The organism is Arthrobacter sp. 001422645 (assembly GCF_059816125.1).
The window spans coordinates 172,234-229,524 of record NZ_JCBANT010000004.1 but is presented as its reverse complement, the minus strand read 5'-3'; the positions used below and the strand labels follow the sequence as shown (position 1 = coordinate 229,524).

At 67.8% G+C, this 57,291-nt stretch carries 40 protein-coding genes and 1 pseudogene (1 of these 41 only partly in view); 19 read left to right on the top strand and 22 right to left on the bottom strand.

The genetic code is table 11. The features are described from left to right. Together AC6EUH_RS07250 and AC6EUH_RS07245 are read right to left on the bottom strand one after the other, a co-directional pair. Positions 1-224 (bottom strand): annotated as a pseudogene (locus AC6EUH_RS07250) (HNH endonuclease); the annotation flags it as partial. Positions 225-227: 3 nt separating this feature from the next. After that, positions 228-518, bottom strand: a complete 291-nt coding sequence (locus AC6EUH_RS07245) for a hypothetical protein (protein WP_056433247.1) — start codon at positions 516-518, stop codon at positions 228-230. Between the two features lie 70 nt (positions 519-588). Between AC6EUH_RS07245 and AC6EUH_RS07240 the strand changes: the two genes are divergently transcribed. The 3 genes from AC6EUH_RS07240 (at position 589) to AC6EUH_RS07230 (ending at position 4,057) form a co-directional block, all read left to right on the top strand. After that, a complete protein-coding gene (locus AC6EUH_RS07240; RefSeq protein WP_499738205.1) occupies positions 589-1,266 on the top strand; it encodes a Maf family protein in 678 nt (225 codons plus the stop codon). A gap of 157 nt (positions 1,267-1,423) precedes the next feature. Continuing rightward, the gene (locus AC6EUH_RS07235) at positions 1,424-3,244 is read left to right on the top strand and encodes an acetyl/propionyl/methylcrotonyl-CoA carboxylase subunit alpha (RefSeq protein WP_499738220.1); all 1,821 of its coding nucleotides are present in this window, start codon (positions 1,424-1,426) and stop codon (positions 3,242-3,244) included. Positions 3,245-3,325: 81 nt separating this feature from the next. Further along, positions 3,326-4,057 (top strand): glutamine amidotransferase, encoded by a 732-nt coding sequence (locus tag AC6EUH_RS07230; RefSeq protein WP_499738204.1) that lies wholly within the window; start codon positions 3,326-3,328, stop codon positions 4,055-4,057. 117 nt (positions 4,058-4,174) lie between these two features. Here AC6EUH_RS07230 and AC6EUH_RS07225 read toward each other — a convergent pair whose 3' ends face one another. Further along, positions 4,175-5,587 (bottom strand): MFS transporter, encoded by a 1,413-nt coding sequence (locus AC6EUH_RS07225; protein ID WP_056433244.1) that lies wholly within the window; start codon positions 5,585-5,587, stop codon positions 4,175-4,177. A 288-nt stretch (positions 5,588-5,875) separates the two neighbouring features. On the opposite strand from AC6EUH_RS07225, the gene AC6EUH_RS07220 reads away from it, so the two are divergent. The 3 genes from AC6EUH_RS07220 to AC6EUH_RS07210 are packed head-to-tail and all read left to right on the top strand — an operon-like array spanning position 5,876 to position 11,125. After that, on the top strand, positions 5,876-7,312 hold the full coding sequence (locus tag AC6EUH_RS07220) for an MFS transporter (RefSeq protein WP_499738203.1): 1,437 nt from the start codon (positions 5,876-5,878) through the stop codon (positions 7,310-7,312). 1 nt (position 7,313) lies between these two features. Next, entirely contained in the window at positions 7,314-9,572 is a 2,259-nt protein-coding gene (locus AC6EUH_RS07215) for a molybdopterin oxidoreductase family protein (protein WP_499738202.1), read from the top strand. Continuing rightward, positions 9,569-11,125 carry an FAD-dependent oxidoreductase gene (locus tag AC6EUH_RS07210; RefSeq protein ID WP_499738201.1) on the top strand — a complete coding sequence of 519 codons (1,557 nt, stop codon included), beginning with the start codon at positions 9,569-9,571 and terminating at the stop codon, positions 11,123-11,125. Before AC6EUH_RS07215 ends, AC6EUH_RS07210 begins: the two co-directional genes overlap by 4 nt. Positions 11,126-11,140: 15 nt before the next feature. Here the strand turns inward: AC6EUH_RS07210 and AC6EUH_RS07205 are convergent, their stop codons facing one another. After that, a complete protein-coding gene (locus AC6EUH_RS07205; protein ID WP_442853910.1) occupies positions 11,141-12,214 on the bottom strand; it encodes a DNA polymerase IV in 1,074 nt (357 codons plus the stop codon). Positions 12,215-12,397: 183 nt separating this feature from the next. On the opposite strand from AC6EUH_RS07205, the gene AC6EUH_RS07200 reads away from it, so the two are divergent. Both AC6EUH_RS07200 and AC6EUH_RS07195 read left to right on the top strand, forming a co-directional pair. Beyond that, positions 12,398-13,030 (top strand): hypothetical protein, encoded by a 633-nt coding sequence (locus AC6EUH_RS07200; protein WP_056433239.1) that lies wholly within the window; start codon positions 12,398-12,400, stop codon positions 13,028-13,030. Positions 13,031-13,096: 66 nt separating this feature from the next. Further along, the gene (locus AC6EUH_RS07195; protein WP_056433288.1) at positions 13,097-13,801 is read left to right on the top strand and encodes a hypothetical protein; all 705 of its coding nucleotides are present in this window, start codon (positions 13,097-13,099) and stop codon (positions 13,799-13,801) included. Between the two features lie 34 nt (positions 13,802-13,835). On the opposite strand, the gene AC6EUH_RS07190 is transcribed toward AC6EUH_RS07195, so the two are convergent. The 3 genes from AC6EUH_RS07190 to AC6EUH_RS07180 all read right to left on the bottom strand — a co-directional run bounded on the left by AC6EUH_RS07190 (position 13,836) and on the right by AC6EUH_RS07180 (position 16,606). Then, on the bottom strand, positions 13,836-14,381 hold the full coding sequence (locus AC6EUH_RS07190) for a flavodoxin domain-containing protein (protein WP_056433238.1): 546 nt from the start codon (positions 14,379-14,381) through the stop codon (positions 13,836-13,838). A gap of 82 nt (positions 14,382-14,463) precedes the next feature. Beyond that, the gene (locus AC6EUH_RS07185; RefSeq protein ID WP_499738200.1) at positions 14,464-15,171 is read right to left on the bottom strand and encodes a hypothetical protein; all 708 of its coding nucleotides are present in this window, start codon (positions 15,169-15,171) and stop codon (positions 14,464-14,466) included. 19 nt (positions 15,172-15,190) lie between these two features. Further along, positions 15,191-16,606, bottom strand: a complete 1,416-nt coding sequence (locus tag AC6EUH_RS07180) for an NAD(P)H-quinone dehydrogenase (RefSeq protein ID WP_056433232.1) — start codon at positions 16,604-16,606, stop codon at positions 15,191-15,193. Between the two features lie 142 nt (positions 16,607-16,748). Here AC6EUH_RS07180 and AC6EUH_RS07175 point away from each other — a divergent pair, with 142 nt between their 5' ends. Then, positions 16,749-17,567, top strand: a complete 819-nt coding sequence (locus AC6EUH_RS07175; protein ID WP_499738199.1) for a purine-nucleoside phosphorylase — start codon at positions 16,749-16,751, stop codon at positions 17,565-17,567. Positions 17,568-17,625: 58 nt separating this feature from the next. On the opposite strand, the gene AC6EUH_RS07170 is transcribed toward AC6EUH_RS07175, so the two are convergent. Further along, the gene (locus AC6EUH_RS07170) at positions 17,626-18,108 is read right to left on the bottom strand and encodes an RrF2 family transcriptional regulator (RefSeq protein WP_056433228.1); all 483 of its coding nucleotides are present in this window, start codon (positions 18,106-18,108) and stop codon (positions 17,626-17,628) included. Positions 18,109-18,239: 131 nt separating this feature from the next. Here AC6EUH_RS07170 and AC6EUH_RS07165 point away from each other — a divergent pair, with 131 nt between their 5' ends. Then, positions 18,240-19,997 (top strand): phospho-sugar mutase, encoded by a 1,758-nt coding sequence (locus tag AC6EUH_RS07165; protein ID WP_499738198.1) that lies wholly within the window; start codon positions 18,240-18,242, stop codon positions 19,995-19,997. A 16-nt stretch (positions 19,998-20,013) separates the two neighbouring features. Here the strand turns inward: AC6EUH_RS07165 and nirD are convergent, their stop codons facing one another. Then, a complete protein-coding gene (gene nirD, locus AC6EUH_RS07160) occupies positions 20,014-20,391 on the bottom strand; it encodes a nitrite reductase small subunit NirD (RefSeq protein WP_056433222.1) in 378 nt (125 codons plus the stop codon). Between the two features lie 269 nt (positions 20,392-20,660). Here nirD and nirB point away from each other — a divergent pair, with 269 nt between their 5' ends. The 6 genes from nirB to AC6EUH_RS07130 all read left to right on the top strand — a co-directional run bounded on the left by nirB (position 20,661) and on the right by AC6EUH_RS07130 (position 27,687). Further along, on the top strand, positions 20,661-23,345 hold the full coding sequence (gene nirB, locus AC6EUH_RS07155) for a nitrite reductase large subunit NirB (RefSeq protein ID WP_499738197.1): 2,685 nt from the start codon (positions 20,661-20,663) through the stop codon (positions 23,343-23,345). Between the two features lie 2 nt (positions 23,346-23,347). Beyond that, the gene (cobA, locus tag AC6EUH_RS07150) at positions 23,348-24,382 is read left to right on the top strand and encodes a uroporphyrinogen-III C-methyltransferase (RefSeq protein ID WP_499738196.1); all 1,035 of its coding nucleotides are present in this window, start codon (positions 23,348-23,350) and stop codon (positions 24,380-24,382) included. Positions 24,383-24,405: 23 nt separating this feature from the next. Further along, entirely contained in the window at positions 24,406-25,566 is a 1,161-nt protein-coding gene (locus AC6EUH_RS07145) for a uroporphyrinogen-III synthase (RefSeq protein WP_499738219.1), read from the top strand. 149 nt (positions 25,567-25,715) lie between these two features. Then, positions 25,716-26,585 (top strand): FAD-dependent oxidoreductase, encoded by an 870-nt coding sequence (locus AC6EUH_RS07140; RefSeq protein WP_499738195.1) that lies wholly within the window; start codon positions 25,716-25,718, stop codon positions 26,583-26,585. Positions 26,586-26,673: 88 nt separating this feature from the next. Beyond that, the gene (gene deoC / locus AC6EUH_RS07135; RefSeq protein WP_499738194.1) at positions 26,674-27,393 is read left to right on the top strand and encodes a deoxyribose-phosphate aldolase; all 720 of its coding nucleotides are present in this window, start codon (positions 26,674-26,676) and stop codon (positions 27,391-27,393) included. 63 nt (positions 27,394-27,456) lie between these two features. Beyond that, entirely contained in the window at positions 27,457-27,687 is a 231-nt protein-coding gene (locus AC6EUH_RS07130; RefSeq protein ID WP_056433212.1) for a hypothetical protein, read from the top strand. Positions 27,688-27,775: 88 nt separating this feature from the next. Here the strand turns inward: AC6EUH_RS07130 and AC6EUH_RS07125 are convergent, their stop codons facing one another. The 3 genes from AC6EUH_RS07125 to AC6EUH_RS07115 form a co-directional block, all read right to left on the bottom strand. Beyond that, positions 27,776-28,606, bottom strand: a complete 831-nt coding sequence (locus tag AC6EUH_RS07125) for a metal-dependent hydrolase (RefSeq protein ID WP_499738193.1) — start codon at positions 28,604-28,606, stop codon at positions 27,776-27,778. Positions 28,607-28,612: 6 nt separating this feature from the next. Beyond that, positions 28,613-32,278 carry a transcription-repair coupling factor gene (mfd, locus tag AC6EUH_RS07120; RefSeq protein ID WP_499738192.1) on the bottom strand — a complete coding sequence of 1,222 codons (3,666 nt, stop codon included), beginning with the start codon at positions 32,276-32,278 and terminating at the stop codon, positions 28,613-28,615. A 251-nt stretch (positions 32,279-32,529) separates the two neighbouring features. Continuing rightward, complete coding sequence (locus AC6EUH_RS07115) at positions 32,530-37,128, bottom strand: peroxidase family protein (protein ID WP_499738191.1); 4,599 nt, start codon at positions 37,126-37,128, stop codon at positions 32,530-32,532. A 462-nt stretch (positions 37,129-37,590) separates the two neighbouring features. Between AC6EUH_RS07115 and AC6EUH_RS07110 the strand changes: the two genes are divergently transcribed. Genes AC6EUH_RS07110 through AC6EUH_RS07100 form a run of 3 tightly spaced genes read left to right on the top strand, consistent with a single transcriptional unit; the run spans position 37,591 to position 39,858 of the window. Further along, entirely contained in the window at positions 37,591-39,087 is a 1,497-nt protein-coding gene (locus AC6EUH_RS07110; protein ID WP_499738190.1) for an SDR family oxidoreductase, read from the top strand. A gap of 48 nt (positions 39,088-39,135) precedes the next feature. Next, positions 39,136-39,633: a DUF2505 domain-containing protein gene (locus tag AC6EUH_RS07105; RefSeq protein ID WP_056433204.1), complete on the top strand. Its 498-nt coding sequence runs from the start codon at positions 39,136-39,138 to the stop codon at positions 39,631-39,633. Between the two features lie 3 nt (positions 39,634-39,636). Continuing rightward, positions 39,637-39,858 carry an SCO4848 family membrane protein gene (locus AC6EUH_RS07100; protein ID WP_056433203.1) on the top strand — a complete coding sequence of 74 codons (222 nt, stop codon included), beginning with the start codon at positions 39,637-39,639 and terminating at the stop codon, positions 39,856-39,858. A gap of 78 nt (positions 39,859-39,936) precedes the next feature. On the opposite strand, the gene sufU is transcribed toward AC6EUH_RS07100, so the two are convergent. The 10 genes from sufU to glmU form a co-directional block, all read right to left on the bottom strand. Then, complete coding sequence (gene sufU, locus AC6EUH_RS07095) at positions 39,937-40,407, bottom strand: Fe-S cluster assembly sulfur transfer protein SufU (protein WP_056433202.1); 471 nt, start codon at positions 40,405-40,407, stop codon at positions 39,937-39,939. Between the two features lie 12 nt (positions 40,408-40,419). Further along, positions 40,420-41,724 carry a SufS family cysteine desulfurase gene (locus AC6EUH_RS07090; RefSeq protein WP_499738218.1) on the bottom strand — a complete coding sequence of 435 codons (1,305 nt, stop codon included), beginning with the start codon at positions 41,722-41,724 and terminating at the stop codon, positions 40,420-40,422. Between the two features lie 88 nt (positions 41,725-41,812). Next, positions 41,813-44,515 carry a helix-turn-helix transcriptional regulator gene (locus AC6EUH_RS07085; RefSeq protein ID WP_499738189.1) on the bottom strand — a complete coding sequence of 901 codons (2,703 nt, stop codon included), beginning with the start codon at positions 44,513-44,515 and terminating at the stop codon, positions 41,813-41,815. Positions 44,516-44,542: 27 nt separating this feature from the next. Beyond that, complete coding sequence (locus AC6EUH_RS07080) at positions 44,543-47,278, bottom strand: helix-turn-helix transcriptional regulator (RefSeq protein ID WP_499738188.1); 2,736 nt, start codon at positions 47,276-47,278, stop codon at positions 44,543-44,545. Between the two features lie 864 nt (positions 47,279-48,142). Next, on the bottom strand, positions 48,143-50,791 hold the full coding sequence (locus AC6EUH_RS07075; protein ID WP_499738187.1) for a helix-turn-helix transcriptional regulator: 2,649 nt from the start codon (positions 50,789-50,791) through the stop codon (positions 48,143-48,145). A gap of 43 nt (positions 50,792-50,834) precedes the next feature. After that, the gene (locus AC6EUH_RS07070; protein ID WP_499738186.1) at positions 50,835-53,579 is read right to left on the bottom strand and encodes a helix-turn-helix transcriptional regulator; all 2,745 of its coding nucleotides are present in this window, start codon (positions 53,577-53,579) and stop codon (positions 50,835-50,837) included. Between the two features lie 189 nt (positions 53,580-53,768). Next, a complete protein-coding gene (pth, locus tag AC6EUH_RS07065) occupies positions 53,769-54,356 on the bottom strand; it encodes an aminoacyl-tRNA hydrolase (RefSeq protein ID WP_499738185.1) in 588 nt (195 codons plus the stop codon). A 115-nt stretch (positions 54,357-54,471) separates the two neighbouring features. Beyond that, a complete protein-coding gene (locus tag AC6EUH_RS07060) occupies positions 54,472-55,071 on the bottom strand; it encodes a 50S ribosomal protein L25/general stress protein Ctc (RefSeq protein ID WP_499738184.1) in 600 nt (199 codons plus the stop codon). A gap of 317 nt (positions 55,072-55,388) precedes the next feature. Next, positions 55,389-56,369, bottom strand: a complete 981-nt coding sequence (locus tag AC6EUH_RS07055) for a ribose-phosphate diphosphokinase (RefSeq protein WP_056433181.1) — start codon at positions 56,367-56,369, stop codon at positions 55,389-55,391. Between the two features lie 5 nt (positions 56,370-56,374). Further along, positions 56,375-57,291: the 3' portion of a bifunctional UDP-N-acetylglucosamine diphosphorylase/glucosamine-1-phosphate N-acetyltransferase GlmU gene (glmU, locus tag AC6EUH_RS07050; protein ID WP_056433178.1), read on the bottom strand. Its footprint extends 574 nt past the window's final position; 917 of the gene's 1,491 nt are visible here — the last part of the coding sequence; the start codon falls outside the window, past its right edge; its stop codon occupies positions 56,375-56,377.

Here is a 57,291-nt window from a genome sequence, read left to right as displayed (position 1 = left end):
ATCCCGGCGTCGGCCTGTTCACGGCGCTGCAGCAGATCGAACGCGACGGACAAACGTGCCTGACGGGCAGCCAGGGCGGATTTCGCGTCTTCCAGGGCCCGGATTTCAGCAATCAATTGCGCACCGTTCAGCTCAGCCACGTCGCCGCCCAGCGCCAGGCCGGCAGAGGCGTAGTCACACGCCACTTCTGCCAGAGCCCACGCGGTTGACTGAGTCCCGTCCATAGCTCAAGTGTCCCGGAAGGCTATGACATTATTGGCGGCCAAGAGAAGCCGGTCAACCGCGTCGGAGGCCATGGGGGAGCTTCCCATATGGGTCGGAGACGTCGGCACACGGCTAAGGACTAACCCACCTTCAAGTCGGGTCTTGACTGTGGCCGACGCGAAGCTCAGCTCCTTCACCCGCCGCAACAATTCAATCCGTCCTACGTTGCTCTTGGGCAAAGTAACGTCTTCAAGCGCGCGGCCGCACATCGCCAGCACGCTGCGGAGTTCTTCCGGCCCCTGGTTCCCGTCCATGAACCCACTCTCCCAGCGACCTCTGACAAGAAAGGGCGCGGCGAGGAGCCCTAGGAACTAGGCTGGAGCGGTGACCCGCCTCATTCTTGCCTCCCAGTCCCCCGCCCGCACCAAGCTGCTCACCGACGCCGGCATCCGGCACGAGATCCTCGTCTCCGATGTCGACGAGGACGCCGTCCAGGCCCGCTACGGCGTCACGGATCCGCACGACACCGCCCTGCTGCTGGCCCGGGCCAAGGCCGAGGCCGTCGCCTCCCTGCCCGACGCCGACGGCGCGCTGGTGATCGGCTGCGATTCGGTGTTCGAGTTCGACGGCGAGGCGCACGGCAAGCCGTACACGGCCGACGTCGCCCGGGAGCGGATGCTCCGGATGAGCGGCAGCAAGGGCGTGCTGCACACGGGCCACTGGCTCGTCGACTGCCGCGACACCGAAGAGCCCGGGGAGTCCGGGACCGCCGGTTCCGGCGCAACCCTCGGACACGTCACCTCCGCCGAGGTCCACTTTATGGAGATGAGCACCGAGGAAATCGACGCCTACATCGCCACGGGCGAACCGCTGCAGTGCGCCGGCTCGTTCACGATCGACGGCTACGGCGGGGCCTTCATCCGCAAGGTCGACGGCGACCCGCACGCCGTCGTCGGGCTGTCCATTTCCACCCTCCGAGGGCTGCTGGGCCAGGCGCAGGTGGGCATCACTGAACTGTGGACCACCGGCGCCGCAGATCCCGCGGTATTGCGGGCGGAGTGAGCTAATTCGCAAGCCTTTGTAGCAACCCTACAAAGGCTGGGCGCTTTACGCGCGGAATCCGCAAGTAATATCGGCGGAACCCACAAAACCGCGCTAGGCTCCCTGAAGGAAAGAAGGAGACGCCTTGTCAGCAAATTCGGAGCAATCCGCAAATCCCGTGCAGCGATCAGCCCAAGAAGGCACCGCCGCAGCCACACGTCCCCTGAGCAAGGTGCTGATCGCCAACCGCGGCGAAATTGCGGTGCGCATCATCCGGGCCGCACGCGATGAGGGCATCGCCTCCGTGGCGGTCTATGCGGATCCGGACCGCGACGCCCTGCACGTCAGGCTCGCCGACGAGGCCTACGCGCTGGGCGGCAACACCGCCGCCGAGTCGTACCTCGTGATGGACAAGCTGATCGAGGTGGCCCACCGCTCCGGTGCCGACGCCATCCACCCCGGCTACGGCTTCCTGGCCGAGAACGCCGAGTTCGCCGCCAAGGTGATCGAGGCCGGCATCACCTGGATCGGGCCCTCCCCCGCCGCGATCTCCGCCTTGGGCGACAAAGTCCAGGCCCGCCACATCGCCGAGAAGGTCGGTGCGCCGCAGGTTCCCGGCACGGCCGACCCGGTGGAGTCGGCCGAGGAAATCCTCGAATTCGTTGACAAGTTCGGCCTGCCGGTCGCCATCAAGGCGGCCTTCGGCGGCGGCGGACGCGGCATCAAGGTGGCCCGCACCCGCGAGGAAATCCCCGAACTGTTCGAGTCCGCCGTCCGTGAGGCCGTCGCCGCCTTCGGCCGCGGTGAGTGCTTCATCGAGCGCTTCCTGGACGCCCCGCGGCACGTCGAAACCCAGTGCCTCGCCGACGCCCACGGCAACGTGGTGGTGGTCTCCACCCGCGATTGCTCGCTGCAGCGCCGCAACCAGAAACTCGTCGAGGAAGCCCCGGCCCCGTTCCTCACCGAGGAGCAGAACCGCCGGCTCTACGAATCCTCCAAGGCCATCCTCAAGGAAGCCGGCTACCTTGGCGCCGGCACCTGCGAGTTCCTCGTGGGCCAGGACGGCACCATCTCCTTCCTCGAGGTCAACACCCGCCTCCAGGTGGAGCACTGCGTGTCCGAGGAAGTCACCGGAATCGACCTCGTCCGCGAACAGTTCCGGCTGGCCCGCGGCGAGGAGCTCGGCTACGGGAACCCCGAGGTCCGCGGCCACTCGATCGAGTTCCGCATCACCGGCGAGGATCCGGGCCGGAACTTCATGCCCGCCCCCGGCACCATCACGCGGCTGTCAAACCCCACCGGCCCCGGTGTGCGGATCGACTCCGGCGTGGAACAGGGCGACGTCATCAGCGGCAACTTCGACTCCATGCTTTCCAAGCTGATCGTCACCGGCGCCACCCGCACCCAGGCTTTGCAGCGGTCCCGCCGCGCCCTCGAGGAGATGGTGGTGGAGGGCATCCCCACCGTCATTCCGTTCGACCTCGCCGTCGTCAGCAACCCCGATTTCGCTCCGGCCGAGGGTCCGTTCAAGGTCCACACCCGCTGGATCGAGACGGCCTTCGTCAACGACATCCCCGCCTGGACCCCCACCGGAACGGACGCTGAAGCGCCCGACGCCGGCGAACGCCAGCGCGTCGTCGTCGAGGTAGGCGGCAAACGCCTGGAGGTCGTCCTCCCGGCGTCGCTGGGCACCGGCGGCGGCTCAGCCGGCGCCAAGCCGGCCAAGGCGAAGAAGCGTTCCCGCAGCGGCGGCGCCGTCGCGGCTGCCAGCGGCAACGCGCTGACCTCCCCCATGCAGGGCACCATCGTGAAGGTGGCTGTCGGCGAGGGTGACCTCGTGACCGAAGGCGACCTTGTGGTTGTGCTCGAGGCCATGAAGATGGAGCAGCCGCTCACCGCGCACCGCACCGGAATCGTGATCGGGCTGACCGCCGCTGCCGGCGAGACGGTCTCTGCCGGCGCCGTCATCGCGCTGATCGAGGACGCTGCCGCCGAGTAGCAGCACCGGCGGGACGGACGCGCGGGCGGGGCGCGGGCGCGCCTCTGGTGCCCGCGCGTCCCGCCCGTGCAGACTTGGTATGTGAAACCATTCCTGCTTCTCGCCTCCCGGGCCGAGGATGCCGCCGCCGAGAACGAGTACGAGGCCTACCTGCGCTACGGCGGACTTGAGCCCTCGCAGCTGAGGCGGATCCGGATGGAAGCGGGACCGCTGCCGGACTTGGAACTCTCCGACTACTCCGGCGTGATTGTGGGCGGGAGCCCGTTCACCTCCAGCGACCCCGCCGGGCACAAAAGCGATGTCCAGCACCGGGTGGAGCGTGAGCTTGCCGCCCTGCTGGACCGGATCGTGGCCCAGGACTTCCCCTTCCTCGGCGCCTGCTACGGGGTGGGCACGCTCGGCCGGCACCAGGGGGCCGTGATCGACCGGACGTACGGCGAGGGCCTCGGCGGCGTGACCATCAAGCTGACGGACGAGGGTCTGGTGGATCCGCTCCTGCGCGGGCTGCCGGAGACCTTTACGGCCTTCACCGGCCACAAGGAAGCCTGCACCCTTCTGCCATCCCATGCGGTGCTTCTGGCGAGTTCCGCCGCGTGCCCCGTGCACATGTTCCGGATTAAAACCAACCTGTACGCCACCCAGTTCCACCCGGAGCTGGATGCGGAAGGACTGGTCACCAGGATCGACATCTACCGCCACGCCGGCTACTTCCCGCCCGAATCGGCCGAAATGCTGATGGAGGACGCCCGCCGGTTCTCCGCCACGGAACCGATGAAGATCCTCCGGAACTTCGTGGAGCTCTACGCGGGCTAGCCCCGCCTACCCGGCAAGCGTCCGACGACACGGAAATGCCCGGCGTGTTCAGCGAACACACCGGGCATTTCGGTTAACAACCGGGCTGGAGCGTCAGCCCCGGCCCGGGAACCTGCGTCAGGCTACGTTGTTGGTGTAGTCCAGGTCGCGGGTTTCCTTGCTCACGAACAGGGCGATCAGCGTCAGCACCGACATGGAGGCGAGGTAGACGCCCACCAGCACGGGGCTGCCCTTCGCCATTTCCCAGAGCCAGACGGCGATGAACGGGGCCACGGCCGCGCCCAGGATGCTGGAGAAGTTGTAGCTGATGGCGGAGCCGGTGTACCGGACGTTGGTCGGGAACAGTTCCGGCAACAGCGCACCCATGGGCCCGAAGGTCAGCCCCATCAGGGAGAAGCCGATGATCAGCAGGGCCATCGTGCCCACGAAGCCTGCGCTGAACAGCGGGACGAAGAGCAGGCCGAAGGCGAAGATGCCGAAGGTCACGGCGATCAGCATCTTGCGGCGTCCGTACTTTTCGGCCAACGGTCCGGACACCAGGGTGAAGATGCCGAAGAACACGACGCCGGCAATCAGCATCCAGAGGAAGTCGTTGCGGGTGTAGCCCAGGCCAGGGACAAATGCGGCCGCGGCGGCCTCGGTCATCGGCTTGCCGGCCTTCTCGGCGGCGGCCTTGGCGGCATCCAGGCTGGAGGCGCGGGTGCCGTAGGTCAGCGTGAACGTGGTCATCAGGTAGAAGAGCACGTACGTGGCGAGCATGATGAACGTGCCCAGGATCAGCTGGCGCCAGCTGGTCTTGAAGACCCGGGCGAGCGGCAGCTTGGCGACCTCTTTGGATTCGAGGACCTTGGTGAAGGCGGGGGTTTCGATCAGCTTGAGCCGGACGTAGAGGCCGATGATGACCATGACCGCGCTGAGCAGGAACGGCACACGCCAGCCCCATTCCATAAAGGCTTCGGGGGTCAGAGCGTAGCTGAAGACCAGGAAGATCACGTTGGCAATGATGAAGCCGATCGGCGCACCCAGCTGCGGGAACGTGCCGTAGATGGCGCGCTTGTTGGCCGGGGCGTTCTCGGTGGCCAGCAGGGCCGCGCCGCTCCATTCGCCGCCGAGGGCCAGGCCCTGGGCAAAGCGCATCACGACCAGCAGCGCCGGCGCCCAGAACTCCCAGCCCGGGACGAGCGCCGTCGGGAGGCAGCCGATAAGGAAGGTGGCGATACCCATCGTCAGCAGCGACGCCACCAGGGTGCCCTTGCGGCCGAACTTGTCACCGAAGTGACCGAAAACGATGGACCCAAGCGGACGGGCGATGAACGCGACGCCGAACACTGCGAAGGAGCTCAGCAGCTGGGTGGTTTCATTCTGCCCGGGGAAGAACAGCCGGGGGAAGACAAGCACAGCGGCGGTGGCATACACGTAGAAGTCGTAGAACTCAACGGTGGTGCCAATCAGGCTGGCGACGATGACGCGGCCGCGCGAGTTCACCTGTTTGGCGGACCCATGCTCCGTGGATGTAGCAGTGGATGACATGTAGTAGCGCTTTCATGAAGACCGGACTGGTGCTGCTCGAAGCCGCCCGGATAAGGATACGTATGCTTACATATTAGTTCCGGGCGTCCAGTCAATGGACAAATGTTCCACTATTTGGACATGCAGCGTTGTCTCACGTGGTGGTCATCACACTATGCCCCGCTTCCGGCCCTCACCCCGTCACAAACGCGCCGATAGGCAAACGTCACAGCACGTTAACAAACAGCGACGGTCCCGGAAACGCGGCATCCCTAACTTGGAAGGACAACATCCCCCAAGGAGGTCCCCGTGACTGTTGAACGCACCGCAGATGCCCCAACCGGCATTTCCGCCGGTACTGCCCCTTCCATTTCTGCCGGCACCACCCTCGGCGGTCCCGCCCTTCAATTCCGCCCCGGCCGCTGGATCGCCAACTGGGACGCGGAAAACAAGGAACAGTGGGAGTCCCAGGGCCGCTCCATCGCCCGGCGCAACCTGAACTGGTCCATCTTCGCCGAGTTCCTGGGCTTCGTGGTCTGGCAGCTGTGGTCAATCGTGGTGGTCCAGCTCCCCGCGGCCGGCTTCACCTTCACCACGTCGGAAATCTTCTGGCTGATCTCCATGCCCAGCCTGGTGGGCGCCACCCTCCGGATCCCCTACACCTTTATGGTCCCCCGCTTCGGCGGCCGCAATTGGACGATCGTTTCGGCCCTGCTGCTGCTCATCCCGTCGATCGGGCTGGCACTGTGCGTTTCCAACCCCGAGACCCCGTTCGGCGTCATGCTGTTCGTGGCGGCACTGGCCGGCTTCGGCGGCGGCAACTTCGCCAGCTCCATGGCCAATATCACCTTCTTCTACCCGGCCCGCGAGAAGGGCTGGGCGCTGGGACTGAACGCCGCCGGCGGAAACCTCGGTGCCGCCGTCGCGCAGCTTGCCGTCCCGATTGCCATCACTCTCCTGGCCGCTGGCACCGTCAACCTGCCGATGGCCGGCTGGATGTGGGTTCCCCTCATCCTGATCGCCGCGTTCGGCGCCTGGAAGTACATGGACAACCTCACCAGCGCCAAGGGCGACGTCGCCGGCTCGCTCGCCGCGCTCAAGGAACCGCACCTGTGGATCATGGCGTTGCTGTACATCGGCACCTTCGGCTCGTTCATCGGCTTCGCCGGTGTGTTCCCCAAGCTCATCAAGGACTACTTCCCGGCCTTCTCCTCTATCGAAGTCGGAACCGTGGCACTGTCCCTCGCCTTCCTCGGCCCGCTGGTCGGCTCGCTGGCCCGCCCCTACGGCGGACGCATGGCGGACCGCATGGGCGGCGCCCGGATGACCGTCGCCGCGTTCGCCGCGATGGCCGTCATCACTCTGACCATGGTCTGGACCCTGCCGCTAAAAAACTTCTGGCTCTTCCTGGGCCTGTTCCTGCTGCTCTTCACGGCCAGCGGCTTCGGAAACGGTGCCACATACCGGATGATTCCCATCATCTTCGCCACCTCCAGCCGGGCCGCAAAGTCAGGCGCCAGCACCGTCACCACCCAGCGCCTGGCCTCCTCGGCCCTGGGCCTGATCTCGGCCATCGGCGCGTACGGCGGGTTCGTCATCCCGCAGGTTCTCAATGCCTCCAACACCGCCAGCGGCTCCTACACCCCGGCGTTCTACGGCTTCGTCGGCGCGTACGTCGTGATGCTGGCCGTCTGCTGGTTCTGCTACATCCGCAACGCCAACCGAAACGCGATGGGACACGTCTAATATGACCAACGGCGCCGCCACGCACTGCCCCTACTGCGCTCTGCAGTGCGCCATGACGCTGAGCACCCCAGCAGGCCTGACCCCGGCTTCGCAGCCGGGGTCGGGCCCCGTGCCGGAGCAGCCGGCCGCCGCTCTTGCAGACGCACCTCTCCTCGAGGTTTCCGGACGCGACTTCCCCACCAACCGCGGCGGACTCTGCCGCAAGGGCTGGACCTCGGCGTCGCTGCTGAACCATCCCGGCCGTGTCACCGAGCCGCTGCTCAAGGGCGCCGACGGCGTCCACCGCCCGATCGGCTGGGACGAGGCCCTGGACCGCATCACGGGCGCGGTGAAGGCAACCCGTGCCCGGTATGGGGCGGACGCCGTCGGAGTCTTCGGCGGCGGCGGGCTGACCAATGAGAAGGCGTACCAGCTGGGCAAGTTCGCCCGGCTGGCACTGGGCACATCGCGGATCGACTACAACGGCCGGTTCTGCATGTCCTCTGCCGCCGCGGCCGGGATGCGCGCCTTCGGCCTGGACCGCGGCCTGCCGTTCCCGCTGGCAGACCTCGATTCCGCCAGTGCCATCCTGATGCTCGGCTCCAACGTCGCCGAGACCATGCCGCCGTTTGTCCAGCACCTGCAGGGCGCCCGCGACGCCGGCGGCCTGATGGTGGTGGACCCCCGCCGCTCCGCCACCGCAGCGTTCACCTCCGACGGCGGCGGCCTGCACCTGCAGCCGCTGCCCGGCACCGACCTCGCCCTGCTGCTGGGGCTCGCCCACGTGGTGATCCACGAGGGCCTCGCCGACGCCGGCTACATCGCGGCCCGCACCGCCGGCTACGACGCCCTGGTCCGCAGCGTGGCCTCCTACTGGCCCGAGCGCGTACAGTCCCTCACCGGCGTCCCGGCCGCGCTGATCCGCGACACCGCCCGCCGGCTGGCCGACGGCTCCCGCCGGGGCGGCAGCTACATCCTCACAGGCCGGGGCGTGGAACAGCACGTCGACGGTACGGACACCGCCACCGCCGCCATCAACCTCGCCCTGCTGCTGGGCCTCCCCGGCGCCGCACGCAGCGGCTACGGCACGCTCACCGGCCAGGGCAACGGCCAGGGCGGCCGCGAACACGGCCAGAAAGCGGACCAGCTCCCCGGCTACCGCAAGATCACCGATCCCGCCGCCCGCGCCCACATGGCCGCCGTGTGGGGCGTCCCGGAAGCGCTGATCCCCGGCCCGGGCCTGCCCGCCGTACAGCTGCTGAAGTCGCTGGGACAGCCCGACGGCGTCCGCTGCCTCTTCGTACACGGCGCCAACGTGGCGGTTTCCGCGCCGGACGCCAACGCCGTGATCGCCCGCCTGCGGAGCCTGGACTTCCTGGTGGTCTGCGACTTCTTCCTCTCCGAGACCGCCGCCGAGGCCGACCTCATCCTGCCGGTCACCCAGTGGGCGGAGGAGGAAGGCACCCTGACCAACCTCGAGGGCCGGGTGCTCCGCCGCCGCCGGGCCCTCGCTCCCCCGCCCGGGGTGCGCAGCGAGTTGTGGATCATGACCAGGCTGGCCGAGGCTCTGGAAGCCCCCTCCACGTTCAGCGAGGACCCGGAGACCGTGTTCGAGGAGCTCCGGCTGGCGTCCCAAGGCGGCCTGGCCGACTACTCCGGGATCGACTACGCCATGCTGGACCGGGGCGAAGCGGCCTACTGGCCCTACCCCGCCGGCAGCACCGGGACTCCGCGGCTGTTCCTGGACTCCTTCGCCCACGCCGACGGGCGGGCCGTGTTCACTCCGGTGACACCCCGCCGTCGTGCGTCGTCTTCGGCGTCGGGCACCGCGTCCGCCGCGGCGGACCGGGCCGGCGCTGGACGTGTCGGAGCGGACGGCGCCGGAACGGCAATGACCCTGGTCACCGGGCGCCTCATGGAGCACTACCAGTCCGGGGCGCAGACCCGCCGGGTGGCGGCACTGGCCGCGGCCCAGCCCGAAGCGCGGCTGCAGATCCATCCGGCGGCCGCCGCAGCACAGGGCATCGCCGACGGCGACGTCGTGTCGATTTCCAACGGGCGCGGCGAAGTCTCCTGCCGCGCCGAGCTGAGCACGGACATCCGGCCCGAAACGGTGTTCCTGCCGTTCCACTTCCCGGAACTGGAGAGCGCCAACCGCCTCACGGAGGCGGCCACGGATCCCATCTCCGGGATGCCGGAGTTCAAGTTCAGCCAGGTCTGGGTCAAGCCCGGCGCCGCCACTCTCCGCGCCGATGAACTGCAGAAGGAAGGTGCTTCATGACGGAGCGCATTGTTGTTGTGGGCTTCGGTCCGGTGGCCGCGCGGCTGGTCGACGAGCTGCTGCCGGCGGTCCGCAGCGGACTCGCCCATCTGACGGTCATCGGCGAGGAGGCCGAGGCCGCGTACAACCGAGTGCTCGTGGCGGACCTCGGGGTCGGCCGGACCACAGCGTCGGCCCTGGCCTTGTCCGACGCCGCCGCGCTGATCGCCGAGGGCGTCGACGTCCGGCTGGGCGTCCGCGTCCGCCGCGTGGACCGTGCCCGGCAGCAGCTGGTCCTCAGCGACGGCACCGCCCCCGGCTACGACCGGCTGGTCTTCGCCACTGGCTCCCGCCCCGTGATCCCCAACCTCACCGGCCTCAACCCCGACCCGGCCGCGCCGGTGCTGCCGGCCGGCGTGACGGCGCTCCGGGACCTGCGCGACGCCTCGGTGCTGCAGGCCGCGGTTGCCGGCGGCAAGCGCGTGGTGGTCCTCGGCGGCGGCGTGCTGGGCCTCGAGACGGCCCTCGCCGCGGCCGAGGAAGGCGCCACGGTGACCGTGGTGCACAACGGCCCGCACCCGCTGGGCCGCAACATCGACCGCGGCGGCGGCGCGGTGCTCGCCGCGTCCCTGCGGAACTGCGGCGTGCGGGTGGCCGGCAACGCCCGCTCCACCGGCGTCGAACACAACGCGCCCGACGGCGGCTTCTCGGCGCTGCTGCTCGACGACGGGTCCGCGATCGACGGCGACTTGCTGGTGCTCTCCTGCGGCGTCCGGCCGCGGACCGAACTCGCGGAAGGCTGCGGACTCTCGACGGCGGCCGGGATCCTGGTGGACCACAAGCTCAGGGCGCACCACGAACCGCACATCTTCGCGATCGGCGACTGCGCGGAAGTGCGCTGCCCCGACCCGGACTGCCTCGAGTGCCGCACCGCGCGCGGTCCGTCCGGGCTGGTGGGCCCGGGCTGGCGGCAGGCCGAATGGCTCGCCGAATACCTGTCGCTGCTGGCCGCCGGATCTCCGGAGGCTGAGCTGCTGCCGGCACTGCCGGCGGAACTGCCAGGCGTTATTGTGCTCAAGGCCCGTGGCATGAACATGGCCGTGGCCGGGGATGTTTCCGCGGATCCGTGGGACGAGGAGGTGCTGTCTGCGGGGGCAGCGGACGGCCGCCCTCGGTTGCAGATCGCCCAGTGGGCCGATCCCGAGCACGGCCGCTACGTGAAGATGACCACCCGCGCCGGGGTGCTCGAAGGCCTGGTGTCGGTGGGCATGCCCCGCTCGGCGGCCGAGCTGGTGCAGCTGTTCGAGCGCGGTGCGGAGCTCCCGGCGGACCGGTCGCTGCTGCTGCGCCTGGACGGCCCGGACCAGGCGGCGGCGTTCGGCGCGGCCGACCCCGAGCGCACGGTGTGCCGGTGCGCCGGGGTGAGCGGGACGGCCATTGCCTCCGCCGTTTCCGGTGGTTGCGGGTCGGTGGCCGAGGTTTCCGGGGCCACCCGTGCCGGGACGGGGTGCGGCGGCTGCCATGACGACATCAAGGGGATCATCGAAACACACTTTCAGGGGGCCGTAGCCTGACGTCTGCCGACGCCGTCACCACCCACCGCGGGTCGGCGTATGCCCCTTGCGGGCGTCGTCGGGCATGGCCATTTCGGCCCGCAGGCCCAGGAGCCGGATCGGACGGCCCGCTTCGATTCCGGCGGCGAGGTCCAGGGCCCGCGCGAGGATTTCGTTCCGGTCGAAGGTCTCGGGAATCTTCCTCGCGTGGGTTTTGGTGAAGAACGGCGCGTACCGCACCTTGAGGGTCAGCCCGACCACGGGCCGGCCTTCGGCCACAACATCCTCAAGGACACGCGCGGTCAGCTCCCTCACGGCGTCGTCCACCTGGGCGGGCTCGGTCAGGTCGCGCTGGAAGGTGGTCTCCCGGCTGTGCCCGCGGGCAACCCACGGGGTGTCGTCCACAACGCTGGAGCCGTCACCGCGTCCGAGCTCCGCGTACCAAGGACCCATCCTGGGGCCGAACTCCGGGACCAGGTCCTGGGGGTCGGCCGCGGCGAGCTCGGCGACGGTGTTGATGCCGAGTTTGGCCAGCCGGCCCGACACCTTGGTTCCGACGCCCCACAGATCCTTGGTGGGCAGACTGCCCATGACGTCGAGCCAGTTCCCGGAGGTGAGCCGGAAGACGCCGGCCGGCTTGCCGAAACCGGTGGCCACCTTGGCCCGGACCAGGGTGTCGCCGATGCCCACGCTGCAATGCAGCTGCGTTCGCTCCAGGACAGCGGCCTGCACCTGCCGGGCGTAGGCTTCCGGATCTTCTGTTTCAATGCCTACAAAGGCTTCATCCCAACCCAGCACCTGCACGGTGGCGCCGGGCTGCGCGCGCAGGGTAGCCATCACCGTCTCGGACGCCGCGAGGTAAGCCTCGTGGTCGACGGGCAGGATCACGGCGTCGGGCACCTTCCGGGCCGCAATGCGCAAGGGCATACCGGAACCCACGCCGAATGCCCTGGCTTCGTAGGATGCGGTCGACACCACAGCTCGTTCCGTGGGGTCGCCCCGACCGCCGACGATGATCGGTTTGCCCGCAAGCTCCGGGCGCCGGAGCACTTCGACCGCCGCGATGAACTGGTCGAGATCGACGTGCAGCACCCACCGGATTCCGCTCACGGCACCAGTCTGCCCTAAACATCCCCGGCAAGCATCGGCTCCCCGCCAAGCTTGGCCGCGGTGAGGCGTCCCGGAACTTCAGGGGGCTTCCCTCGGTGGTCAAATGGGCCATTCTCCCCTTGCCAGTCCCTCTCCACCGGCGTCTACTGAGTCTAGATTCCGTTCATCCGCAGGAGGTATCCCATGAACGTCCCGGTCATTCTGGCTGTCGGCGCGATCGCTGTGGTCGCAGTCGTTATGTTTATGACGCGCGAGAAGGATCCCCAGCAGCGGGCCGTGGCGCTGCAACGAACCGGTGCGGCCGTGATGGCCGTGTTCACGGTTCTTGCGGCCATCTTCATTGCCGGCTACGCCCTGCAGGATCCGGGCGGAAATGCCGGGCTGCTCATGACTCTCGCGTGGGTTGTGCCGATGCTTGTCCTCGCCGTCGCGGCCTGGTTCTGGCCGGCGCCCACCGCTCCCCTGCTGCTCGCCCTCGCTTCGGCGTTCATCGCTGCCTGCGTGTGGCTGGCCTTCGATCCCGCGGCCCTGCGCGAGTTCATCAGCGAGAACGGTCCCGTCATCGCCGTCAGCGTCGTCGCCCTGGCGTTCCCGGCCGCTGTGCTCGGGCTGCGGCGCGCAGCCCTGGCCGGCTGGCTGCTCGTGGCCCTGGGTGTGTTGCCGCTGCTCATCACGATTATCGGAAGGTCGGGCGGGATTTCATCGCTCGCCGCGGCAAGCGTGGTTCCGCTGATCGCCGGGATCAGCTATCTTGTCTCCGCCCGGATGGCGAGCGGCAGCACGTCGCCGGGGAATCAGCGGGCGGCCGCTGCCTAGGAACGGCCGGACATCTGCGCGTCACAGGAATCGGGCCTCGCACGCATGGCGGGTAGCATCGGGGCCATGAGCGCCGACGACGACGACATCACCGAAGAGCTGTTGGCTGACGCCCCGAAGCTGACCGGGCTGAGCCTGGAATTGCTGGGACTCGACCCGCACCCGGATGACATGACTCCGGAGCAGCGGCTCCAGTTCGAGCCGGAGGACCTGGACGAGATGGCCGCCGTGTCGCCGGAAGACCGCCAAAAGTCCGTGAGCCAGACCCGGCTGCTGGCCGGGCTCCTGTGGAACTCGTCGAGCATCCTCATCGACCAGCTCTTCCGCGATCTGGGAACGCTGAGCGACCTCGAGGAGGTCACCCCGTCCGACGTTGCCGGCACCTCGGTGCTGTCCTCGCTGCCGCCCCAGTTCGCCGCCAGTTACGACGCAAAATTCACCCAGAAGTTCATCGTCGTCGCCGCTGACGTCACGGCAGCCCTGGTCCGGGGCTGGACTGCCCCAGGTTGCCTCGCCGGTGAACTCGCCGTCCGCTGCCTGCTCGATCAGGCGGAGATCACTGAGGACATCTACGAACTCGATCTCCCGGATGACTGGCGGGAACAGGTTGAGGAAGTCCTGCTGGAGGACGCGGACAGCCAGGCACTGTACTCGGACAACCTCGACGTCCTCGAGGACGACGCCGACATGCTGGGCGTCGAGCACTGGTTCGAGCCCGTCAGCGCCGGGGATACGGTCCCGCCGTACGCCTGGTCTGAGCCGACGCCCTAGGCCCGATCCGACGCCTCAAGCCTGACCGGACGCTTCAAGCCTGACCGGACGGGGCCGCCAGGCGCGCCAGGAAGTCCTCGGTGAAACGCTGGACGCCGTCCCATTCGGTGTAGACGTAGTCACGGGAGGTGTCCGTGTCCAGGGACCCCTTGTCGCTGGCGATCTTCTTCATGACGTGCTTCTTGATAAAGCCGTAGTGGGTGTAGAGCAGGGCGCCGGCGAACAACCCGACGTGGGCGGGCCGCCATCCCGTCTCCTCCTCGAACTTCTCCACGTAGCCCTCGGCGTTTTGCTCGTCTCCGTGGGCCGCCAGGCTGACCGACACCAGGGCTGACTGGAGCCGCTCAAGCTCTCCGCGGTTCTTCTTCACAAAGTCCGTGACATGGCCTTCGTGCTTGCCCATGTGCACGGACGCCGCGACGATAACGCCGTCGTAGCCGTCCGGGAGGGCGTCCCCGGAGCGCTTGAGATCCACCGCGTCGGCGAGGTGGCCGTGGGCCCGGATCAGTTCGGCAATGTACTCCGCGATCTGGGCAGTCTGTCCCTCGACGGTCCCGTACGGGATATAGATGTTGGCCATGGTCCATGGTGTCCGTGCCGGCCACAGAAGGGCTAGGGCCGAACGTCCCCGCGCCCAAGCGGACTCCGCCCGACGGTGAGACCTACGCTGCGGGGTCGAAGGGCTCGAACACTGACGAGCCGATCATGAAGATGCCGCGCTGCGGGATCCAGAAGTCTCCGAGCCTGTCCTGAACGGGCAGCGCCGAGGCCTGTCCCAGGTTGCGCCCCTGCAAGTGCGCTGTGCTCCCGCGGACAAACCACATCTGCCGCGGGCGCGCACCAAAGGTCTGGCCGTTTGGCACCCTTCCCGTCAGTCCGATATGCCCGGCCCCCAGCACCGGGCCTGCCGCAGCCCCCATGGCGCGCAGGAACATCCTGTTGCGCCACAGCCGCTCCGGCACCGACGTGGCCACCGCCGACATTATCCGGGTGATCGGCGTTGCGGCCAGCGTGACGTCCCAGCTCAAGTCCAGCCCGTCTCCGACGTCCACGCTGAACGAGTAGTCGTCACGCCACCGGATGGAGATTCCGCGCGTGGACACTGATCCGAGGGCGTTGCCGAAGTAGCGGGGACAGGAGGACCCGGGACCGGTGGTGCTGTGCATCGTCCAGGCGCCCGACGGTTCGCGGATCCAGACCGAGGTGTAGCCCGGGCCGACGGACGAGGCGGGAAAATGCCGCAGGGCGAGGATGTAGCCGGAGCTGAACGGAACGCCCATAACGCCGTAGCCGGCGAACCGTTCTTCCGGGCCGGAGGGCAGCGCGGGGTTGCGTTCCACAGACTCAGCCAGGGTGCGCGGACTCTGCATGGCGGTGGCCTCCGTAGTGCTACATATGGACGTGCAGGCGCCGTGCAGCTTCGGAGATGGAGCCGCTCAGCGAGGGGTACACCGTAAAGGTGCTGGCGACGTCGTCGACGTGCAGTTTCTGGGTGACCGCGAGGGAGATCGCGAAGATCAGCTCGGACGCGTTCGGACCCACCACAACGCCGCCGATCACGGTGCCGGAGCCCTTGCGGGCGAAGATCTTGATGAAGCCGTCGCGGTGGTTGCGCATTTTGGCGCGGGCGTTGCTGCGCAGCGAGAGCTTCACGACGTCGGCCTGGTACTTTCCGGACTCGATCTCCGCCTCGGAGACGCCCACGTTCGCGATCTCGGGCGAGGTGAAGATGTTGGACGCGACCTGGTGCAGCTTCAGCGGGGTGACACTGTCGCCCAGGAAGTGGGCGATCGCGATCCGGCCCTGCATGGCGGCCACGGAGGCCAGCGCCAGCACGCCGGTGCAGTCGCCGGCGGCGTAGATGTTCGGCGCCGTGGTGCGGGAGACGCCGTCGACCTTGATGTGCCCGCTCTCGGTGAGCGCCACGCCGGCCTCCTCGAGGCCGATCCCGGCGGTGTTGGGGATGGACCCGACGGCGACCAGGCAGTGGCTGCCGGTGACCTGGGAGCCGTCGCCGAGGGTGACGATGACGCCGTCGTCGGTGCGCTCCACGGTCTCGGCACGGGCCCGGGAAAGGACCTTGACGCCGCGGCGCTCGAAGACGCCCTCCAGGACCTCGGCGGCGTCGGTGTCGGAACCGGGCAGCACGCGGTCGCGGCTGGAAATCAGGGTGACCTTGGAACCGAGGCCGTTGTAGGCCGAGGCGAACTCGGCGCCGGTCACGCCGGAGCCGACCACAATCAGGTCCTCGGGGAGTTCGTCCAGGTTGTAGATCTGCGCCCAGTTCAGGATCCGCACGCCATCCGGGCGGGCGGTGGGGAGTTCACGCGGGTGGGCGCCGACGGCCAGCAGGATCGCGTCTGCCTCGATGACCTCGGTGCCGTCGACGGTGAGAACCTCGATGGTGTGGTTGTCCAGCATCCTGCCGGAGCCGATCATGATCCGGACGTCCTGGTTCTCCAGGCCCTTCTGGATGTCGTTGGACTGCTGACGGGCCAGCCGCAGCAGCCGGTCGTTGATGTGCTTGAGGTCCGCGCGCATCGTCGGGGTGCAGTCGCCGCCGTCGAGGTCGAACTTGACGCCGAGCTCGCCGGCCTCGCCGACGCGGGTCATCAGGTCCGCCGTCGCAATCAGCGTTTTGGACGGCACAACGTCGGTCAGCACCGCAGAGCCGCCGAGGCCCGCGCGTTCAATGATGGTGACCTTCGCGCCGAGTGAGGCGGCGACCATGGCGGCTTCGTAGCCGCCGGGCCCTCCGCCGAGGATTGCGATGCGGGGCGAGCTGAAATCGGGATGCGTAGTCACAATCAGCCATTGTCCACCATCCGGACCGGCACCACCAAGAATCCGGGGACAGCCCGGCACCGGGCACCGCGGTTGGAGGGCGCCGGGAGCGGGGCCGGGCAGGGTGCTGGGCAGCATGCCGCGGGCACGATAACTTGTACCGGTGAGTACAACAGAATTCCTGAACACAGACCCCTTCGACGCCGCCCGCGCCGCCGCCGAATATATTGCCGAAGAGACGGGCGTGGACGCGCACGACGTCGCCCTGGTGCTCGGCTCGGGCTGGGGCGACGCCGCCGAACTGATCGGCGAGACCACCGCCACCCTTTCCGCGGATGAAGTCCCCGGCTTCTCCTCCCCCTCGGTGGTGGGCCACGTCGGCACCATCCGCTCCGTGCTGACCAAAGAAGGCAAACGCGCCCTGGTCCTTGGCGCGCGCACCCACTACTACGAGGGCAAGGGAGTCCGCTCCGTCGTCCACGGCGTCCGCACGGCCGCGGCGGCCGGCTGCAAGACCCTCGTCCTGACCAACGGGTGCGGGGGCCTCAACGAGGACTGGACGCCCGGCACGCCCGTGCTGATCAGCGACCACATCAACCTCACCGCAACCTCACCGCTCGAAGGCGCCACGTTCGTGGACCTCACCGACCTGTACTCCTCCCGGATCCGCGGCCTGGCCCGCGAAGTCGACCCCTCGCTGGACGAGGGCGTCTACGCCCAGTTCACCGGCCCGCACTACGAAACCCCTGCCGAGGTGCAGTACGCCAAGCGGATCGGCGCGGACCTGGTGGGCATGTCCACCGCGCTCGAGGCCATCGCCGGCCGCCACGCGGGCATGGAGGTCTTCGGCATCTCGCTGGTGACCAACCTCGCCGCCGGCATCAGCCCCGTGCCGCTGAGCCACGAGGAAGTCCTCGAAGCCGGCCAGGCCGCAGGCCCGCGCATCTCCCGGCTGCTCGCGGAGATCATCGCGAAGCTCTGAGGTCCCGCTCGAAGGGCCGTGCCCTGAGGGCCCGGCTCCCGGCTCAGCTCCTCCCGGCTCAACTCCCGGGCACGAGGTAGCGCACGGCCTTTTCCTTGTCCTGCGGGAAGCGCCGTTCCATCGAGTCGGCGATCCCGGCGATGGTCTGCCGGGCCAGTGCCTGCCGCCAGGCGAGTTCGGCCTGGCGCATGGCCTGGGAGATCAGGCAGGTCCGGACGAAGTTCTGCTCCGTGTCGGCGTCCGGGACGTTGGCCAGGATGCCATCGCAACGGAACACCGGATCGGGCCCCTCCAGGGCCAGCACTATGTCCAGGACGGTGACGTTTTCCGGCCTGCGCGCCAGGTGGAAGCCGCCGCGCGGGCCGGAGACGGAGCTGAGGATCCCGGCACGGACCAGCGCCTGGAGCTGCTTGTTGAGGTAGGGGCCCGGGAGCTTGTAGTACTCCGCCAGCCGGGCGCTGTTGACTGCCTCGCCGGCCGGTGTCCACGCCATATTGACGCAGCTGTGCACCGCCCATTCCACTCCACGGCCCATCTTCATATTCCAGACGTTACGTGTCCGGAAAATTCGCTGTCAAGGGCAGGCGGCCAGGACGGCCGTGATCGATCTGTAAGGCGCACTCTCGCTTGTCGAGGAAGGCATCCGCGCCGATTGGCGCTAGTTTGGTTCCTATGACGTCTTCTGATGCCGAACTGACCCGCCTGCTGAGCGACGCCCGCACCTGGGCGGCCCAGGACCCGGATCCCGCCACCGCCGCCAGCCTGACCGAACTGGTCCGGCTCGCCGACGGCGGCACCGCCGCAGCGCGTCAGGAGCTCGCCGACAGCTTCAGCGGGACCCTGCAGTTCGGCACCGCGGGCCTGCGGGCGGCCCTCGGCCCGGGTCCCAACCGGATGAACCGCGTGGTGGTGCGCCGCGCCGCCGCCGGGTTCACCGCCTTCCTGACCGACGCCGTCGCGCAGGCCGCCCCCGGTACCCGGCCGCGCGCCGTCGTCGGCTTCGACGCCCGCTACAACTCGGACATCTTTGCGGAAGAAACCGCGGCCATCCTCACCGCCGCCGGCGTCGAGACGTTCCTGATGCCGTCCGCCTTGCCCACCCCGCTTCTCGCCTATGCCGTGCGGGCGCTGGAATGCGACGGCGGCGTGATGGTCACCGCCAGCCACAACCCTCCCCAGGACAACGGGTACAAGGTCTACCTGGGCCGGCACGCCGTCGAGGAGAGCGGACGCGGCGCGCAAATCGTGGCGCCGTACGACGCCCTGATCGCTGCCAAGATCGACGCCGTTGGTGAGCTGTCCGGCGTCGCCCTGGCCACGGAGGGATGGACCACCCTGGATCCGTCCATCGCAGCCGACTACGAGGCAGCCGTCGCGGCGCTGGCCGTCCCGGAGCACTTCCCGGCCCGCGACCTCAGGATCGTCCTGACCCCCATGCATGGCGTGGGGGGCGAGACCGCGGTGGCGGTGCTCAACGCCGCCGGCTTTGCCGATGTCACATTGGTGAGCGAGCAGGCTGAACCGGACCCCGACTTCCCCACGGTGGCCTTCCCGAACCCGGAAGAGCCCGGCGCCCTGGACCTGGCCCTCGAAACCGCCGTCGGCGTGGACGCTGACATCGTGATCGCCAACGACCCCGACGCCGACCGCGCGGCGGTGGCCGCGAAGGATCCGGACACCGGCGCCTGGCGCATGCTGCGCGGCGATGAGGTGGGCGTCCTGCTGGGTGCGCACATCGTGGCGCGGCTGGCAGCCGGCGGCGGCACCGGCACCGCCGGAGAAACCGCCACGGGGGTGTTCGCGAATTCGATCGTGTCCTCGCGATTGCTCGCGCGGATCGCGGCTGCCGCGGGCTACGCCCATGAGGAAACCCTCACCGGCTTCAAGTGGATTGCCCGTGTTCCCGGGCTGCTCTACGGCTACGAGGAGGCGCTCGGTTACTGTGTGGCCCCTTCCCTGGTCCGGGACAAGGACGGGATCTCCGCCGCCGTGCTGATCGCTGAATTCGCGGCAGCGGCCAAAGCCGGGGGCAAGACGATCTTCGACACCCTCGACGAGCTGTACCTGGTACACGGACTGCATGCCAGCGACCAGCTCAGCATCCGGGTCGCGGACCTGGGCCTGCTGGACGCCATGATGAACCGGCTGCGCGTCAGCCCGCCGGAATCCTTCGGCGGCTCCGCCGTCGAGACCGCCACGGACCTCGCCGTGGGCAGCCCCCATCTCCCGCCCACGGACGGCCTGCTGTACCTCACGAGGGACGGCAGCCGCATCATCATCCGCCCCAGCGGAACCGAGCCCAAGCTCAAGTGCTACCTGGAGGTCATCCGCAATGTGGGCTCGGCCGCCGAACTGCCCGAGGCGCGGCACGAGGCCCGCACCGCGCTGGACGCCGTCCTGGCGGACGTCCGTGAGGCGCTGGGGCTCTAACACCCGGGGTCAACTCCTAGAGCTCGACCTCAATGTACCCGCCCACAATCCGGGTACCGAAGGTTTGGAGCCGGAGTTCCGGGGTGCCCAGGCACTCTCCTGTCCCAAGGTCATAGACCTCCTTGTGCAGCGGTGAAGCGAGCGTCGGGCGGGAGCCGCGGGATCCGGTAATCCCGCGGGCCATGACGTACGCCCCGGTGGCCGGATCCTCCTGGGTGACGGCGTAGACCTCACCGGACACCGTGCGGAACAACGCCACCTGGCGGCCGGCAATCAGCGCGGCCTCACCCCAGGCCGGTTCCAGATCCTCCACGGCGCACACACGGTGCCAGCCGGTCCCATGGCTGGGGTGTTCAACAAAGCTCCGTGCTGCGCTCTCAAGTACGGCAGTCATTTCGGCCCCTTTCTGATACATCTCTAACGGGCTCAGGCGCTCCTGCGGCCACATACCCAAGCTAGGTCCGGGGTGTTTCAACGGCATGCAGTGAATGTGTCCGGCGGGTAAAAGACACCTCACGCCGCCCGAAACGCGTCCGTGATGCAGAAGTTAAGATCACGAAACATAAGGGAAACTGAAGCGAAACTGCGCTTGCCTAGTCTGGGTGGACACCTCGATTTAGAAGGCTGCAGAGCACCGACTGCGGCCCATGCGAAAGGCCCACAGTGACCGGACAGACTTCAAGCCCCCAGAACCAGGGCGCAGAGCGCACCCCAGCACCGCGCCGCGTCGTGGTTGCCGGCGGCGGCCCTGCCGCCCACCGTTTCGCCGACGCCATGCACGCCCGGGGCCTCGACGGCTGGCACGTCACCGTCCTCACCGAGGAAGCACACCTCCCCTACGACCGGGTCGCGTTGAGCAAAGCCCTCACCGACGCCGACGTCGACCTCACCCTGGGCGCCGCCTCGATGTGGGACCACGAGTCACTCTCACTGCAGACCGGCGAGCGCGTCACAGGCATCGACACCGCCGGCAGGACCGTGACCACGGCGGCCGGCACCGTGTACCCGTATGACGAACTGGTGGTCGCCACCGGCTCCGACGCCGCCCGCCTGCCGATCCCGGGCTCCGAACTTACCCACGTCTACCGCACGCTGGAAGACGTCCGGGCGATCAACAAGGCCATCGCGGAACTGACGGCGAAGCTGGGCCGCAAGGTCAACGCCGTCACCATCGGCGGCGGGCTGCTGGGCCTTGAATCGGCGGCCGGCACCGAGCAGCTCGGCGCCACCCCGATTGTCATCAACGGCTCCCCCTGGCTTATGAACACCCAGCTGGATGAGGGCGCCGGCCAGGCCCTGGGCCGCCTGATCGAGGCCAAGGGATTCACCGTCCACGGCGGAGTGTTCCCCTCCGAGGTCCTCTCCGACGACGACGGCCAGGTCACCGGCGTGCTCATGGCCGACGGCCGCATCATCGACGCCGACCTGGTGATCGTCGCGATCGGCGTCAAACCCCGCGACGAGTTGTTCCGCACCGCCAACGACACAACACCGCTGTTTGACCTCGGCCCGCGCGGCGGCGTTGTCATCTCCGACGGCTGCGAAACACAGGTCCCCGGCATCTGGGCCATCGGCGAGGTCGCCAACTTCGGCGGGATGTGCCTGGGCCTCGTGGCACCCGCCAACACGATGGCGGAAATTGTCGCGGACCGGCTGCACGGCGGCGACGCGACCTTCCCCGGCTTCGACACCGCCACCAAGCTCAAGCTTTCCGGCGTCGACGTCGCCAGCTTCGGCGACGCTTTCGCCCGGACCGAGCACGCGCTGGAAATCGTCTACGCCGACCCCGCCCGCGGCGTGTACCAAAAGATCGTCACCACGGACGACGCCAAGACGCTGCTGGGCGGCATCTTCGTAGGCGACGCGGCCCCGTACACGTCCCTGCGCCCCATGCTGGGACGCGAACTCGCTGCCGAACCCGGCGCGTACCTCGCCGCGGCCGGAGGCGGCGACGCCCCGGAGACCGAACTCCCGGACGACGCCATCCTCTGCTCCTGCAACAACGTGGCCGCCGGCAGCATCCGCGACGCCGTCAACGGCTGCGGCGCCTGCGAGGGCAACGCACCGGTCCGGGAGCTCGGCGAACTCAAAGGCTGCACACGCGCCGGAACCAGCTGCGGTTCCTGCGTGCCTATGCTCAAGAAGCTGCTGGAAGGCGAACTGACCAAGTCCGGCGTCGAAGTCTCCAAGGCCCTCTGCGAGCACATCGAACTGTCCCGCCAGGAACTCTTCGACGCCATCCGGGTCCTGGAGCTGACCTCCTTCGAGGAGATCATGGCCAAGTACGGTACCGGGTCCGGCTGCGACATCTGCAAGCCGACCATCGCGAACATTCTGGCCAGCCAGAACAGCGCCTACGTCCTGGACGCGGGCCGCGGCACCCTGCAGGACACCAACGACCGTGCCTTGGCCAACATGCAGAAGGACGGCACCTACTCGGTGGTGCCGCGCATCGCCGGCGGCGAGATCACGCCGAAGAAGCTCGGAGTGATCGCCGCCGTCGCCGAGCAGTACGGCCTCTACACCAAAATCACCGGCGGCCAGCGGATCGACATGTTCGGCGCCCGGCTGGAGCAGCTGCCGGAAATCTGGAAGCTGCTGGTGGAGGCCGGCTTCGAATCCGGCCAGGCCTACGGCAAGAGCCTGCGCACCGTGAAGTCCTGCGTCGGCTCCACGTGGTGCCGCTTCGGAGTCCAGGACTCGGTGGCCATGGCCATCCAGCTTGAACTGCGCTACCGCGGCCTCCGCAGCCCGCACAAACTGAAGATGGGCGTCTCCGGCTGCGCCCGCGAATGCGCGGAGGCCCGGGGCAAGGATGTGGGCGTCATCGCCACCGCGGACGGCTGGAACCTCTACGTCGGCGGCAACGGCGGCGCCACCCCGGCCCACGCCCAGCTGCTGGCCAAGGACCTCGACGATGAAACCCTGATCAGGTACATCGACCGCTACTTCATGTACTACATCCGCACCGCCGACCGCCTGCAGCGCACCGCACGCTGGCAGGAGGAGCTCGACGGCGGCATCAAACACGTCGAGGACGTGGTGGTGCACGACACCCTGGGCATCGCCGCGGACCTCGAGGCGGCCATGGCCAAGCATGTGGACACCTACGTCGACGAATGGGCCGATACCCTCAAGGATCCCGAGCGCCTGCGCCGCTTCCGCTCCTTCGTGAACGCCCCGGACCAGAAGGACGATTCCATCACGTTCGTCTCCGACGAACGCGGCCAGATGCGACCGGCCACGGCCGAAGAAAAGGCGCTGGCCCTCCAGCAACCCGTGCTAATCGGCTCTTCGATTCCGGTCCGTGCCGCCACCCCGGAACTGCTCGACAAGAACGAGGTATAGCCATGCAGCTCAGCATCGATCTCACCGGACGCGAAGTCCTCGTCACCGGCTCGGACGCCGCCTCACGCCAGGCGGTCCGCCGCTACCGGGCCGCCGGCGCCGTGGTCTCCCGGCTGAGCAGCCCGGGCGGTGCCAGGCACGACGGCCCGCTGCCGGAGCGCCCCTTCCTGGTCGCCGCCGTCGACGACGGCCAGCCCGGTTGGGACGCCCTGCTGGAGCGCTGCCGTGAAACCGGCCTCCCGGTCGCCGTAGAACCCGCCGCCGGGCCCGCCGGCCATGTCACCCTGGTCGGCGGCGGGCCGGGCACCTCCGAGCTGCTGACCGTCGCGGCCGTCAAAGCGCTGCGGGACGCCGACGTCGTCTTCTACGACCGGCTGGCGCCGTATCAGGAACTGCCCGCGCTGAGCACGGCCGAGCTGGTGGATGTGGGCAAGCGCCCCGGCCACCACCCGGTCAGCCAGTCCGGCATCGAGGACCTCATGGTGGAAGCCGCCCTGGCCGGCAAGAACGTGGTCCGGCTCAAGGGCGGCGACCCGTACGTGTTCGGCCGCGGCGGCGAGGAAGTGGCTGCCTGCGTGAAGGCCGGAGTTCCCGTCCGGGTGATCTCCGGTGTCACCAGCGCCATCTCCGTCCCGGCCGCGGCCGGGATCCCGGTCACGCACCGCGAGGTCAGCCACATGTTCACCGTGGTCTCCGGCCACGCCCCGCTGACCGAGAAGGAACACACCCACCTCGCGGGGCTGGGCGGGACGATCGTGGTGCTGATGGGCATCGGCACCCTGCGCCAGCTCGCCGCCGGCCTGCGCCGGGCCGGGATGCGTGAGGACATGCCGATGGCCGTCGTCGAGCGCGGCTACCGCCCCGGCCAGCGGACCACCATCGCCGAGCTGGGCACCATCACGACGGCGGCCGCGGACTGCTCCAACCCGGCCGTGCTGGTGATCGGCGACGTCGTCCGGGTGGCCGAGGCCAACCGGGGCTGCGCGGAGGCGGAAGCCGAACTTGACCGCCTGGCTGCTTCCCTGATGGGGGCGTGAGGGCCGTGAGCGCGCTCAACGCCATCACACCGGCGCTACCCGGTACCGAAACAGCACGCGAAACGGCAGCCGAGCCCACACCGGAGGCCGCGGAGCTGCCGCTGGAGGGCTTCCGGATCGGAGTGACCTCGCACCGCAGGTCGCAGGACCTGATCGAGGCCTTGGAACGGCGCGGCGCCGAGGTGCTGCACGCCCCGGCGCTGAAGATCGCCCCGGTCCAGGAGGACCTGAGCCTGATCGAGGACACGCGCGCCATCATCGCTGCACGCCCGGAGCTTTGCATCGCCACCACCGCCTACGGGATGCGGCGCTGGTGCGAGGCCGCAGACACCTTCGGGATCGGCGAGCAGCTGCTCGAAACCCTCGGCGCCACCCGGATGTTCGTCCGCGGGCCCAAAGCCCGCGGTGCCGTCCGCGCGGCCGGACTGGCCGACGTCGGGATCAGCAGCGACGAAACCACCGCCACGCTCGTGGACATGCTCCTCGCCGAGGGCGTGCGCGGCAAGACCGTCGCCGTGCAGCTGCACGGCTACACAGACGTCCGGCAGCTCGAACGCCTCCGGATGTCCGGGGCAACGGTCCTGACCGTGACGCCGTACCGCTGGGTCAAGCCCGACGGCGCGGACCGGCTGCCGCGGCTGATCGAGGCCGCCTGCAGCGGGAACCTGGACGTGCTGACCTTCACCAGCGCCCCCGCGGTGGACGCCATGTGGAGCACCGCGCACGAGATGGGACTGTACAAACAGCTCGTGGACAGCCTGAAGACCAACGTCGCCACCGCCGTCGTCGGCCCCATCACGGCGCAGCCGCTCATCGACGCCGGCCTGCAGCCGCTGGTCCCGGACCGGTTCCGGATGGGCGCCCTGATCCGGCTGGTCGTGGAGCACCTGGCCCTGAACCATGTCCGCCGCCTGGATACCGCCTCGGGCCGCGTGGAACTCCGTGGCCGTTCACTGCGGATCGACGGCGACGCCGTGGAACTGGCTCCCGCCCCGCTGCTGCTGCTGCGCGCGCTGCTTGGAGCGGGCGGCGCCGTGCTGTCCCGTGAGTCGCTGTCCGAGCTGCTGGAACTCCGCGGTTCCGTCCATGCCCTGGACATGACGGTCAGCCGGCTGCGTTCGGCCCTGCCGGATGGCCGGCTCGTGGAAACCGTGGTGAAGCGCGGCTACCGGATCCGGGTGTGACCCACGCCATTACTGGCCGGTAAACATTGGCGAACGGACCGCGAAAATCCTGCAACACGGGGGAAACACGCCGGAAAGATCACCCGCCTACGCTGGGGACCATCAAGCAGTCAGGCCACACCACGGGCCACCAGCGAAAGGGCCTCACCATGTCCGCCACCTCCACCGTTTCAGCCGGCTCCGCCGACTCCGCAGCCCGGCCCCGGATTGTCATCGCCGGGGCCGGCCCGGCCGCGCAGGCCCTCGTCCGCCAGCTCACACGGACCCTTTTCGCAGGCGGCATCACGGTGCTCAGCAACCGGGATGACGCGCCCGACGAGCTCCTGGAGATCGCCGCACTCCCGCAGGTCTCCGTCCGCTTCGGCCAGCCGGCCAGCTACATCGATCCGGACAGCCGCTACGTCACGACGGCGGACGGCCTGGAGTTCAGCTACGACCAGCTGGTCATCGCGACGGGGTCCTCACCCGCCGGCGCGCCGCTGGCAGGGGAAGGCCGGTGCCTGAACTACGCCACCATCGACGACGCCGCCCTGCTGGGCGAGGCGGTCAAAGATGTCACGCGGGTCCTTGGCCGGCGCCCGCTGGGCATCCTGGTGGGCACCGGGACGGCGGCCGGCCAGGCCGAGGCCGTGCTGCGGGCCCGCGGTGTCCGCCCCATCCGCACCACCCAGCGGCCGGCCGCCGTCGTTCCCACCCTCGCGGGCTCCACTCTCGCGGCTGCGGGGGTGGTGTTCGAGGACGGCTCCAGCATGGCCGGAGACCTTGTGGTGCTGGCCGAGGAGCCGATTGCCCGGGACGCCCTCGCGGTCAGCGCCGGGCTGAAAACCGCCCGCCAGGGCGGGATCGTGATCGGCCGCGACTTCCGCACGTCCGTCCCGGGGATCTGGGCCATCGGGGATGCCGCCGTGTTCGACGGCGTGCGCCTGGGACTGCTGGTGGCCGCCTCGTCCGCAGCGTCCGTCTGCGCCTCCCAGCTGCTCCAGGCCGGCCTGGCGGAGCCCCTCGCGGAAGCCGCCTGAGCCCCGGCGGCTGCCCTCTGCGGGTGCCCGTTGCGGCAGGCCCCGTTGTGGCAAGATAGACAACCTGAGAAGCCACGAAGGGACCACCATGAGCAACGAAGCCGCCGCGACTGCCGGAGAGACCACCTCCGCAACCACCAGCACTATCGCCTCCTACATCGACCACACCCTGCTCAAGCCTGAGGCCAGCGAGGCCGAGGTCCTCAAGGTGTGCGCCGAGGCCGCCGAGTACCGGTTCAAGTCGGTGTGCGTGAACCCGGTCTGGGTCAAGACGGTCAAGAAGGCCCTGAAGGGCTCAGGCGTGCTGACCTGCTCCGTCGTGGGTTTCCCGCTGGGCGCCACCCCGAGTGACGTCAAGGCTTTTGAGGCCCGCGGCGCCGTGCTGGACGGGGCCGAGGAGGTTGACATGGTGATCAACATTGCCGCGGCCCGGGCCAACGACAAGGGCGCCCTGGTGGACGACATCACCGCCGTCGCCGACGCCGTGCACGAAGGCGGCGCCATCCTGAAGGTCATCATCGAAACGGCGCTGCTGGATGACGCCCAGAAAGTGCTGGCCTGCGAAGCCGCGGTGGAGGCTGGCGCCGATTTCGTCAAGACCTCCACCGGTTTCAACGGCGGCGGAGCCACCGCCGACGACGTCGCGCTGATGCGCCGCACCGTGGGCCCGCACCTGGGCGTCAAGGCCTCCGGCGGGGTGCGTTCGCTCGCCGACGCACAGGCTATGATTGCTGCAGGTGCAACACGTATTGGCGCCAGCTCCGGCATCGCGATTGTCAAGGGTGAACAGGGTTCGTCCGCGTACTGACTGCTATCCGATAACAACCGGAGCTGCCACAGTTTTGAGCCCCACGGGGCCGAGGAGGAACGAATGTCCAGCAAGACCACCACCGCCACGACGCCGCAGAACGAGAACAGCCTCGGCTCCAGCATCATGCTGTTCGTCCTCATGATGGTCCTCTTCGGCGCTTCCCTGTACTCGCTGAGCTTCCTGACGCTGGGCAACCCGTGGCCGATGGCCGTCTGCCTGGTCCTGTTCGCCTTGGCCTTCTGGATTCCGCAGACCATCACCGGCCGCTCGGACTCCGCGGGCGAATTCTAAGCACCGGAAACCTTAGATAACTGAAGCCCCGGATCTTCCGGGGCTTCAGTCATTTAAGCGAGTGCAGTGTGGGCCGCACTGCGGCGGGCTACGCGGCGGCGAGCAGACCGAACAGGCCGTTGATCAAGCCGGTGCCCATGGCGACGGCGGCCGGCCAGTGCACCTTGGCCAGCGCCAGCGCCGCGCCGAACATGCCGATCATGGCGTAGGCGCTGACGGGGATCAGCACGAACCATTCCCGCCGCGAGCCGGCACGCCCCAGCAGCGGGATGGAAAACGCCCCGTTGGCCCTCCAGACGTTCCTGAGCAGCGGCAGTTTCCGCAACAGCTTCGGCGGCTTGATCACGATGGGCCAAAGCAGCGGCACTCCACCGGTGGTGATCATGTCCCCGACGATGTGGACCAGGACCCCGGTCAGCATCGAGACCGGCAGCCAGGTCCACTGGTGCGGCGCGAACCAGGTCACCAGCCCGGCCATGGTGAGGGCAAAAGCCCAGTTGCTGATCCAGCCGTACTTGGGGAACAGCTTGAGGGCCTTCGCGGCGATGTTGATCATGAACATGCACAGCAGCCCGGCGCCCACCGACAGCAGCCCCCAGTCCGTCTGCAGCTGGAACTGCCCGGCCAGCGCCGCCAGCAGCACAAAGAACGCCGCACCCAGCAGGGAATGCGTGCCCTGCCGGTGCCCGCCGGAGACGTTTTCGATCCCGACGGCGATCACGTTCGACAGCGGCGGCAGCGAATGCGCCACCGTGCTGGAGCGGTGGTCCCAGTCGCAGACCAGGGCCGTTCCCGCCGTCGCCATCCCGCCGATCACTATCCCGGTCGCGTCCAGCGGATACCAGCCCAGCGCGTACGGCCCCGCCGAGGCGATAGCCACCCACGCCGCGGCTCCCGACGCGGCGTGGTGTCCTCCCATCAACGGTTAGCCCCCCGTCGGCGAGACGGGTACCGCTGCGTCGGAGAAGATGTTGCGGATGACGCCGTTGGCCCATTCGAGGATTTCGGCGTCCTGCAGGTCGCGGCCGCCGATCCGGGCGGTCTTGGGCTTCGGGATGAGCACCGCGTCCAGGGCGGGCTTGGACTGCGAGCCGGGGTACATCCGGGTGAGCCGCATGAGTTTGGACTCCGGCAGCTGCGCCGGGGAGAACTTGATGAAGTTGCCCTGCAGCGCCACGTCGCTGAGCCCGGCTTCGCGGGCGCCCACCCGGAAGCGGGCGACGTCGATCAGGTTCTTCGCGGGCAACGGCAGCTCGCCGTAGCGGTCCACGAGTTCAGCGAGCACCTCCTCGATCGCCTCGTAGGTGATGGCCGAGGCGAGCTTGCGGTAGGCCTCAAGGCGCAGCCGTTCGCCCGGCACGTAGTCGTGCGGCAGGTGCGCGTTGACCGGCAGTTCGATCTTCATTTCCGCGGCCTTCTCCTCGGCCTCGCCCCGGTACTCCGCGACGGCCTCGCCCACCAGGCGGATGTAGAGGTCGAAGCCGACGCCCTGGATGTGGCCGGACTGCTCGCCGCCCAGCAGGTTGCCGGCACCGCGGATCTCGAGGTCCTTCATGGCCAGCTGCATGCCGGCGCCGAGCTCGTTGTGCGTGGCCACGGCCTTGAGCCGTTCCAGCGCCACCTCGCCCAACGGCTTTTCCGAGGGATACAGGAAGTAGGCGTAGGCGCGTTCGCGGCCGCGGCCCACGCGGCCGCGCAGCTGGTGCAGCTGGGAGAGTCCGTACTTGTCCGCCCCGTCCACGATCAGGGTGTTGGCGTTGGAGATGTCCAGCCCGGTCTCGATGATGGTGGTGCAGACCAGGACGTCGAAGCGCTTTTCCCAGAAGTCCACGATGATCTGCTCCAGCCGGCTCTCGGACATCTGCCCGTGCGCCACTTCCACACGGGCTTCCGGCACGAGCTCGCGGATCTTCGCGGCGGTGCGGTCGATCGTGGAGACCCGGTTGTGCACGAAGAACACCTGGCCCTCGCGCATGAGTTCGCGGCGGATCGCGGCGGACGTCTGCTTGTCCGTGTACGGGCCGACATAGGTCAGCACCGGGTGCCGTTCCTCCGGCGGGGTGGCCAGGGTGGAGGTCTCGCGGATGCCGGTCAGCGACATCTCCAGGGTCCGGGGAATCGGAGTGGCACTCATCGCCAGGACGTCCACGTTGGTGCGCATCTTCTTGAGCGCCTCCTTGTGTTCGACGCCGAAACGCTGCTCCTCATCCACGATCACCAGGCCGAGGTCTTTGAACCCGAAGTCCTTGGACAGCAGCCGGTGTGTGCCGATCACCACGTCCACGGATCCGGCCTTGACTCCCTCGGCGGTCTCCTTGGCTTCCTTGCCGCTTTGGAAGCGGGACAGCGGCTTGACCACCAGCGGGAACCCGGAGAACCGTTCCGTGAACGTCTCATAGTGCTGCTGGGCCAGCAGGGTGGTCGGCACCAGCACGGCGACCTGCTTGCCGTCCTGGACCGCCTTGAACGCCGCCCGGACCGCGATCTCGGTCTTTCCGTAGCCGACGTCGCCGGAGATCAGCCGGTCCATGGGGATCTCGCGCTCCATGTCCGCCTTGACCTCGTTGATGGTGGTCAGCTGGTCCGGGGTTTCCACGTACGGGAACGCTTCCTCGAGCTCGCGCTGCCACGGCGTGTCCGCGCCGAAGGCATAACCGCGGGAGGCCATCCGGGCCGAGTACAGCCGGATGAGCTCGCCGGCGATTTCCTTGACGGCCTTGCGCGCCTTGGACTTGGTACTGGCCCAGTCCGCGCCGCCCATCTTGCTCAGCGCCGGGGTGTCCCCGCCGACGTAGCGGGTGACCTGGTCCAGCTGGTCGGTGGGCACAAAGAGCCGGTCGCCCGGGGCGCCGCGTTTGGACGGCGCGTATTCCAGGACCAGGTATTCGCGCACACCATCCCCGCCACCAGCAACTTTGCGCTGGATCAGCTCCACAAACCGTCCAATGCCGTGCTGTTCGTGCACCACGGAGTCCCCGGCCACCAGCTGCAGCGGATCCACGGCGTTCCTGCGCTTCGACGGCATCCGGCGCATGTCCTTCGTGGAACCGGCGGAGGTGCGGCCCAGCAGGTCAGCCTCGGTCAGCAGCGCCAGCTTGAGCGGCTCCAGGACAAACCCGCGGCCGACGGCGGCGGTGGTCACCTCGATCAGCCCGGGCGTGGGCTCGTCGTCGAGGGTGTCTACCCGGGCGCACGGGATGTCATTGTCGTGGAAGAGTTCCGCGAGCCGCTGGGCGGGGCCGGGGCCTTCGGTGACGACGACGATCCGCCACTGCTCGCGGACGTGGGAGCCGATGAAGTCCATCATTTCGGCGACGTCGCCCTGGTAGCCGCGGGGTTCGCGGGCGTGCAGGTTCAGGACGTCGACGTCGGGAAGCAGCTCTTCATCGGTGGCCAGCGAGGTGATGGACCACCAGGACACCTCGTGCGCAAGCGCTGCCGAGCGGGTTTCGGTGAGCGAGCGGAAGCTGGCGGAGTGCAGGGCCGCCGACGCTTGGGAACTCAGGTCAAGGGGTGCTGTGCCGCCGTCGGACGCCGTTGACCACGCCGCCTCGAGGAACTCCTCGTTCGTGGCGGCGAGGTCATGGGCACGGGTCCGGACCTTCTCCGGTTCGATCACCACCGCCATGGAACCGGCCGGGAACTGGTCCAGGAACGGCACCATGGCGTCCACCAGCACCGGGGCCAGCGATTCCATGCCTTCCACGGCGATGCCGCCGGCGATCTTCTCCAGCATGTCCGCGGCGGCCGGCAGCTGGGACTTCAGCGTCGCGGCACGCGACATCACGGAGGGGGTGATGAGGATTTCGCGGCAAGGCGGGGCGTGCAGTTCGGTGGGGTGGTGCACCCCGGGCGCTGTCAGCGAGCGCTGGTCGGCGACGGCGAACCAGCGCATCTGGTCCACCTCGTCACCAAAGAACTCCACCCGGATGGGGTGGTCCTCGGTGGGCGGGAAAACATCCAGCATCCCGCCGCGGACGGCGAATTCGCCGCGCCGGGTCACCATGTCCACGCGGGCGTAGGCTGCGTCCGCGAGGCTGCGGACCACATCGCTGAACGGGACGTCCTGGCCCACCTTCAGGGTGACCGGAACCAGTTCGCCCAGTCCTGCGACGATCGGCTGGACGACGGCCCGGACCGGGGCGACGACGACGCGCAGGGCGCTGGCGGATGTTTCGGGGTGCGCGAGCCGGCGCAGGACGGACAGGCGCCGGCCTACCGTGTCCGAGCGCGGTGAGAGTCGTTCGTGCGGGAGTGTTTCCCAGCTGGGGAACTCGGCGACGGCGTCGGGGGGGAGGAACGCGCGCAGCGCTTCGGTGAGGTCCTCGGCTTCGCGGCCGGTGGCGGTGACGGCCAGGACGACGGGTGCACGGCGGCTGCCGCCGTCCACCGGGGTGTCCCCTGCTGTGTTTTCCAGCCCGTCCGCCATTTCCGCGAGCAGGGCCGAGCGCAGGCCGGCGGGGGCGCTGATCTGATAATCCTCGCTGCGCGCGGCGAACCCGCGGGCGGCTTCGGCCCGGACGCGGGCGAAATTCCGGTCTTCGGCGAGGACACGGCGCAGACCGGTGAGTGAGGGGCCGTTGAGGCTCATGGCGGAAGCTCCTGGAGGGATCACGGGGTTGCAGGCAACACGAATAGCCGAAATTCGCGAGAATCCCGGGTGCTCCCAGCCTACCGCCCCGTAACCCCGGCGGCACGCGCCGGGGTGCGGACCCGACGCCGGCTCGACCCGCTGCACCAAGACGCGGCAGCACTAGGACAGCGCACAAGGACCCGCCCGCACAAAGACAGGCCCCGGAAGCTCCGGGGCCCGTCTTTTATCCTCCTTGGAGTCGAGTGCTGCTAGCCGAGGTACGCGCCCCTGGCCGGGGTGTAGTTGATGTTGCCGCCCTGGAAGCGCTGGGTGCACCCCCCGCCGGCCAGGCCGCAGTTCTCGCCCGTGACGGGGTATCCCAGCCGGCCCTTCTCATAGCCGAGGCTTCCCCACAGGGTCCGAATCGCACCCCAAGTTGCCTGCGCTCCCGTGGCGGACGTCCAGTGGATGTCGCCGCCCTGGAACTTCTGGTAGCACCCGTTGTTCTTCAGGCCGCAGACCTCGCCACCTGTCGGGTAGCCCAGCTTGCCGTTCTCGTAGCTGAGGCTTGCCCAACGGGTCTTGATCGCCCCGTACGTTGCCTGCGCTCCCGTGGCCGGCGACCAGTGGATGTCGCCGCCCTGGAACTTCTGGTAGCACCCGCCGTCCTTGATGCCACAGACCACCGGTCCGGTGGCTGCCCCCAGCTTCGGCGTGATGGCCGCCCGGGCCGCGATCAAAGGTGTCGCTATCGCAGCCGGACCCGTGACCGCCGCAGCGGGTGTCACCACATTCGATGCCGCGGACCTTGCGCTGGTGCCGCCTGCATTGACTGCCTCAACCTGGAAGTTGTAGGCGGTGCCGTTGTTCAGGCCCACCACCACCAGGCTCGTTTCCGTGGCGGCAATGCCTTCGACGGTCCGGACATCGGTGGTGCCTGTGCGGACCACGATGTTGATCGACTCGGCACCGGCAGGTGCCGCGAAGCGCACCGTCGCCGTGGTGTTGCCGCCAACTGCCGTGGGGGCAGCAGGGGCAGCGGGCGCCTGGACAGCGGCCGGGACAACATCGATGGTCTGGTCGGAGAACCGCAGCTTCTCAACGTTGGTGATCCGGTCAGTGCCATCCTCCGCCCTGCCGCCTACATGCTCCACGGTGGTGACGCCGTCGACGGTGTTGATGTCGTACTCAGCCATCGCCCCGGAGAACACGGCCGTGTCGACATCGGATGCGCCCGGGGTGGAGAGGATCTCCCGGACGATCTTGACATTGCCGGGATCGATCCTGCCCGCCATGATGTCGGCCTGGAGCCCGGTCAGGGTCGTGACGGTCCTGACCTGTTCGCCCGCGGCGTTGACAACACTGAGCCGGACGTTGAGCCACTTGTCGCCGTCGATGATGTCATCGGCGCCGTTGCCCCAGATCTCGTCGCTGCCGGAGCCGCCGATGATGATGTTGCCAGCGCCGAAGGTGGTGGCACCCGCAGGCAGCAGGCCCGCCAGTCCGTTGATCCGCGCAATGCCCGCCGCGTCCAGCGTGTTGGTCAGCCCATCGACGTTGACCTCGGTGTTGGGCACGGACGGCACCTCGTCGTCGCCGCGGAGCACGTCGTTCTTGTCCCAGCCCGAGAGGGCCTCGACCAGGAGGAAGCGGTCCTTGAGGGCGTTCGGCCCGTCGACGATGATCTGGCGCATGTCCGAATCGGCCGCTTCGATCGAGCGGGCGTGGGTGACCCAGTCGAAGCCGAAGACACCGTGGTTGCGTTCGATGCCGGGGCCGGCGACCATAATGTCGTCGCCGCCTTCGGCGTCGTAGTCGTCCTCACCGGAATCACCGATCAGGACGTCGTGGCCCGGAGCGTTGATGTCGTCGAAGAACGGTGCGCCGCTGTCACCCTGCAGCAGGTCGTTGGAGTTTCCGCCTTCCTGCCAGTCATCGCCGCCGCCGCCGAACACTGCGTCCGGTCCGTCGCCGGAGAGGACCAGGTCGTTGCCTTCACCAGCGAACGTTTCGTTGCTGTTGAGGCCGCCGTTGGAGAAGTCGTCGCCCTCACCGGACATGACGATGTCCAGGCCGGGTCCGGCGTCGATCGCGTCGTTGCCGGGTCCGCCCTTGAGGACGTCATCGCCGTGGGAATCAGTGACCCGGTCGTTGCCTTCGCCGCCGAGCACGACGTCGGCGCCGTCGCTGCCTTCGATGATGTCGTTGCCGCCGTTGCCCCAGATGGTGTCGTTGTCGATGCCACCCCAGATCCTGTCCCCCGCCAGTGCGGGATCCTGGGGGGCGGCGTCGTCCCGTCCGTTGTAGGTGGCCTGGGCATTCAGCCCGGCACGGTCAACCGTGTTGCTGACGCGGTAACGGATGGTACCGTCCGCCATCCGCATGAGGAGCGCCGCTTCGTCGCAGGACGAGGCCGGATCATCGGCCACCGAGTTGCCGGTGGTTGCGGTGATGTTGGCCATCTCGAACTCGCAGTCCGCGACGCCGAACACGTCAGCCTTGAGGGCCGATGCATCGGTGTTGCGCATGATGAGCTCGGACAGGGAGTTGCCTTCCAGCTGGGTCCGCAGGTTCAGGCCCGAGGTGCGGGAAAGGTAGTACAACCGGTCCCCGTCCTGGAGGTCCGTCATCTGGCGTTCAAAGATGTAGTTGAACGTCGAGCCCAGCAGTCCGCCGAAGAGGTTCTGGTATTCGGCGAGCCCGCCCACCCAGAGGTCGACGTTATTCAGGCCGGTGGGCTGTGTTTCCCAGGCGCCGGTGCTGTTGACGAACTCGAAGGAGTCAGCCGGTGTCGCGGCGTCCCCCGTGTTCATATCGAACAACCGCTGGGCAGCCTCCCGCTTGCCGGTGACCGACGTTGCGGCCGTGATGGTCGGGTGGGTGCCGTAGGCGGCCATGAAGTTGACCACGGAATCCGGGTGCTTCAGGTTCTGGCCGAAATCCACCCAGCTGGTGTACGGCTTCAGCGAGGACTCGCCGGTGCTCTTGTACAGCTGGGAGCGGAAGTTGTTCAGGGACGGGATGCCGGTATCACGGCCGCGGGCCAGGTTCAGCGAGGCAAGGTCCAGGGGCAGGCCCAGGACGTTGTTCCGCAGGGTGTCGGTCACGAACTCGTCGAGTTCCGCACCCACCTGGTCCGTCATGCCCATGGCGATGGCCCCCGCAGCCTGCTTCGGGTTCAGGGTGCCCCCGGTGCTGGCGTAGTAGGCCGTCGGATTGAGGAAGGCGTCCAGCAGCGGCATGCCGATGTCGGTGCCGTTGTTGGTCTTCCGGTCAATCGTCTCGGTCAGCATCGAGTGCCCGAACCGGTAGGTGGCGTGGGCGAACTCGGCCTTGATCGCAGGGTCGATGCCGGTGTCCGACTGGGTGAACACGTTGAAGCCGTTGATACCCGGCTGGATCTTGCGCGCAAAGTCCTCGAAGACGATGTGCTGGTATTCCATCTCCGTGACATAGCGCGCGGCCTGGAACAGGCGTTCACCGTTCCACGCCCCGTTGGCGAGCTTCCACTCGTTCAGGTCGATGTTCTGCGTCGTGACCAGGTTCTGCATGTAGCCGACCAGCCGGTTGTGCTCCGAGTGGAACACCTGGTGGATCGCCGTCAGGCCGATGTTCTCGTTGACGCGTCCGTCGCCGGCGATGAAATGTGCCGCCAGCTGCTCGTTGTCATAGGTTCCCGGAGTAGCCAACGGCTGGGCGACCGGGTTGAGGTCACTATCGCCATCGGCTGTCAGCGGAGCACCGGTCTGGGAGTTGAACGGCGCCGCGTTGTGCGCGATGTCGTCCAGGAAGGCGATGCCGATGCGCTTGACGTTGGCCGGCGGGGCCACCGGGGTGGTCAGGTTGCCCTCAACCCGGCCCGTGGCGGTCTCGTACTGCGGGAGGCCGTTGGGCCCGCGCAGGAAGCGGCCGTACTGGTCCGTTGCGATCTTGGGGATGTCAGCCACGTCATAGTCCGACAGGTCCAGGCCCAGGAGCTCCCGGGCCTGCTTCTCGACGTGCGCCCAGGTGGCCATGCCGCCCGGTTCGCCCTCGATCAGTTCGCCGGTGGCAACCGGCTTGTTGCCGGCCAGGACGTATTCACGCAGGAACACCTGGTGCGAGGGGTGGGACGCGTAGGTCTGGCTCTGGTCCACCCACGGCGAATCGGTGTTCGTGGCGTCCTGGACGTCGTCAGCGTTGCCCAGGATCCCGTCGGCACCGGCCTGGTTCTCGGCCCGGTTCAGCAGCATGAAGTTCGTGCGCCCGCCCGGAACGTAGAGCGGGTCGTCCTCGGCCAGCGGCATCATGACGTAGTTCTTGGTCTTCTTCGTGAAGTCCACGCCGTGATCGAAGAACTGCCCGAACAAGGCGAACATGCCGTTGTAGGGCGGTGAGAGCCCGAAGTCGGTGGTGACGTTCGGGATGTCAAGAGTCTCACCCTCGGCCACGCAGCCCGCCGGCAAGCCTGCGCCATCGCAGGGCACCGCCGTCGGGCTGTCATTGACCGTGCGGTGCGCCTTGCCGGAAGCGGCAACGGCGGCCGGGTTGGTGACTGTCTGGTCCACGATCACGTTGCTGACGAAACGCGGGGTGCCGTCCGTAACGTTGGAATTCACTGATTTGTAGTTCTGGCCGGCGGCCGGCGTGCGCCACTCAGGATCCGCGAGGCGCGGGAAGACCCGGCTTGCGGAACCGAAATCGTTCTGGCCCTCCACCAGGTTGTTCTCCGTGCCGTCTACGGTGCGGAGGCCGTAGGGCAGCAGCGGGTTGGCAATCTGGTTGGGCCCCAAGCCCATCAGCGGCGCGCCCGGGACATCGTTGCCCTGGGCGTCCTCCTTGGTGGCATGGTTCTCGGCGATCTTGATCTGTTTCAAAATGAACCGCATGTCACCGGCATTGAGCGTGAATCCTTGACCGGTCGGCGCTGCGGATACCGCCGGCGCCAGAACAGTCGGCACAACCCCCGCGCTTAGCAGGAGAGCGAGGGCACCGGCCGCGAACTTGCGCGTGACACCCGGTGCCTTCCCTCTATTCGGGGGATTGCCGACCCCCCCTCGGGTCTTGCGATGTTTCGCCATGATCTTCCTCCATTTAGTCATGCCGGCTCCCCCCTGAATGTGGTCGCTCGGTGCACTGGATGGCCACAGCCTCGTCGTGGTGCCTTTGGAAATTCTTGGGACGTGTGGGCCGACGGAGGCGGAGGGTGGTAGAGAAAGACGTAATGCTCCCTGTGACTGATGGGATCTGGCTGCGAAGCAGCCACAGGAGCGGGCGAGGCTTAGCCGAACGGTCCGGTGCCGTGATTGCTAAGCTTGCTGTCCACGCTGTACCACCTCCGAGGAGACTCCATGAGCGACAATCCACGCACGGTGCTGGTCACCGGTGCGACCGGCTACATCGGCGGGCGGCTGGTACCCCGGCTGCTGGACGCCGGGCACACGGTCAAGGTCCTGGTCCGGACGCCGGCGAAGATCGCCGGGGTGCCCTGGCTGGCGGACGTCGAAGTGGTCCAAAGCAGCCTCGACGACGGCGATGCCTTGCGCGAGGCCCTGGACGGCGTCGACGTTCTCTACTATCTGGTCCATTCCATGGCTGCCGGGGCGGGATTCGAAGCCACGGAAAAGGAAATGGCCGGGACCGCGGCGCGGGCCGCAGCCGACGCCGGCGTGGGCAGGATCGTTTACCTGGGCGGCCTGCACCCCGCCAGTGCCAAACTCTCCACCCACATGAGGTCCCGCGAAGCCGTGGGCAAGGTCTTCCTGGACAGTCCGGTGGACGCCATCGTTTTCCAGGCCGGCGTCGTGATCGGTTCCGGCTCGGCGTCGTTCGAGATGATCCGGCACTTGTCCGAGACGCTCCCGGTGATGCCCGCCCCCAGCTGGGTGCGCAATAAGATCGAAGCGATCGCCGTCCGCGATGTGTTGCACTACCTCGTCGGCGCAGCAGCGCTCGAAGGCCCGATTAACCGCACTTTTGACATCGGATCCCGCCAGGTCCTCAGTTACGCCGGGATGATGCAGGAATACGCCGCCGAGGCCGGGCTTCCCCGGCGCTGGGTCCTCGCGTTACCGGTACCCGCTCCGAAACTCGCCGGACTGTGGGTTGCGCTGGTTACCCCGATTCCGCTGTCGATGTCCCTCCCGCTCGTGGAGTCCCTCCAGCACGACGCCGTCTCCCGGGAACACGATATCGATGCGTACATCCCGCTGCCCGACGGCGGGCTGACGCCCTACCGCCGCGCTGTGGCCCTTGCCCTGGGCAAGGAGCGCGACGGCCAGGTGGAGACAACCTGGGCCAGCGCGGGGGCGGACGCCGATCCCCTGCCCAGCGACCCGGATTGGGCCGGTCACCGCGTGTACCTCGACGAGCGCACCTACTCCAGTCCGGTGGACCCGAAGTACGTCTGGACCATCATCGAAGGGATTGGCGGCAGCAACGGCTGGTATTCGCTGCCGCTGGCGTGGCGCGTCCGCGGCTGGCTGGACAAACTCACCGGCGGGGCCGGCCTGCTTCGGGGACGGCGGCACCCGCATCAGCTGGCCGAAGGAGAGGTGGTGGACTGGTGGCGGGCCGAACGGATCGACCGCGGCCGGCTGCTCCGGCTGCGGGCCGAAATGCGGGCGCCGGGCCGGGCCTGGCTGGAGCTCTCGGTGGAGCCGGAGGGAACCGGCAGCCGGTACCGGCAGCGGGCCATCTTCTTCCCAAAGGGTCTCGGCGGGCGGTTGTACTGGCTGGCCGTCCTGCCGTTCCACAGCCTGATCTTCCCTGCCATGTCGCGCAACATCACGGCCGCGGCGAAGGATCTCCGGGATCTCGAATCGGAGCCTGCCGGACACACCGCGTAGGATGTTTGGAGCCCGAATCGACCAGTTCCACTCCACGGAGGACCCCCTATGGCTTTGAGTGCATCCACCAACCTTCCGCACAGCGTCGACCGCGTCACCGCTGTTTTCGTGAACGAAGACTTCCTGCGCCACACGAGCGAGCTCGTCGGCGGCACTCTCGAATCCTTTGCCGTCGACGGCGATACGGCCGGCGCTTTCAACACGACCACGGTGCGTACCATCCCGACCACCCGCATGCCGGACCTCGCCCGGAAGTTCGTCGGCGAAAGCCTCAAGGTGACGCAGCTCGAGGCCTGGGACGCCCCCGCCGCCGATGGCTCCCGGCTCAGCAACATCACCCTGAAGGTCTCCGGCGCCCCGCTGGACGTCACCGCCGTCCAGCGTCTGGTCTCCGACGGCGGCAGCACACGGATCGAGCTTGAGGGCACCGTGACGTCCTCGGTTCCGTTCCTGGGCGGCAAGATCGCCGAAGCGGCCGAACCGATGGTGGGCAAGGCCCTGAACATCCAGTCCACGCAGGCCCAGGCCTGGCTCGAAAGCCACTAGCGCATGGAGCTGCCGGCAGTCCTGTCCGTCGTCCTGATCGTGGCCGGCGTGTGGTCCCTCGCGGTCTGGCCGCAGTTCCTGCGCCGGGTGATGAAGGACCCCAGATCCCGCGACGCGAACGGCAAAGCCACCCGTTTCCTCACCGTCCACGTCGTTCTCGTCAGCATTTCCCTGCTGCTGGGGGCGGCGACGGCGGCCATCGGGATTGCCGGCCTCATCGGCTAGCCGGGCACCACCCGGGCCGCAGGCCTTCAGCACAACAGCCCGGCGCCCGAACAGGGCGCCGGGCTGTTGTGTGTTTGGCTAGGGTGCCGGTGTGCTGGGGGCCAGCGCCTGGGCGAGGGCGTCCTCGGCCGCCACCCAGGAAATCATGGCGCACTTCACCCGGGCGGCGTATTTCGAAACACCTTCAAAGGCTGACGCGTCACCGAGGATTTCAGGATCTGCGGCCAGTTTCCCGCGGGACCGAAGGACTTCGCGGAAATGGTCAATGACCTCCGTGAAGCTGCCCACCTCCATCCCCTCGGCAAGGTCGGCCAGCACGGAGGCCGACGCCATGGAAATCGAACAACCGGCCCCGTCCCACCGCAACTGGGCGACCTTTCCCTCCGACACCGCCACGCGGACCGTGATCTCATCCCCGCAGACAGGATTGAGCTGGTGGGACTGGCCGGACGGCATCCCGGCCGGAACCGGCGTCTCCGCCAGTCCGCTGCCGGTACGCAGTTTGGCGTGTTCCAGAATGATCTGCTGGTACAGCTGTTCAAGGCTCATGCGCGGCAGTCCTTAGGCTCCAAAGTAGGCACGGACCCCGGCGACAGCCGCGAGGAACGCATCCACATCGGACGTCGTGTTGTACAGGTACGTGCTGGCGCGGGTGCTGGCTGTCAGACCCAGGCGGCGGTGCAGCGGCTGCGCGCAGTGGTGGCCAACCCGGACCGCGATTCCCTTGCTGTCCAAAAACTGTCCGACGTCGTGCGCGTGCACACCGGCGACGTCGAAGGACGCCAAGCCGATCCGCTCCTGTCCGGGCGCCGGGCCGAGGACGCGCACGCCGGGAATGGTTGCCAGGCCTTCGACGAGGCGTTGCCCCAGCAGGGATTCCCAGGCGTGGACACGGTCCATCCCCGTCTCGGTAAGGTAGTTCGCCGCGGCCGCGAGGGCGATGGCCTGGGAGACTTTCTGCGTGCCGGCCTCGAACCGCTGCGGGGCAGGCAGGAACGCGGCGCGCTCCATCGTCACCGTGGTGATCATCGATCCGCCGGTCAGGAAAGGCGGCAGCGCGTTCAGCAATTCGGACCGGCCGTACAACACGCCGATGCCGGTGGGCCCCAGCATTTTGTGTCCCGAAAGGACCGCGAAGTCAACGCCGAGGTCCTTCACGTCCAACGGCAGGTGGGGCGCGGACTGGCAGGCATCCAGCACCGTAAGGGCACCCACCTGGCGGGCCATCGCCACAAGCTTCTTGACCGGGTTGATCGTGCCCAGCACATTGGAGGCGTGGCTGAAGGCGAGGACCCGCGTTGCCGGGCTGATGATGCCGCCGGCAGCTTCGAGGTCCAGCACGCCCGCGTCGTCGACCGGGATGAACCGAAGGCTCGCGCCGGTCCGCTCCGCCAACTGCTGCCACGGGATGAGGTTTGCGTGGTGCTCCATCTCGGTGACCACAATCTCGTCGCCGGCGCCCAGGGCGAACCGTGCGGCCGGAGCACCGGCGCCCGGCAGGGACGAGTTCAGAAACGCGTAGCTGAGCAGGTTCAGGCCCTCGGTGGCGTTGGAGGTCCAGATGATCTCGTCGGCTCCCGCGCCCAGGAAGGCAGCGAGAGTTTCGCGCGCATCTTCGAAGGACTCCGTGGCCTCCACAGCCAGCAGGTGCGCACCGCGGTGCACGGCGGCGTTGCGCTGCTCATAGAACTCCTGCTCAGCTTCAATGACGCTGAGGGGGTTCTGCGACGTCGCACCGGAGTCAAGATAGATCAACGGGTGGCCGCCGACGGACCGGGAGAGGACGGGGAAGTCGTTGCGGATCCGCAGCACCTCGTCGTCGGTCAGTGCAGGCGTGAGCACGGCCTGGGACTCTGACGTGGGCACAAAAACCACGCTGGCCTCCTCGGATCGGGGTTAGATGGACTACTATCCATCATCCCACGGAACGGGACCGCGGAATCTGCGGCCGGCATCAGGGCGGGAGCGGATCGCCGCCCGTGTCCATCAGGTCGATGCGCCGGCTGACGCCCAGCTTCGCGAAGAGACGGTAGAGGTGCCCTTCCACGGTCCGCTGGGACACGCAGAGCCTGCTGGCGATCTCGGCATTCGTGGCTCCGCCGGACACCAGGTCAAGGATTTCGGATTCCCTGGCGGTAAGTTCCGCGTCTTGCTCCGGACGAACGAGGTCAATGTGGGCAGCCATCCCGGCGGCGGTCATCCGGTTATGGATCTTGCGCTGGACTGCGAGCAGTCTCCGCTTGTCGGTGGATTCCGCCAGGCACCGCTCGGCCTGCTGCGCGGCTTCGAGGGCCAGGAGCACAAAGCCGCCACGCAGCGCCTTGTCGCTGATCCGGACGAGCTCGGCGTCGTCGGAGTTCAGCACGGCGAGTGCATAGTCGTGCAGCATTCCCGCTTCCCGCCCCTCCACCGCGGAGCTGCTGACGGCCAGACCGTCGGCGGCCCCCGCGTCTCCCCGGCGCACGGCAAGCCGTCTGATGTCGGTTTCAGTGCCCTGCAACCCCTGCCGCCTGGCCTCCGCAGCAAGGCCCTCGAGCCTCTTGCCGGCCGCCCCGGCCCCGCCGGGTGCTCCCCCGGCCGCGGTTGAGTACGCCTCGGCGAGCAGCGGAACCGACCCCGGCCCGCGGTACCGTGACAGCCGGAACGCGGACGCATGCTCCTCTGCCTCCTGGGTGTGGCCGACGGCGGCAGCGGCATAGGCGGCCACGGCATGGGCAAGGGGCAGCAATTCCCAGGGATCGGCAATCGTGAGTTCCTCGACACCAAGAACAAGTTCGGCGGCACCTTCGGGCATGCGCCCCTGACGGACACGGGCGAGGCCCCTCATCAGGTGCAGGATGCCGCCGCTGAGCAGCAGCCTCGAAGGGTAGTGGGCTTCGTACTCATCGAGGGCTGCAGCGAGCGCCTGCCATTCTCCGGCCCAGTTCAACGTCAGGCCGTAGCGCACCAGGAGGTCTTCATAGACAAGCGGCAGTGCCATGCCGGCGCTTTGCGCCTCCTGCCATGCCTCCCGGGCGAGCCCAAGGCCCTCCGCTATCCTGCCCTTGGCGCAGAGCAGTTCGGCGAGCAGCGACTCCGCCGCGAGTTTGATCTCGGGCCGCTCCCCGGCGGCCGCGACCAGTTGGCTCAGCCTGCCCTCACGGTCCCCCTGGATCCCGGCCGCCCCGGCAACGGGAGCAAGGTCCAGCCACGATGGCCCCACGGCGGCATCACTGTGAAAGGTGCCCCGGCCGCTGCGCAGTGGACCGGCGTCGGGCGTTCCGGCGGGACCCCCCAAACCCGCGGATGTCTCTCCGGTCAGCGGCGCCTTCGGGCGTCCCCGCAGGCGGGAGGACAACAGCGCCGCCAGATAGCGGGACGTCTCGTTTGGAATCGGTTCCGCGAGCTGCAGCAATTTAGCGGACTCTGCGCCTTCGCCCAGCAAATACCGCGCATAGGCCATCTGCAGCCGGGCCTCGGGAACCATCGCGTCATCGGAAATGGCCTCCGCGGTCCTGAGCGCGGTCTGCGCATCGAGCGCGACGTTGGCAGCGCAGGCCGCCGTGAGGAGCTGCTCGGCCGGAACGTCAGCTCCGCAGTCCAGTGCCCACCGGACCCGGTTCAGCAGGGCGTCCGGGGGCACAGATGTCACCGGCGGCAGGGACACAAAACTGGCACGCAATCCGGCGCTCCTGCCGGCTGGAACCCAACGGCGAATGATCTCGCCGATCAGCGGACTCGCGGCACGGACGGTCCGGTCGGCACCTCGTGAGACGCTGATGATACCGGCCATCTCCAGGGCGTCGACGGCTTTCGGCCCGCCAAATCCCAACAGCTGGCCGAGCGGAAGCGGTCCCGCCAGGGCCACTATGGCAGCGGTTGTCCTTTCCTCGGGTGACATCGACCGCAGCTCGTGGCCGATCAGGTCCGCGACCGGGATATCGGACAAAACGGGTCGGGAGAGGAGGAACCAGATGCCATGGCGCAGTCCCAGGGCCCCGGTGTCCCGGGCGTGTTCGATCAGGGACAGCAGCATAAAGGGATTCCCGGCGGACGCATCCGCCAGGATCGCGGTGGCCCAGGGCGAGACATCGGCGCGGAGAACCTGCTCGCAGAGCTGGTGCACTTCGGCCCGGGTGAGCGGCTCCAGGTCGAATTTCGCGAGAATCCCGTCATCCCAGAGGGCCAGGAACTCCGCGGGGATGAGCAGCCCCGGCCGGCAGGTGACCAGCACGTTGGCGGCACCGGTGGCGACGGCCTGGGCAACAAGCTGGGTGGTCCCGCGGTCCAGGCATTGGGCGTCGTCGATGACGAACAGCGGCTTGCTTGGTTGCGCTTTGATGCTGTCGGTCACGGCCTTCACGACTGCGGAGAACGAGTCCAGATCGTGTGCGGGCAGCTCGCCGAGGTAGGGCGACAGTGCGCCGAAAGGCACGGCCGACAGTGCCGGTGTCGCTGCCAGTCTAATCACGGCCGTGTGAGGCTGGAGTTCGCGTATGACCGCCCTGGAGACGGCGGTCTTCCCGGTGCCCGGGTTGCCGACGATGAGGGCACCGGACATGCCGCTGTCGCGCAGGCATCGGAGGATGTCCTTGACGACCCCGGACCGGCCGACCAGAGTGGTCGACTCAGTCAGGCCTTCCACCTGCGCCCCTTCCTTCGGCGCGGCGGATTCCACCGCCCGGAGGATAGGAGGCCGGGCCGGTTAGCCGAGGCGTGCGTGTTCCACAGGTCCGGAGATGACATCTTTGAGTTCCGACCTGCTCGCGACGTGCAGTTTCGCGTACACCTGGTACAGGTGCCCTTCAACTGTCCGGACAGAAACGTGCATCTCGTCCGCGATTTTCCGGTTGGACGTACCCGCGGCCGCCCTGACGGCCACCTCGGATTCCCGGGCCGTCAACGTCGAGGTGAGCAGGGAAAGCACACCGTTCCGCGGGTTGCCGAACCGGTCCTCGAGGGACTGCTGCGTGCGCTGGGCCATCCTGAGGGAAATTCGGTTACCCGCGTCGTTGGCGCAGCTGACCGCTTTCCTGGTCGCATCCCGGGCGAAGACCGCATGGCCGGCGGCATCGGCGTCCTTGGACGTTGCCAGCAATTCCTCGCTGTCGGAATTCTTCAAACCTTCCGCAAATCGCGAGCACAGGCCGGCGAAGCGCCCGGTGACCTGGCCCGCAAGATCGGCTAGTTTCTGGTTTGCCTGGCGGTCTCCCACCCGGGCCACCGCCGCGAGGAACTGGAGCGCGGTCGCAAGCGCAGAGGCTTCGGCATCGCTGTCGGCTTCCTGCTTCATTGCGCGGAGCGCCTCGGTCTTCTGGCCGATTTCCGCCTTGGCAGACAGCTCGAAGTACCGCGTCATCCGGTTCACCAGCCACGATGCCCTGGGCTGCGGGTCCTCGATGTCCACCAGCAGCGCCCCGGCCTTTTCCTCATCACCCTGGAGCGCGAAGGCATAGGCGCAGGCCGCCACTGCAAGTCCGGCGACCGCATCGGGATCGTGCAGCCTCAGCTGCCAGACCCCGGACTGGAGCCGCTCCAGCGCCCCGGTGACGTCACCCCGGTGGAGGTCGACGATTCCCTGGCCGATCTCGAACATGCTGCCCAGCCTGGGCTGCGCGTCCCAAGCCTCCGAGGTGGCCGCAATGAAGTCTGCGGCCTCCCGGAATTTTGCCGACAACAGCAGAATCTGCAGGAACCGTCCCCGGATGTCGCGGAGCGACGCGTCGGACAGGTCCAGGAAGCCGGCGGCAAGAATGACCTGCCTGCCCAGCACCACGGCACCCAGGATGTCGCCGGTGACTGCCCTCGCTTCGGACAGCAGGCTCGCCGCCATGATCTTGGCTTCGCTGCCCAGGTCCGCGGAGTCCACATCCTGGAGCATCTGCAGGACATCGCCGTACCGGCCTTCGAAGGCTGCCAGCGCGGCGTAGGCCAGGCGCACCCGCTCCGCCACCGAACCCGGCCCGTTCCCGGTGTCCCCGGATACCGTGAGCCGCAGCTCAATCTCCTGCACGCGGGCCAGCGCATTTCCTGCCAAGGCCGGACTGCGCCTGTCCAGCTCAGCCCACAGCAGCTGCAGGGAGGCCCATTCATCCAATGCCAGTCCGTCACCGGCCCGCTTTTCAACATCGGTCAGGATCCGGCGGGCCGCTTCGTCATTGTGCAGGGAGATAAGAGCCCGGGCAGATTCGATGGCCACGTCCGTCAACTTCTCCCGTCCGGCGATTTCCCGGGTAAACCTCAGGGCCGACTGCGGATCGGAGAACTTGTTCGCGAGGCGGGCAGCCGCCAGGGCCAGACGGGGATCCACTTCTTCACCGCAGTCGAGTGCCCAGGCGACCGCAGTGGACCCGGTGTATTCGTCAAGGTCCTGGTCCTGGAGCACAGCACCCAGTCGGCGGCGAAGTTCCGCACTGCGTCCGGGCGGCACTACGCTGGCGACGATTCCCGCGGTAACCGGGTTGGTGATGCTCACCATGGGCGGATGGTCATGGCTGACCCGGATCAGTGCCCGTTCCTGAAGGGTGTCGATGTCCTGCGCCTTCGACACGTTCATCAGGGTCTGCAGGGGCAGGGCCCCAGCGAGCGACAAGATCTCAAAGACATCACGCTGGCCCGGACTGAGCCGGTTCAGGCGGGCTTTGAGCACATCCCTGATCTCGCCGGCCAGCGCCACCGGCCTGTCCCCCAGTACCCACGAATCTTCGTGGCGAACAATGACTCCCAGCTTGATCTGTTCCCTGGCCAGGGAGTGCAGGAAGAGTGCATTGCCGCCGCTGGCGTTCCAGAGGGCGCGTGCCGCGGTGTGGGAGAAGTTTCCACCGTACTCCTGGGCGAGGCTGTCCATGGTTTCGCTGAAATCGAAAGGGCCAAGATCCACCCGGCGCAGCAGGTCATCCTTCCAGAGCCCCATGATGTCGCTGCCCAGGTTGGGAAGGTCCACGCACGCGGCGAGCAACACGACGTGGCCGCCGGCGCAGAGCTGGGCCACCATCATGGTGGACAGTTCATCGAGGTCATGGGCATTGTCGACGAAAAGTACGACGCTGCGGCCCTGGGCACGGGTGTGGAGCAGCTGCGTCAAGCCACGCAGAACCATCAGCGGGTGCTCGAGGTGGGAGGAATCAAGTTCGTTAAGAAGTACGCTCAGTGCACCGTACGGCAACTTGGAGGAAATGGAACTGCCCCGGACCTGGACCACCAGGAAGTCATCCCCGAGCTGTTCAAGGGCCCGCTGGGCAATAAACGATTTTCCGGCCCCGTGTTCCCCCACAATCACCGCCCCGCAACCGGAACCCGAGGTCAGCGCCGACACGACGTCCAAGACGGTCTTGTGCCGGGTGTAACGCTTTTGGTGCCACCCCTTCCCCTGATGTTGGGCGGCTGAAATCACATCTGTTCTGCCGCTGCCCGCAGGCAGGCCGGCTTCTTGCTGAAACATGAGAGAGACCTTCGCAATCAAAGTATTGACTACCGATAGGTCCAATCTATGGAGACGAGGATTTGTCGGGATGCGTAAGTGCTACTCGATTACCAACGTGGTGATCGGCCGCGGGCTACGCAGGTGTACTCAGAATCCGCGGACCCTCAGGGTTACAAAACCAAGTAGTCGGAGCCGCCGCACAGACTCCGTGCCGCTGCGAGCCTCTGTCAGCTGCGGGGCTCTGCCACTCGGTGGACGACGCAGTCCTGGCACGGCCGCCCGGCCTGCGGGCGGCCGAGCCAGGACTGCGGACCGTAAAGCTTAGGGAGCCGACGGCGGCTGGGGGGAGGAACCTCGGTCTCAGAAGGTTCCGACGCCGTCGGCTCCGTCAAAGGGGTTCACGCGTTAGGCGGGAACCAATTGGGGAGACCATGGAAGAAATTTAGTGTCTACTGCAGCAGAGCGGAATGTCCCCAAGGCCGGCGATCCTGGCAGCTTCATCGGAGGGCCTGGGCCGCTTCCGCGTTGATAGCTCCACGTTCAAATCCTTTGTCGGGTGGTACTGCCCGGGTGATTCCTGGTGGGCGGGAGAATCCTGGTGGGTGATTCCTGGTGCCTGAATACAATTTAGCGAACCGGACGGCACCGGGGCACCGGTAGTCCGTACTCGAATTCGTGCCGGGTTCCGGACGAGCCGGGATCGAGGGTACTTGTCACGGCAACGGGCACGTGGCGCTTGCGCGGTCCGGCTACGCGGTCCCCATACCCGGGCGGCCCGGAGCCTACTTGCCCGTGCCCCGTCCCTACGCACGCCGGGGCGGCGGTAGGGAGTGATGCCGTCAGGGTGCCGGTCAACGGAGAACTGGAAAATGGTCACGGCGGCTAGGCCGGGGACACACCCGGCAGCTGGTCCCGGCCGCTGACATTGAGCTTGGCATAGCTGCGGTACAGGTGGCCTTCGACTGTCCGGATGGATACCTGCAGCTCGGCGGCAATCTGGCGGTCGCTGAGGCCGCGCACCGCCAGCGCCACAATGTCGCGCTCGCGGCGCGTCAGCACACCAAGGGCGTCGGCATCGGCTTCCGGCTCCTGCCCGGCAACACTGTCCATTCTGTCAAGGCACCGCTTCCGCTGGGACAGCGCCGCGCGCTCCCGGAGGGTGTCCCCGGCTGCCCTGTATCCGTTCGCGGCGGCGTCATAGGCCAGCGCCGCAAAGCCCCACAGCTCGGCGTCTTCGCAGCTCTTGCCCGCTTCGAGATGGTCCGCGGCCTGGTCGGTGTTGAGCGCAGCCGCATAGTGGCAGATGGCAGCTGCCCTGGGGCCCTCGAGTTCGGGCTGCAGTTCAAGCACCCGGGAAGCGGCATCCCGGTCCCCCAGGGCGAGGCAGAAGGCGAGGGCGTCGAACTCAAGGCCAGCTGTGGACCCCCCGGCCTGCGGACGGCCCAACGCCCGGAGCTCGTCAATGGCGCCCGGGTAATTGCCGAGCCGGGCCTTGCCGTAGGTGACTGCCATTTGCGAAAGGATGCGCAAATAGCGTGAAACTGCCCGTGGTGCCGCATCGTAGTCGGCGAGGAATGCCGCGGCTTTGTCTTTGGCCCCGACTTCGGCGGCGGCGGCGAAGGCCATCGAAGAGGTCAGGGCGAAGAGCTGCTGGGGATCCGCGAGCCGCAGTGACTCCAGTGCTGCGCTGAGGGTGTCCAGGGCCTGGGCAGCCTTGCCCTGGTACAGCAGGATAACGCCGTGCGCGGCGTGGACTCCCCCGCCGAACGAGATGCGGTTGGGTCCGGGACCGGCTGCTACTCCGGCCAGGAGCGTCTCCGCGGCTTCCCAGTCGCCGCCATGGATGACCGCTGCTGCTGCCCGCGCGACGAGGAATTCCGCGAGGAAATACAGTTCGTCGTGTCCGGAGCCCGCGGATTCAAGTGCCTCGGACACCGTGGCGAACGCCTGCACGGCCTTCCCCTGCACGAGGAGTCGTTCCGATTCCAGGGCCAGCCTGAATGCAGCTTCAAGGGCGTTGGCCGGCGGGCCAGCCCACACGTCGGCCTGCGCTCCGTCCCCGTCCGGGTACTCGCCGGCCAGCGCGAACACCATGGCGTGCATGGTGGCATAGCGCTCCCGCGTGGCCTTGAGGATTCCCTCGGCGTCCTCGGGGTTTTCCTTGGCCAGCCGTTCGCCTGCCTCCAGGAGGGCCCCGGCCCGGTCCATGATGTCGGCCGGGCTATGGCCGAGTGCGGCCTGCACGGCAGCCCACATCAGGGTGCCTGTCAAGAGGACCGCCACGCTGAGCCCCTTGGCGAAGTCGGCCTCCAGGATGTCCCGGGCGGCCGCGTAGTCCGAGGTGTTGAAGTAGGTCCGTGCGGTCACAGCCCGTGCCGCCACCTGGAGTTCAGGATCCTTGATCAGGGCGGCGGCCCTGCGTGCCAGCTCGTCCTCGTAGAGCCGGCTGGCGAGCACGGCTGCCCGGAGCAACTGCCGGTCGTCGACCTCCGCTCCGCATTCCATCGACCAGCTCACCTGCCGGAGCAGGCCTTCCGCCGACGTCGGTTCGCTGTCCATGAGGCGCAGGAGGCTCTGCCGGAGTTGGAGGCTCCGCGCCGGAGAAATGAGGTTGCGCAGGGTGTCGGCATAGATCGAGTGCCACAGCCGCAGTTGAGGGTGGGGTGCCGGTGTAACGCGGATCAGCTCATGTTCAATGAGAACGGCCACCGGGTCTTGGCCCACTGTGGCCTCGATCAGCTCGCGGGACACCGGTTCGGCCAGGGCAATCAGGTTCAGGGCCTGACGCTCTTCCGGCGAGTGCCGGAGCAGCTGCCGGCGCACGACGTCGGACAGGCGGTCCCCGTGACTGTTCAGGGGACGCCCGAGCAGCCACACCCCGTTATTTTGCAGCAGCGTGCCGTCCTTTTTCGCATCGTCGATCAGCCCGTTGAGCAGCAACGGGTTGCCCTCGGAGGCTTCCCAGAGGATCTCGGCGACGTTCGGAAGAACCTGGGGTCCCAGCTCGCGTTCCAAAATTTCAGCAGTCTGCCCCTGGGTGAGCGGGCGGAGGTCGATGCGTTCTGCTATGCCTTCAAACCACAGCTGCAGCAGTGGTTCCGGCAAACCCGGCCGGGCGGCTGAGGCCACAAGCAATTTCGCCCAGCCGGCGGCGGCGAGTTCCACCAGGATCCCTGCGGTGGCCTCGTCAAGGTCATGGGCGTCGTCGACGATCAGCAGCAAGGGCATTTGGCTGGCACGGCGCTCTTGCTCCAGCCGGGACCAGAGGGTCCTGAGTACCGCAAGTTGCGACGTCGCCTCCTGAACGGGCAACTCGACAATAAAAGGACCCAGCACCCCGTACGGCACGTTCGTCAGCGAGGGGCTGCCATGGATGCGCACCGGCGTGACGGTAGATCCCAGCTCGGCCACGACGGCGTCCAGGAGCGTGGATTTGCCGATCCCGCTGTCCCCGAGCAGCAGGACCGCGACGTGCGTGCTGCCCTGGATCGCCTCCACCGCCAAGCCCAGATCCTCCGCTCGGCCGGTCAAGGCGGTGGATCCTCCCGCCTCATCGCGGGCGGCTGCACGCTTCCTAGATGAGTCCAAGCAGATCACTTCGCGAGGAAACTCCCAGCTTGGTAAACACCTGGTACAGGTGTCCTTCCACAGTCCGCACAGAGATACCGATGGCCAGGGCGATGTCCTTGTTGGTGACCCCGTTGCCCGCGAGGGTGGCTATCTGGCGCTCCCTCTCCGTGAGCAGCGGCCCCTTGTTCCTGGGCATGATCGGCAGGGCCGGTACGGAACCCGCAAGGCTCTCCAAGATGGCGTGTGCGGCGCTCGCCTTCCCGCTCAGCCCCGCGGCCTTGGCAAAGTCGAAGGCGAGGGCGGCGCATCGGGCCTGGACGGCGTCAAGTTCCATGGCGGCTGCCTGGCCGGCGGCTTCCAGCATGATGGCGGCATCCTTTTTGCGGCTGCCCACGGCGACGGTGCGGGACAGCTCCGCCAGCGGACCCTGCCGCGACGCCGCGATGTCTTCCATGAACTGGAAATCCTTGGTGGTGCCGTTGACCGTCGCGCCGAGCATAAAGATACCGGCCAGGGTGTACCGGCCGCGGCGGAAGTGTTCCTCGGCCGAACGCACCAGCCGGTCCTTCGCCTCCGGATCGCCCAGCCAGCGCGAGGCCATGTCCATGCAGAAGTCCGCGGAGCTTCGGACCGTAAAACGGGCGGCTCCCTCCGCTGACCGGGCCCGGTCCAGGTAGACCGTGGCCTGCACGGAATTCCCCGTCTGGGCGTACGCGAAGGCAGTGGCCGCGTAGGCCTGCCGCAGCGAGTGCAGGCTTGCCCGCACTTCAAGCTGCGCGATCGCGGCCAGGAGCGGGTCGAGTGCCATGTATCCGCGGCCCGCATAGACGTAGGCGAGGCCCACGGCCAGATCAGTGGGCGCGCTGCCGGAGTGCAGCCCGTGGCCCGCCCGGCCGCTGGCGTCCTTGAGCATGTCGATACTCTGGCGCCACTGTCCGGACAGCAGCAGCACATTGAAGGATCTCCACGCGAAGTTCTCGCGGATCCGGGGGACGTTGGACCACTCCCCCAGCTGGCCGCCGATGTCGCGCATCAGCTTGCGGGCTTCGAGTTCCCTGCCCGTCATGCACAGGGCTTCCATCAGAATGATTGCGGACCGGAGCCGGTGCACCGGATCCGCGTCATCCGCTTCCGACGAGGCAGCCGCGGTGAGCCGGTCCATCATGGGCGCGTAGTCACCTACGAAGGAGAGGTAGTTGAATTCGCAGAGGTCCAGGCACAAACGGGCCCGGGTCAGCTCCCCGGCCGACGCCGCCGGGTGGTCCCCACCGAGTTCGTCGAGATGCTGCCGGCCCTGCCGGACCAGTTCGGGAACCTGCCCGGTCCGGTCATCGAGCCACGACATGCAGTCCGCTTTGGCGGCAACCAGCTCCGCGTACTCCCCGGCACCCAGGGCGCTGATCTGTGCTTCCGAGACATCGTCCAGGGCAGCCATCGCCTGCAGCGGCAGTCCCAGTTGCAGGTAGGCTGCGGACTTTTGCAGCTGCCCCTCGGTCCATTCCGGGTCCGCCGGGGTCAGGCTGCCGGCGCATTTGAGCGCGAACTTGGGGTCGAAGAGTTTGACGGCGGCGCCGGCAGCCGCCACGGCGTGGGCCGGCGCGAGGGGCGCGTCGCAATCATGGGTCCATGCGGCGTAGGCCAGCAGGTCTTCCACCGTGAGCTCATTCAGCTCGTCCTGCTGGTGTCCCGGTACCTTGTCGCGCAGTTCCAACCGGCGCTCCACACTGAGCCAGTTCCGGACGATGTCGCCCAGATAGCGGTCCCCGAGCGAAACGAGGTGCCGGTCCGTGCGGTCAACGACTATCTGGCCGGCGTCTTCCATGTCCGCAATGACCCCGGGGCTGTACATCCGCGCGAGCCTGGCCAGCGGCAGGGTCCGGGCACAGGAGAGCACTTCGATGACCTCCCGGGCCACGGGTGTTTCCCGGGCGTACCGGGCCCGCACAATGTCTTCCAGCGCCGTGCGCCCGTCCAGGACCACCTCATCCACCAGTGTCCAGACGGATCCGGACAACACAAGGTTGCCCCGTTCAATCTGTTCGGAGACAACGGCCTGCAGCAGGGTGGGGCTGCCGCCGACCAGCTGGTGCAACTGGCTCGCCAGCGCGCTGGAAACCCGGTGCCCGAGCGCGGCTTGGAGCACCTCGAGGGTTTCGACCTCCGTGAGGTTGGCGAGCCGGACCTCAGCCAGCTGGCCGGAGGTGATGAGCCAGTAGAAGTCCGGCGGAAGGTCCGTCGTGCGCTGGGCAGTCGCAACGAGCCGCGCGGTCCGGGTCTGGAGCAAGTTAAGCAGGACGCCCGTACTCAGTTCGTCCAGTCCGCCGGCGTTGTCGAGCAGGATGACGCACTTCCGTCCGGCGGCGTCGTCACGGATCCGGGAGGTGATGCCGTGCAGGATGGCAGTCGGCGAGCCAAGGGAACTTTGCGGCAACCGCGCGAGCGTGAACGCGAGGCACCCGTAGGGGGTCGCAATGCCGGATCCCGGGCTGCGGAGCTGCAGCGTGTAGACGTCGGGGCCGAAGCCCATCACGGCGGTACGGCCTACCTGGGTCTTGCCCACGCCGCGGTCGCCGGTGATGACCACCCCCATCCGGTCCTCTGTGACGAGGGCATTACGAACCCGGTCGGCGTCGGCATTGCGCGCGAGACCTGACCACCTGTGCCGGTCCAGCGGACCGGTTGCAGGTTCTTCCGAGGCGGGTGCCAATGTAGTGGAAACATTCCCCCAGCCCAGCGATTCCCTCGACATCTAGTTTCCTTTGCACCGCTCTGCGGACAGCAAACCTGAGACCGTCCGCCTAGAAGTAGCGTATCCCTATCCCCCGACATGAGAGTAGAGCGATCATAACGGCATTTCAGGACGCTTGGAAGCAATTCGCCGCGTCGGCTGCGGCGCGTCGAGCGGTGCAGCACGCCGGAGTCTTTGTGAGTCTTCGGGCTAGGGTGTCTTCGCGGGGTGGAACTCCTGCTGGGCGGCAAGCAGGCCGTCCCGGACCAGGACCTCCACGGCGTCGGCCGCGGTGTCGATCAGGAACGGGAGTTCCTTCTTCTCCGAACCGGAAAAGTCCTTCAGCACAAAGTCGGCGGTGTCCATCCTGCCCGGCGGACGGCCCACACCGACCCGGACCCGCAGATAGTCCTTGGTGGCGAGGGCCTTGCTGATATCCCGCAGACCGTTGTGGCCCCCTTCGCCGCCGCCAAGCTTCAGCTTCACGGTGTCGAAAGGAATGTCGATCTCGTCGTGCACGGCGATGACGTGGCCGGGCTCGATGTCGTAGAACTTGGCCAGCGCCGAGACCGGACCGCCGGACACATTCATGTAGCTCAGCGGCTTGGCCAGCACCACCCGCGGGCCGCCGATGCCGAGGCGGCCTTCCAGGACGTGGGCCCGCGCTTTGTGGGACTTGAAGCCGTTGCCGATCCGGGAGGCGAGTTCATCGAGGACCATCTGTCCGACGTTGTGCCGGTTGTGGGCATACTCCGTTCCCGGGTTGCCGAGGCCTACGATCAGCCAGGTGTCAGTCATGGGTGCGTCCTTCGCTCAGGCGGGCAGGTTCCCGTCACCAGGGTCCGGCGCTGCCGGGCGGAGACGACGGCGGCCGGGCCCCAGAGGGACCCGGCCACCGGAGGATTCGCCGGAATTACTCGGCTGCAGCCTCGGAAGCTTCGGCGGTAGCCTCTTCGGAGGCCTCTTCCGCGGTGACTTCGGTGGCCTCGGAGATGTTGACAACCAGTGCCTCGGGGTCAGCCAGCAGGACGGAGCCCTTGGGCAGGACCAGATCGGAGGCGTGGATGTGCTCGCCGGCGCTGCGGCCTTCGATGCTGACCTCGATGGCGGTCGGCAGGTGCGTGGCCTCGGCCTCAAGGGAGACTGTGGTCATTTCCAGGTTGTGGACGTTGCCCGGAGCCAGTTCGCCGCTGAGGTGGACGGGGACGTCAACGGTCACCTTCTCGCCGGTGCGGACGGTCAGCAGGTCCAGGTGCTCGATGATCTGCTTGATCGGGTTGCGCTGGATGTCCTTGACGAGGGCAAGGTGCTGCTCGCCGTTGATGTCCAGGGTCAGCAGGGCGTTGGCGGTGCGCACGGCCAGGGTGGTGGCCTTCGCCGGCAGGGTGATGTGGATCGGCTCGGCGCCGTGGCCGTAGATGACGGCCGGGATCAGGTTTGCCATGCGGGCGCGGCGGGCGAAGCCCTTGCCGAATTCGGTGCGGACTTCTGCTGCGAGCTTCTGCTCAGACATGGATATCTCCTCGTTGGATTTCAAGCTGTGGGTCTAAACGGTGTTCAGCAAGGGCGGAGGTCTGTTTGCGACCTTCAACGCCGGGCTGCTGTGCAGCGGCCCTTCAGAAGGAGATTCAGACCCAGTCGATAACGGATACCAGCAATCCGATGAACCGCGTTTACTGTTTCCCACACGGCTTACCGGCGCTTTCCCTCGCCAAGGTTTCGGTTCAAGGTTACCAGTGCGGGGCCGCAATCAGGAAAACAGCCCCGCACAGGCGGCGGTTGAGCATGCGCAAGCGAGCCCTAGTGCGCTCACCTGCGCTCTATAAAGGGCTACGCGTTGCCGTCGAACAGGCTGGTGACGGAGCCGTCGTCGAACACTTCGCGGATGGCGCGGGCGATCAGCGGTGCGATGGACAGCACGGTGAGCTGCGGGAAGCGCTTGCTGGCGTCGATCGGCAGCGTGTTGGTGACCACAACCTCGCGGGCGCCGGACTCGGACAGACGCTGGGCCGCCGGATCGGAGAACACGGCGTGTGTTGCCGCGATGATGACGTCCTTGGCGCCGGCGTTCTTGAGCACCTGGACGGCACCGGAAATGGTTCCGCCGGTGTCGATCATGTCGTCGATGAGGACGCAGGTGCGTCCTTCGATCTGCCCGACGACCGTCTTGGAGACGGCCTGGTTCGGAACGGTGAGGTCGCGGCTCTTGTGGACGAAGGCCAGAGGCGCCCCGCCGAGGCGCTCGGCCCACTGCTCGGCCACGCGCACGCGGCCGGTGTCCGGGGAAACCACCGTGATGTCGTCAGCCCCGACGCGGGTGCGGATGTAGTCCGCCAGCAGCGGGATGGCCATGAGGTGGTCCACGGGCCCGTCGAAGAAGCCCTGGATCTGCGAAGTGTGCAGGTCCACGCTCATGATGCGGTCGGCGCCGGCGGTCTTGTACAGATCGGCGACCAGGCGTGCGGAGATGGGCTCGCGGCCGCGGCCCTTCTTGTCCTGCCGGGCGTACGGGTAGAACGGGGACACCACGGTGATGCGCTTGGCGGAGGCCCGCTTGAGCGAATCGATCATGATGAGCTGTTCCATCAGCCAGTTGTTCAACGGGGCGGGGTGCGCCTGGATGACGAAGGCGTCGGTGCCGCGCACGCTCTCGCCTGCCCGCACGTAGATCTCACCGTTGGCGAAGTCGTAGGCATCCAGGGGCAGCAGCTCGGTTCCGAGCTCCTTGGCGATTTCCCTCGCCAGCTCGGGATGCGCGCGTCCAGCGGCAAGCACCAGCTTCTTCTCGCCGCGTGCCGTAATTTCGCTCATGTTTGCTAGCCCTCTTCTGTAGTTGCCGGAGTACTGGAGGAAGTTGTGGTGGCGCCGGCCGCCTCGGCCAGGGACGCGGAGAGCGAGTCAGGCCGGTTCGCAAGGACCCATCCCTCGGCGTTCTGCTGCTTGGCCAGGGACAGGACCAGGGCACCGGGCGGCACGTCGCGGCGGATTACCGCGCCGGCGCCGCTGTAAGCGCCATCGCCGACCTGGACCGGAGCGACGAAGACGGTGTTGGAGCCGGTGCGCACACCGGACCCGATGACCGTGCGGTGCTTCTTCTCGCCGTCGTAGTTCGCGGTGATGTTGCCGCAGCCGATGTTGGTGTCCTCGCCGATCTCGGCGTCGCCGGCGTAGCCCAGGTGGGAGAGTTTGGAGCCGCGGCCGATGGTGACGTTCTTGGTCTCGTAGAAAGCACCGATCTTGCCGGTCTCGCCGAGGACCGTGCCGGGCCGCAGGTAGGTGAACGGACCGACGTTTGCCTTGGCGCCGATCGTGGAGCCGGACCCGTGCGTGCGGACCACTTTGGCACCCTCCCCCACCTGTACATCGGTGAGGGTCGTGTCGGGGCCGACGACGGCGTCGCGCGCCACCGTTGTGGTGCCGTGCAACTGGATGTTGGGCAGCAGCCGGACGTCCTCGTCGAGGGTGACGGTGGCGTCGATCCAGGTGGTGGCCGGGTCCACGACCGTGACGCCGGCCCGCATCCAGGCTTCGACGGTGCGCCGGTTGAGTTCGGCGCCGAGGGCCGAGAGCTGGACCCTGTCATTGGCGCCCTCCACCTGCCAGCGGTCTTCGGTGACGACGGCGGCCACACGGCCTCCGGCCGCACGGGCCAGGCCGAGCACGTCGGTGAGGTACTTCTCGCCCTGGGCGTTGTCGGTGGTGACGTGGGCCAGCGAGTCGCGCAGCACGCCGG

Coding starts and splice junctions, on each gene's coding strand:
- AC6EUH_RS07245 (WP_056433247.1), bottom strand. CDS start 518: ATGGACGGGAACCAGGGGCCGGAAGAACTCCGCAGCGTGCTGGCGATG.
- AC6EUH_RS07225 (WP_056433244.1), bottom strand. CDS start 5,587: ATGTCATCCACTGCTACATCCACGGAGCATGGGTCCGCCAAACAGGTG.
- AC6EUH_RS07215 (WP_499738202.1), top strand. CDS start 7,314: ATGACCAACGGCGCCGCCACGCACTGCCCCTACTGCGCTCTGCAGTGC.
- AC6EUH_RS07210 (WP_499738201.1), top strand. CDS start 9,569: ATGACGGAGCGCATTGTTGTTGTGGGCTTCGGTCCGGTGGCCGCGCGG.
- AC6EUH_RS07200 (WP_056433239.1), top strand. CDS start 12,398: ATGAACGTCCCGGTCATTCTGGCTGTCGGCGCGATCGCTGTGGTCGCA.
- AC6EUH_RS07195 (WP_056433288.1), top strand. CDS start 13,097: ATGAGCGCCGACGACGACGACATCACCGAAGAGCTGTTGGCTGACGCC.
- AC6EUH_RS07190 (WP_056433238.1), bottom strand. CDS start 14,381: ATGGCCAACATCTATATCCCGTACGGGACCGTCGAGGGACAGACTGCC.
- AC6EUH_RS07185 (WP_499738200.1), bottom strand. CDS start 15,171: ATGCAGAGTCCGCGCACCCTGGCTGAGTCTGTGGAACGCAACCCCGCG.
- AC6EUH_RS07170 (WP_056433228.1), bottom strand. CDS start 18,108: ATGAAGATGGGCCGTGGAGTGGAATGGGCGGTGCACAGCTGCGTCAAT.
- AC6EUH_RS07165 (WP_499738198.1), top strand. CDS start 18,240: ATGACGTCTTCTGATGCCGAACTGACCCGCCTGCTGAGCGACGCCCGC.
- nirD (WP_056433222.1), bottom strand. CDS start 20,391: ATGACTGCCGTACTTGAGAGCGCAGCACGGAGCTTTGTTGAACACCCC.
- cobA (WP_499738196.1), top strand. CDS start 23,348: ATGCAGCTCAGCATCGATCTCACCGGACGCGAAGTCCTCGTCACCGGC.
- AC6EUH_RS07140 (WP_499738195.1), top strand. CDS start 25,716: ATGTCCGCCACCTCCACCGTTTCAGCCGGCTCCGCCGACTCCGCAGCC.
- deoC (WP_499738194.1), top strand. CDS start 26,674: ATGAGCAACGAAGCCGCCGCGACTGCCGGAGAGACCACCTCCGCAACC.
- AC6EUH_RS07130 (WP_056433212.1), top strand. CDS start 27,457: ATGTCCAGCAAGACCACCACCGCCACGACGCCGCAGAACGAGAACAGC.
- AC6EUH_RS07125 (WP_499738193.1), bottom strand. CDS start 28,606: ATGGGAGGACACCACGCCGCGTCGGGAGCCGCGGCGTGGGTGGCTATC.
- mfd (WP_499738192.1), bottom strand. CDS start 32,278: ATGAGCCTCAACGGCCCCTCACTCACCGGTCTGCGCCGTGTCCTCGCC.
- AC6EUH_RS07115 (WP_499738191.1), bottom strand. CDS start 37,128: ATGCGGTTCATTTTGAAACAGATCAAGATCGCCGAGAACCATGCCACC.
- AC6EUH_RS07110 (WP_499738190.1), top strand. CDS start 37,591: ATGAGCGACAATCCACGCACGGTGCTGGTCACCGGTGCGACCGGCTAC.
- AC6EUH_RS07105 (WP_056433204.1), top strand. CDS start 39,136: ATGGCTTTGAGTGCATCCACCAACCTTCCGCACAGCGTCGACCGCGTC.
- AC6EUH_RS07100 (WP_056433203.1), top strand. CDS start 39,637: ATGGAGCTGCCGGCAGTCCTGTCCGTCGTCCTGATCGTGGCCGGCGTG.
- sufU (WP_056433202.1), bottom strand. CDS start 40,407: ATGAGCCTTGAACAGCTGTACCAGCAGATCATTCTGGAACACGCCAAA.
- AC6EUH_RS07080 (WP_499738188.1), bottom strand. CDS start 47,278: ATGTTTCAGCAAGAAGCCGGCCTGCCTGCGGGCAGCGGCAGAACAGAT.
- AC6EUH_RS07070 (WP_499738186.1), bottom strand. CDS start 53,579: ATGTCGAGGGAATCGCTGGGCTGGGGGAATGTTTCCACTACATTGGCA.
- pth (WP_499738185.1), bottom strand. CDS start 54,356: ATGACTGACACCTGGCTGATCGTAGGCCTCGGCAACCCGGGAACGGAG.
- AC6EUH_RS07060 (WP_499738184.1), bottom strand. CDS start 55,071: ATGTCTGAGCAGAAGCTCGCAGCAGAAGTCCGCACCGAATTCGGCAAG.
- AC6EUH_RS07055 (WP_056433181.1), bottom strand. CDS start 56,369: ATGAGCGAAATTACGGCACGCGGCGAGAAGAAGCTGGTGCTTGCCGCT.